50 protein-coding genes (2 of these 50 only partly in view) are annotated in these 57,671 nt (G+C 70.9%); 34 read left to right on the forward strand and 16 right to left on the reverse strand.

Features of this window, described 5'->3' with window-relative positions:
* The 9 genes from argS to ACRVYW_RS05510 all read left to right on the forward strand — a co-directional run.
* A protein-coding gene (gene argS, locus ACRVYW_RS05470) for an arginine--tRNA ligase (RefSeq protein ID WP_431802462.1) crosses the window boundary here: on the forward strand, window positions 1–697 show its 3' end. Its footprint begins 971 nt before the window's first position; the window shows 697 of its 1,668 coding nt (coding positions 972–1,668); its start codon lies off the left edge, out of view; the stop codon is at window positions 695–697.
* A 27-nt stretch (window positions 698–724) separates the two neighbouring features.
* A complete protein-coding gene (locus ACRVYW_RS05475; RefSeq protein WP_431802464.1) occupies window positions 725–1,579 on the forward strand; it encodes an LmeA family phospholipid-binding protein in 855 nt (284 codons plus the stop codon).
* 267 nt (window positions 1,580–1,846) lie between these two features.
* On the forward strand, window positions 1,847–3,280 hold the full coding sequence (gene lysA, locus ACRVYW_RS05480) for a diaminopimelate decarboxylase (protein ID WP_431802466.1): 1,434 nt from the start codon (window positions 1,847–1,849) through the stop codon (window positions 3,278–3,280).
* A complete protein-coding gene (locus tag ACRVYW_RS05485; RefSeq protein WP_431802468.1) occupies window positions 3,277–4,617 on the forward strand; it encodes a homoserine dehydrogenase in 1,341 nt (446 codons plus the stop codon). The genes lysA and ACRVYW_RS05485 overlap by 4 nt, the downstream gene beginning before the upstream one ends.
* A gap of 1 nt (window position 4,618) precedes the next feature.
* Window positions 4,619–5,689, forward strand: coding sequence for a threonine synthase (gene thrC, locus ACRVYW_RS05490; protein WP_431802470.1), 1,071 nt, complete (start codon window positions 4,619–4,621; stop codon window positions 5,687–5,689).
* A gap of 2 nt (window positions 5,690–5,691) precedes the next feature.
* Window positions 5,692–6,660, forward strand: coding sequence for a homoserine kinase (gene thrB / locus ACRVYW_RS05495; protein ID WP_431802616.1), 969 nt, complete (start codon window positions 5,692–5,694; stop codon window positions 6,658–6,660).
* 154 nt (window positions 6,661–6,814) lie between these two features.
* Entirely contained in the window at window positions 6,815–8,878 is a 2,064-nt protein-coding gene (gene rho, locus ACRVYW_RS05500) for a transcription termination factor Rho (RefSeq protein WP_431802472.1), read from the forward strand.
* A gap of 26 nt (window positions 8,879–8,904) precedes the next feature.
* Window positions 8,905–9,981, forward strand: a complete 1,077-nt coding sequence (gene prfA / locus ACRVYW_RS05505; protein ID WP_431802474.1) for a peptide chain release factor 1 — start codon at window positions 8,905–8,907, stop codon at window positions 9,979–9,981.
* 28 nt (window positions 9,982–10,009) lie between these two features.
* Window positions 10,010–10,414, forward strand: a complete 405-nt coding sequence (locus ACRVYW_RS05510; protein WP_431802476.1) for a hypothetical protein — start codon at window positions 10,010–10,012, stop codon at window positions 10,412–10,414.
* Between the two features lie 17 nt (window positions 10,415–10,431).
* Here the strand turns inward: ACRVYW_RS05510 and epsC are convergent, their stop codons facing one another.
* The 3 genes from epsC to cysK (ACRVYW_RS05525) are packed head-to-tail and all read right to left on the reverse strand — an operon-like array spanning window position 10,432 to window position 12,957.
* The gene (epsC, locus tag ACRVYW_RS05515) at window positions 10,432–11,037 is read right to left on the reverse strand and encodes a serine O-acetyltransferase EpsC (protein ID WP_431802478.1); all 606 of its coding nucleotides are present in this window, start codon (window positions 11,035–11,037) and stop codon (window positions 10,432–10,434) included.
* A complete protein-coding gene (cysK, locus tag ACRVYW_RS05520) occupies window positions 11,034–12,005 on the reverse strand; it encodes a cysteine synthase A (RefSeq protein ID WP_431802480.1) in 972 nt (323 codons plus the stop codon). The genes epsC and cysK (ACRVYW_RS05520) overlap by 4 nt, the downstream gene beginning before the upstream one ends.
* A gap of 4 nt (window positions 12,006–12,009) precedes the next feature.
* Window positions 12,010–12,957 carry a cysteine synthase A gene (cysK, locus tag ACRVYW_RS05525; RefSeq protein WP_431802482.1) on the reverse strand — a complete coding sequence of 316 codons (948 nt, stop codon included), beginning with the start codon at window positions 12,955–12,957 and terminating at the stop codon, window positions 12,010–12,012.
* A gap of 206 nt (window positions 12,958–13,163) precedes the next feature.
* Here cysK (ACRVYW_RS05525) and prmC point away from each other — a divergent pair, with 206 nt between their 5' ends.
* The 13 genes from prmC to ACRVYW_RS05590 all read left to right on the forward strand — a co-directional run bounded on the left by prmC (window position 13,164) and on the right by ACRVYW_RS05590 (window position 24,540).
* Window positions 13,164–14,045, forward strand: a complete 882-nt coding sequence (prmC, locus tag ACRVYW_RS05530) for a peptide chain release factor N(5)-glutamine methyltransferase (RefSeq protein WP_431802484.1) — start codon at window positions 13,164–13,166, stop codon at window positions 14,043–14,045.
* Between the two features lie 27 nt (window positions 14,046–14,072).
* A complete protein-coding gene (locus ACRVYW_RS05535; protein ID WP_431802486.1) occupies window positions 14,073–14,792 on the forward strand; it encodes an L-threonylcarbamoyladenylate synthase in 720 nt (239 codons plus the stop codon).
* A gap of 44 nt (window positions 14,793–14,836) precedes the next feature.
* Window positions 14,837–16,081: an MraY family glycosyltransferase gene (locus ACRVYW_RS05540; protein ID WP_431802488.1), complete on the forward strand. Its 1,245-nt coding sequence runs from the start codon at window positions 14,837–14,839 to the stop codon at window positions 16,079–16,081.
* A complete protein-coding gene (locus ACRVYW_RS05545; RefSeq protein ID WP_431802490.1) occupies window positions 16,078–16,650 on the forward strand; it encodes a hypothetical protein in 573 nt (190 codons plus the stop codon). The genes ACRVYW_RS05540 and ACRVYW_RS05545 overlap by 4 nt, the downstream gene beginning before the upstream one ends.
* Window positions 16,651–16,789: 139 nt before the next feature.
* Window positions 16,790–17,596, forward strand: a complete 807-nt coding sequence (atpB, locus tag ACRVYW_RS05550) for a F0F1 ATP synthase subunit A (RefSeq protein ID WP_431802492.1) — start codon at window positions 16,790–16,792, stop codon at window positions 17,594–17,596.
* Window positions 17,597–17,645: 49 nt separating this feature from the next.
* On the forward strand, window positions 17,646–17,879 hold the full coding sequence (gene atpE / locus ACRVYW_RS05555; RefSeq protein ID WP_067163287.1) for an ATP synthase F0 subunit C: 234 nt from the start codon (window positions 17,646–17,648) through the stop codon (window positions 17,877–17,879).
* Window positions 17,880–17,905: 26 nt separating this feature from the next.
* A complete protein-coding gene (locus tag ACRVYW_RS05560; RefSeq protein ID WP_431802494.1) occupies window positions 17,906–18,478 on the forward strand; it encodes a F0F1 ATP synthase subunit B in 573 nt (190 codons plus the stop codon).
* A complete protein-coding gene (locus tag ACRVYW_RS05565) occupies window positions 18,478–19,266 on the forward strand; it encodes a F0F1 ATP synthase subunit delta (RefSeq protein WP_431802496.1) in 789 nt (262 codons plus the stop codon). Before ACRVYW_RS05560 ends, ACRVYW_RS05565 begins: the two co-directional genes overlap by 1 nt.
* Window positions 19,267–19,281: 15 nt before the next feature.
* Window positions 19,282–20,922, forward strand: coding sequence for a F0F1 ATP synthase subunit alpha (gene atpA, locus ACRVYW_RS05570; protein ID WP_431802498.1), 1,641 nt, complete (start codon window positions 19,282–19,284; stop codon window positions 20,920–20,922).
* A 31-nt stretch (window positions 20,923–20,953) separates the two neighbouring features.
* Window positions 20,954–21,868 (forward strand): F0F1 ATP synthase subunit gamma, encoded by a 915-nt coding sequence (locus ACRVYW_RS05575; RefSeq protein WP_431802500.1) that lies wholly within the window; start codon window positions 20,954–20,956, stop codon window positions 21,866–21,868.
* Window positions 21,869–21,901: 33 nt separating this feature from the next.
* Window positions 21,902–23,356 carry a F0F1 ATP synthase subunit beta gene (gene atpD, locus ACRVYW_RS05580; protein ID WP_431802502.1) on the forward strand — a complete coding sequence of 485 codons (1,455 nt, stop codon included), beginning with the start codon at window positions 21,902–21,904 and terminating at the stop codon, window positions 23,354–23,356.
* A 1-nt stretch (window position 23,357) separates the two neighbouring features.
* A complete protein-coding gene (locus ACRVYW_RS05585) occupies window positions 23,358–23,618 on the forward strand; it encodes a F0F1 ATP synthase subunit epsilon (protein WP_431802504.1) in 261 nt (86 codons plus the stop codon).
* A 142-nt stretch (window positions 23,619–23,760) separates the two neighbouring features.
* Window positions 23,761–24,540, forward strand: coding sequence for a YaaA family protein (locus ACRVYW_RS05590; protein ID WP_431802506.1), 780 nt, complete (start codon window positions 23,761–23,763; stop codon window positions 24,538–24,540).
* Here ACRVYW_RS05590 and ACRVYW_RS05595 read toward each other — a convergent pair whose 3' ends face one another.
* A complete protein-coding gene (locus ACRVYW_RS05595; RefSeq protein ID WP_431802508.1) occupies window positions 24,541–25,044 on the reverse strand; it encodes a DUF4282 domain-containing protein in 504 nt (167 codons plus the stop codon). It abuts the gene before it with no gap.
* A gap of 110 nt (window positions 25,045–25,154) precedes the next feature.
* Here ACRVYW_RS05595 and ACRVYW_RS05600 point away from each other — a divergent pair, with 110 nt between their 5' ends.
* From ACRVYW_RS05600 to ACRVYW_RS05620, 5 genes are all read left to right on the forward strand, one after another.
* Window positions 25,155–26,141 (forward strand): hypothetical protein, encoded by a 987-nt coding sequence (locus ACRVYW_RS05600; RefSeq protein ID WP_431802509.1) that lies wholly within the window; start codon window positions 25,155–25,157, stop codon window positions 26,139–26,141.
* Between the two features lie 20 nt (window positions 26,142–26,161).
* Window positions 26,162–27,895 (forward strand): ABC transporter ATP-binding protein, encoded by a 1,734-nt coding sequence (locus tag ACRVYW_RS05605; RefSeq protein ID WP_431802511.1) that lies wholly within the window; start codon window positions 26,162–26,164, stop codon window positions 27,893–27,895.
* Entirely contained in the window at window positions 27,892–30,030 is a 2,139-nt protein-coding gene (locus ACRVYW_RS05610; RefSeq protein ID WP_431802513.1) for an ABC transporter ATP-binding protein, read from the forward strand. Before ACRVYW_RS05605 ends, ACRVYW_RS05610 begins: the two co-directional genes overlap by 4 nt.
* A gap of 2 nt (window positions 30,031–30,032) precedes the next feature.
* Complete coding sequence (locus ACRVYW_RS05615) at window positions 30,033–30,842, forward strand: PP2C family protein-serine/threonine phosphatase (RefSeq protein WP_431802515.1); 810 nt, start codon at window positions 30,033–30,035, stop codon at window positions 30,840–30,842.
* Window positions 30,843–30,909: 67 nt separating this feature from the next.
* Complete coding sequence (locus ACRVYW_RS05620) at window positions 30,910–33,693, forward strand: FtsK/SpoIIIE domain-containing protein (protein WP_431802517.1); 2,784 nt, start codon at window positions 30,910–30,912, stop codon at window positions 33,691–33,693.
* A 13-nt stretch (window positions 33,694–33,706) separates the two neighbouring features.
* On the opposite strand, the gene ald is transcribed toward ACRVYW_RS05620, so the two are convergent.
* Both ald and ACRVYW_RS05630 read right to left on the reverse strand, forming a co-directional pair.
* Entirely contained in the window at window positions 33,707–34,822 is a 1,116-nt protein-coding gene (gene ald, locus ACRVYW_RS05625) for an alanine dehydrogenase (protein WP_431802519.1), read from the reverse strand.
* Between the two features lie 57 nt (window positions 34,823–34,879).
* Window positions 34,880–35,869, reverse strand: a complete 990-nt coding sequence (locus tag ACRVYW_RS05630) for an asparaginase (RefSeq protein ID WP_431802520.1) — start codon at window positions 35,867–35,869, stop codon at window positions 34,880–34,882.
* 83 nt (window positions 35,870–35,952) lie between these two features.
* Between ACRVYW_RS05630 and ACRVYW_RS05635 the strand changes: the two genes are divergently transcribed.
* On the forward strand, window positions 35,953–36,423 hold the full coding sequence (locus ACRVYW_RS05635; RefSeq protein ID WP_431802522.1) for an OsmC family protein: 471 nt from the start codon (window positions 35,953–35,955) through the stop codon (window positions 36,421–36,423).
* Window positions 36,424–36,595: 172 nt separating this feature from the next.
* On the opposite strand, the gene ACRVYW_RS05640 is transcribed toward ACRVYW_RS05635, so the two are convergent.
* The gene (locus ACRVYW_RS05640) at window positions 36,596–37,435 is read right to left on the reverse strand and encodes an endonuclease domain-containing protein (protein ID WP_431802524.1); all 840 of its coding nucleotides are present in this window, start codon (window positions 37,433–37,435) and stop codon (window positions 36,596–36,598) included.
* A 230-nt stretch (window positions 37,436–37,665) separates the two neighbouring features.
* Window positions 37,666–38,469, reverse strand: a complete 804-nt coding sequence (locus ACRVYW_RS05645; RefSeq protein WP_431802526.1) for a lysophospholipid acyltransferase family protein — start codon at window positions 38,467–38,469, stop codon at window positions 37,666–37,668.
* A 181-nt stretch (window positions 38,470–38,650) separates the two neighbouring features.
* Here ACRVYW_RS05645 and ACRVYW_RS05650 point away from each other — a divergent pair, with 181 nt between their 5' ends.
* Both ACRVYW_RS05650 and dxr read left to right on the forward strand, forming a co-directional pair.
* Window positions 38,651–39,622 (forward strand): FKBP-type peptidyl-prolyl cis-trans isomerase, encoded by a 972-nt coding sequence (locus ACRVYW_RS05650; RefSeq protein WP_431802528.1) that lies wholly within the window; start codon window positions 38,651–38,653, stop codon window positions 39,620–39,622.
* Between the two features lie 42 nt (window positions 39,623–39,664).
* Window positions 39,665–40,753, forward strand: a complete 1,089-nt coding sequence (gene dxr, locus ACRVYW_RS05655) for a 1-deoxy-D-xylulose-5-phosphate reductoisomerase (protein ID WP_431802530.1) — start codon at window positions 39,665–39,667, stop codon at window positions 40,751–40,753.
* A gap of 135 nt (window positions 40,754–40,888) precedes the next feature.
* Here the strand turns inward: dxr and pflA are convergent, their stop codons facing one another.
* The 5 genes from pflA to ACRVYW_RS05680 form a co-directional block, all read right to left on the reverse strand.
* Window positions 40,889–41,737: a pyruvate formate-lyase-activating protein gene (gene pflA, locus ACRVYW_RS05660; RefSeq protein ID WP_431802532.1), complete on the reverse strand. Its 849-nt coding sequence runs from the start codon at window positions 41,735–41,737 to the stop codon at window positions 40,889–40,891.
* A 34-nt stretch (window positions 41,738–41,771) separates the two neighbouring features.
* Window positions 41,772–44,045: a formate C-acetyltransferase gene (gene pflB, locus ACRVYW_RS05665; RefSeq protein WP_431802534.1), complete on the reverse strand. Its 2,274-nt coding sequence runs from the start codon at window positions 44,043–44,045 to the stop codon at window positions 41,772–41,774.
* Window positions 44,046–44,255: 210 nt separating this feature from the next.
* A complete protein-coding gene (locus ACRVYW_RS05670; protein WP_431802536.1) occupies window positions 44,256–45,836 on the reverse strand; it encodes a Mur ligase family protein in 1,581 nt (526 codons plus the stop codon).
* Window positions 45,837–45,946: 110 nt separating this feature from the next.
* Entirely contained in the window at window positions 45,947–46,684 is a 738-nt protein-coding gene (locus tag ACRVYW_RS05675; protein ID WP_431802538.1) for a DUF1775 domain-containing protein, read from the reverse strand.
* A gap of 96 nt (window positions 46,685–46,780) precedes the next feature.
* Window positions 46,781–47,392, reverse strand: coding sequence for a hypothetical protein (locus tag ACRVYW_RS05680; protein ID WP_431802540.1), 612 nt, complete (start codon window positions 47,390–47,392; stop codon window positions 46,781–46,783).
* 133 nt (window positions 47,393–47,525) lie between these two features.
* Between ACRVYW_RS05680 and ACRVYW_RS05685 the strand changes: the two genes are divergently transcribed.
* Window positions 47,526–48,842, forward strand: a complete 1,317-nt coding sequence (locus tag ACRVYW_RS05685) for a M50 family metallopeptidase (protein WP_431802542.1) — start codon at window positions 47,526–47,528, stop codon at window positions 48,840–48,842.
* 32 nt (window positions 48,843–48,874) lie between these two features.
* On the opposite strand, the gene ACRVYW_RS05690 is transcribed toward ACRVYW_RS05685, so the two are convergent.
* The gene (locus ACRVYW_RS05690) at window positions 48,875–50,881 is read right to left on the reverse strand and encodes an anthranilate synthase family protein (RefSeq protein WP_431802544.1); all 2,007 of its coding nucleotides are present in this window, start codon (window positions 50,879–50,881) and stop codon (window positions 48,875–48,877) included.
* Window positions 50,882–51,113: 232 nt separating this feature from the next.
* On the opposite strand from ACRVYW_RS05690, the gene ispG reads away from it, so the two are divergent.
* On the forward strand, window positions 51,114–52,265 hold the full coding sequence (gene ispG / locus ACRVYW_RS05695) for a flavodoxin-dependent (E)-4-hydroxy-3-methylbut-2-enyl-diphosphate synthase (protein ID WP_431802546.1): 1,152 nt from the start codon (window positions 51,114–51,116) through the stop codon (window positions 52,263–52,265).
* Window positions 52,266–52,298: 33 nt separating this feature from the next.
* On the opposite strand, the gene ACRVYW_RS05700 is transcribed toward ispG, so the two are convergent.
* Window positions 52,299–52,727, reverse strand: a complete 429-nt coding sequence (locus ACRVYW_RS05700; protein WP_431802548.1) for a VOC family protein — start codon at window positions 52,725–52,727, stop codon at window positions 52,299–52,301.
* A 321-nt stretch (window positions 52,728–53,048) separates the two neighbouring features.
* Here ACRVYW_RS05700 and ACRVYW_RS05705 point away from each other — a divergent pair, with 321 nt between their 5' ends.
* Window positions 53,049–54,254, forward strand: a complete 1,206-nt coding sequence (locus ACRVYW_RS05705; protein ID WP_431802550.1) for a benzoate/H(+) symporter BenE family transporter — start codon at window positions 53,049–53,051, stop codon at window positions 54,252–54,254.
* Between the two features lie 173 nt (window positions 54,255–54,427).
* On the opposite strand, the gene ACRVYW_RS05710 is transcribed toward ACRVYW_RS05705, so the two are convergent.
* On the reverse strand, window positions 54,428–55,864 hold the full coding sequence (locus tag ACRVYW_RS05710; protein ID WP_431802552.1) for an RNB domain-containing ribonuclease: 1,437 nt from the start codon (window positions 55,862–55,864) through the stop codon (window positions 54,428–54,430).
* 311 nt (window positions 55,865–56,175) lie between these two features.
* On the opposite strand from ACRVYW_RS05710, the gene ACRVYW_RS05715 reads away from it, so the two are divergent.
* Window positions 56,176–57,671, forward strand: partial view of a proline--tRNA ligase gene (locus ACRVYW_RS05715; protein WP_431802554.1) — the 5' portion only. 277 nt of this gene lie beyond the right edge of the window; the window shows 1,496 of its 1,773 coding nt (coding positions 1–1,496); the start codon lies at window positions 56,176–56,178; the stop codon falls past the right edge of the window.

A 57,671-nucleotide genomic window follows, 5' to 3' on the forward strand; every position in this document is an offset into this window, starting at 1 on the left:
CCTGAACAAGGGCGACCGCGGCTTCCGGCACAAGATCTATCTGCTGGGCGCCGACCACCACGGTTACGTGCACCGGCTGAAGGCGCTCGCCGGCGCCGCGGGCGACGACCCCGATAAGGACATCGAGGTGCTGATCGGGCAACTCGTGTCGGTCAACGGCGCGCGTCTGTCCAAGCGTGCCGGCAACATCATCGAGCTCGACGACCTGCGCGACTGGCTCGGCACCGACGCGCTGCGGTACTCGCTCGCGCGGTACCCGGCCGATTCGCCGTTGACGCTCGACCCCGAGATCCTCACGAAGCGCACGAACGACAACCCCGTCTTCTACGTGCAGTACGCTCACGCGCGTACGCACAACGTCGCCCGGAACGCCGCGACGGCGGGCGTCGACCGCTCGGCCTTCGCGCCGGAGCTTCTCACCCACGAGACGGAGAGCGCGCTCCTGGGCGCGCTGCAGGAGTTTCCGCGCATCGTCGCGTACGCCGCCGAGGTGCGCGAGCCGCACCGTGTCGCCCGCTACCTCGAAGAGCTCGCGAGCCTCTACCACCGGTGGTACGACACCTGCCGCGTGACGCCGCTCGGCGACGAGGAGGTCACCGACCTTCACCGCACGCGCCTGTGGCTGAACGACGCGACCGGGCAGGTGCTCCGCAACGGCCTCGACCTGCTCGGCGTCAGCGCGCCCGAGCGCATGTGACCGACTGAGCGAGACGCGGGGGAAGCGATGAGCGACGAGAACCCGACGGTGCCGTTACCCGACCCTCGCGCGCAATGGGCCCTGTCGACGGATGCCGCGGCCTCCGGCACGCGCACCGAAAAGCCCCGGAAGCGTCGCTGGCCGTGGCTCGTCGCGGTTCTCGCCGTCGTCCTGCTCGCCGTCGGTGCGTGGTTCGCGGGGGAGTACATCGCCCGCGGCATCGTCGAGCGGACGATCCGCGAGCAGGTCACGACGCAGCTCGCCCTCCCCGCCGACCAGCCGATCGACATCGACCTGCCCGGGCAGGTGCTCCCTCAGCTGATCGCCGGGCGGTTCGACCAGCTGACCCTCTCGAGCCAGAATGTCCCGTTCGGGCAGCTGACCGGCGACGTCGTCGTGCACGCGAGCGACGTCCCGATCCGCGGCGATGACCCGATCGGCTCCGCCTCGGCATCCGTCACACTCGACCAGTCGCAGCTGCAGGCGCTTCTCGCGACCGTCGAGGACTTCCCGGCGGCGACGGTCGCCCTCGCCGAGCCCGACGTCGACATCTCGATGGACCTGAAGCTGTTCGCCCTCACGGTGCCGGTCGGTGTGGGGCTTACGCCGAGCGCGTCGGCGGGGCAGCTCGTCCTCACCCCGCGGACCCTCATGCTCAACGGCGCGGAGATCTCCGCCGAGGCGCTCGTGGACCAGTTCGGCGCGATCGCACGCACCGTCGTCCGCGACTGGGAGGTCTGCATCGCGCAGTACCTGCCCGCCGGGCTCGAGCTCAGCGCCGTGACCGTGTCGGGCGACACGATCGTCGCCGACTTCGCGATCGACGGCGCCATCATCCACGACGAGGCGCTGCAGCAGAACGGCACCTGCCCGGCATCCTGACCCGCCGCACGCCCCCTCGCCGACCGCGCCCGACACCCCCGAGACGCCCGCGAGACCGCGCGAATTTCACGCAAACCGGCTCGAAAGCGGACATATGCGCGGTCTCGCGGGGTCTGTGGCCGCCGAGGCTGCGCGATATGCGCGGAGCGGTATGGGGCGGTGCCCTAGACTTGCACCACCCGCTGCCCGGCAGGCGGCGCCCCCGTTGCGCTCGCCCAGCCCGAGGTGCGGGAATCCCGCATCCCGCACCCGATTGGTACCCAGCTCGTGTCCGCGTCACCCGATCGTCCGCTCGTGCCGGACTGGCTGACCGTCCCTGACGACGCGAACGCCCTCGCGCAGGGGGTGTGGCCGGATGCCGCACACCGCGACGACCGGGGCGAGCTCGTCGTCGGGGGTGTCTCGGCGAGCGACCTGCGCGCTCTGTACGGCACGCCCCTCTACGTCCTCGACGAGGACGAGGTACGCGGCCGCGCCCGCCGCGCCCGCGCCGCGTTCGACGCGGCCGCCGCACGCCACGGCACGACCGCGCACGTGTACTACGCAGGGAAGGCGTTCCTGTCGACCGAGGTCGTCCGGTGGGTCACGTCCGAAGGCCTCGCCGTTGACGTCGCCACCGGGGGAGAGCTCGCGGTCGCGCTCGCCGCCGGCGCCGACCCCGCGCGCCTCGGGTTCCACGGCAACAACAAGTCCGTCGCCGAGATCGCCCGGGCGATCGCGGCCGGGGTCGGATCGATCGTGATCGACAGCGAGATCGAGGTCGAGCGGGTCGCCGCCGAGGCGGAGCGCCGCGGCATCCGCCAGTCGGTGCGCCTGCGCGTCACCAGCGGCGTGCACGCCGAGACGCACGACTTCCTCGCGACGGCCCACGAGGACCAGAAGTTCGGCATCGCCCTCGACCGCGCCGAGGCGGTGGTCGCGCGGATCCGCGCCCTCCCGAGCCTCGACTTCGGCGGGCTGCACTGCCACATCGGCTCGCAGATCTTCGGCGTCGACGGCTTCCGTGAGTCGGCCGCGCGCCTCCTCGACGTGCACGAGCGCCTGCTCGAGGGCGGCCCCGTCCGGGTCCTCAACCTCGGCGGTGGCTTCGGCATCGCCTACACCTCCGTCGACAGGCCGACCCCGATCGAGGAGCTCGCGGGCGCCATCGTCGACGCGGTCGCCGGCGAGTGCGCGCGTCGCGGCATCCCCGTGCCCGTCCTCGCCTTCGAGCCCGGCCGGGCCATCGTCGGGCCTGCGGGCGTGACGCTCTACGAGGTGGGCACCGTCAAGCCCGTGCGCGTCTCCGACGACCTCACCCGCGTCTACGTCAGCGTCGACGGCGGCATGAGCGACAACGCGCGCCCCGCCCTCTACGGTGCCCAGTACTCCGCACGCATCGCCTCGCGCGTCTCCGACGCCGACCCCGCACTCGTCCGCGTCGTCGGCAAGCACTGCGAGTCGGGCGACATCGTGGTGGACGCCGAATACCTCCCCGGCGACGTCGCACCCGGCGACCTGCTGGCCGTCCCCGCGACCGGCGCCTACTGCTTCTCGCTGTCGAGCAACTACAACTACGTGCTGCGCCCGCCCGTGGTCGCCGTACGCGGCGGCGCCTCCCGCGTCATCGTGCGCGGTGAGACGATCGACGACCTGCTGGCGCACGACGTCGGCGTGCACGACGCCGCCCAGGCCCTCCGTTTCGGAAAGGACTCCGAGTGACCGACTACAGACGCCTCCGCGTGGCCCTGCTCGGCGCGGGCGCCGTGGGATCGCAGGTCGCTGCGATCCTCCTGAAGCACGGCGACGAGCTGGCCGACCGCGCGGGTGCCGCGCTCGACCTCGTCGGCATCGCTGTGCGGAACCCCGACGCGCCGCGTGACGTCGAGCTTCCGCGCGAGCTGCTGACCACGGATGCCGAGGAGCTCATCGTCGGCGCCGACATCGTCATCGAGCTGATGGGCGGCATCGAGCCTGCGCGCACCGACATTGTGACGGCCCTCGGGTCGGGCGCCGACGTCGTCACCGCCAACAAGGCGCTGCTCGCAACGCACGGCCCGGAGATCTTCGACGCCGCCGACCAGGTGGGCGCGTCGGTGTACTACGAGGCGGCGGCGGCGGGCGCCATCCCGATCATCCGTCCGCTGCGCGATTCGCTCGCCGGCGACCGCGTGAACCGGATCATGGGCATCGTCAACGGCACGACGAACTACATCCTCGACCGGATGGACCGCGAGGGGTCGGAGTTCGCCGACGTCCTCGCCGACGCCCAGGCGCTCGGCTACGCCGAGGCCGACCCGACCGCCGACGTCGAGGGCTACGACGCGGCGCAGAAGGCCGCGATCCTCGCCTCGCTCGCCTTCCACACCGCGGTCCCCCTCGACGCGGTGCACCGCGAGGGCATCACGAAGGTCGATGCGCAGCTGATGGATGCCGCGCGTCACGCCGGCTACGTCATCAAGCTCCTCGCCGTGTGCGAGCGGCTGACAGGTCAGGGCGAGGTGTCGCCCTCGGGCGAGGCGATCTCGGTGCGCGTGTACCCGACGCTGATCCCGCGCGAGCACCCGCTCGCGAGCGTCCACGGCGCGAACAACGCCGTGTTCGTCCAGGCCGCGGCCGCCGGGGACCTCATGTTCTACGGCGCCGGCGCCGGAGGGGTGCAGACCGCCTCGGCCGTCCTCGGTGACGTCGTCTCGGCCGCGCGCCGCCACATCGCGGGCGGCGTCGGGGTGGGGGAGTCGACCCGGGCGAACCTCCCCGTGCTGCCGATCGGACGGGTCACGACGCGCTACCAGATCACCCTCGAGGTGTCCGACGAGCCCGGCGTCCTCGCGACGGTCGCCGGCATCCTCAGCGAGGGGCGCGTCTCGATCGCGACGGTCGAGCAGAGCGTCCTCGACGTCGCCGGCGACCGCGCGGACGAGGCCCCGGGCACGGCGCGGATCGTCATCGGGACGCACCCGTCCCTGGAACAGGATCTGAGCGACACCGTCGCCCGACTCGCCGAGAGCGGCGTCGTCGGTCGCGTGGTGTCGGTGTTGCGAGTAGAAGGAGACTGAGATGGTGCATGTCTGGCAGGGAGTCCTGCGCGAGTTCGCCGACCGGTTGGGCGTCACCGACGCCTCGACGGTCGTCACCCTCGGCGAGGGCGGCACGCCACTCATTCCGGCCGCGTCGCTGTCGGCGATGACCGGGGCGGACGTCTACGTCAAGTTCGAGGGGATGAACCCGACGGGCTCGTTCAAGGACCGCGGCATGACGGTGGCCCTCTCGCGCGCCGTCGAGCACGGCGCGCAGGCGGTCATCTGCGCCTCGACGGGGAACACCTCGGCATCCGCCGCCGCCTATGCGGCGCACGCGGGCATCACCGCCGCCGTCCTCGTCCCCGAGGGCAAGATCGCGATGGGCAAGCTCAGCCAGGCCGTCATCCACGGCGGGCGCCTCATCCAGGTGCGCGGCAACTTCGACGACTGCCTCGAGATCGCGCGCGAGCTCGCCGAGAACTACCCCGTGCACCTCGTGAACTCCGTCAACCCCGACCGCATCGACGGACAGAAGACGGCGGCCTACGAGGTCGTCTCGCAGCTGGGGGATGCCCCGGACTTCCACTTCATCCCGGTGGGCAACGCCGGCAACTACACCGCCTACACGCGGGGCTACCGCGAAGATGCCGAGCGCGGGGTGTCGACTCGCGTGCCCCGCATGTTCGGTTTCCAGGCCGAGGGCTCCGCGCCGCTCGTGCGCGGCGAGGTCGTCAAGAACCCCGAGACGATCGCCTCGGCGATCCGTATCGGAAACCCCGCCTCGTGGGAGCTCGCCCTCGAGGCGCGCGACGCCACCGACGGCTGGTTCGGCGCGATCTCGGACGAGAAGATCCTCGTCGCGCAGAAGCTCCTCGCCGACACGGTGGGCGTCTTCGTCGAGCCGGCATCGGCGATCAGCGTCGCGGGCCTCCTCGACCGCGCCGAGGCGGGCATCGTCCCGGCGGGAGCGAAGGTCGTGCTGACGGTCACGGGCCACGGCCTGAAGGACCCGCAGTGGGCACTCCGCAATGCCGACGGCTCCGAGGTGACTCCCACGGTCGTCGACGCGTCGACGAGCGAGGTCGCCGCCGTCCTCGATCTGGCGTGACCGTGACCGGCGCCCGCACCCCCGAGGCCGCGCACGACGGCCTCCGCACCGTCGCGGTCCGTGTGCCCGCGACGAGCGCGAACCTCGGTCCGGGCTTCGACACGCTGGGCCTCGCGCTGAGCGTGTACGACGACCTCGTCGTGACGGCGCTCCCCGAGCCGGGGCTCGAGATCATCGTGTCGGGGGAGGGCGCCGCAGACGTCCCCACCGACGCCTCGCACCTCGTCGTCCGCTCGATGGCGTACGCCTACGAGGCGGTCGGTCGCACGCTTCCCGGCATCCGTCTCGTGGCGCACAACACCATCCCGCACGGGCGCGGCATGGGGTCCTCCGGCGCCGCCGTCGTCGCGGGCCTCCTGGCCGCGAAGGGGCTTCTGGCCGGCGAGGTCGAATTCAGCGACGACACGTTGCTGCGCCTCGCGACGGAGCTTGAAGGCCACCCCGACAACGTCGCACCGGCGCTGTTCGGCGGACTCACGATCGCGTGGATGGGACAGGACGGCCCGCAGCACAAGAAGCTGCTCGTTCACCGCGGCGTCTCGCCCCTCGTGTTCGTGCCGGAGTTCACGATGTCGACGTCCGTCGCCCGCGGCCTCGCCCCGCTGCAGGTGACGCGCGAGGATGCCGTGTTCAACGTGTCGCGCTCCGCCCTGCTGATCGCGGCTCTCATGCAGAGCCCGGAGCTGCTCATGGCGGCCACCGAGGACAAGCTCCACCAGTCGTACCGCGCCCAGGCGATGCCCGAGACCGACGCACTCGTTCAGGCGCTGCGCGCCGCGGGGTTCGCGGCGGTCGTATCGGGGGCGGGACCGAGCGTGCTCGTGCTCGCCGACGGTCCGGGCCGCCGGCTCGAGGCCGCGCGGCTCGCGGCATCCGCCACCGACACACCGTGGGAGCCCCTCATGCTCGCCGTCGATGTGAAGGGTGGTACAGTGAGGGACCATACGGAGGGTTCCACGGTCAGTCCGTGAATCTGGCCTCCGTCGCAATTCTGCGAACCCCCGCATAGTCACCCTTTGCCTCATCGACGTCCACGTCGGACGCGCGATGTCATCGGGTCAGCGCCTCTCGTGGACGGCGTCTGTGCGGATCTGTCCTGTCCACTTTCCCCATGAAGGAGAACTCGTGGAGTCCCTCTCCGAGATCGAAACCCCCCAGAACGACGCTGCGCGCGAGGATGCCGCTCACGTCGTGACCCCCGACACCGACGCGCCCGCCGCGGACGAGACCGTGGAGACCGCGGACGTCGCCGCGGAGGCTCCTGCCGAGGAGGCCCCGGTCGCTGCCGAGGAGTCCGCTGCCGCGAAGCCGGCTGCCGCCGAGGCGCCCGCTGCCGCCGAGGCTCCGGCCGACGCCCCCGCCGCGGAGGAGGCCCTCGCCGCGGAGGAGACCCCCGCCGAGGCGCCGGTCGCCGAGGAGAAGCCGGCCAAGGCGCCGCGCAAGCGTGCCCCTCGCCGCGCCAAGAGCACCGACGTTCCCGCTGAGCCGGCCGCCGAGGCCCCCGCCGCCGAGGCCGCCGAGGCCCCCGCCGACGCCGCCGAGGCGCCGGCCCCCGAGGCATCCACCTCCGATGACGTGGCCGCGCCGGCCGAGGCACCCGCCGCGGAGGCGCCTGCTATCGAGTCGTCGGAGACGCCCGTCGCCGAGGCATCCGAGACCCCCGCGCCCGCCGACGGCGACACCGCAGCCGAGGGTGAGGCAACCGCCGAGGGCGAGGCCCCCGCCGAGGGCGAGACGCCGAGCCGCTCGCGCAGCCGTTCGCGCTCGCGCAGCCGCAGCCGCGGGCAGAAGTCCGAGCAGCAGAACGGCGGCCAGCAGAACGGCGGCGGCCAGAACAACCAGAACCAGAACGCCCAGAACCAGAACGGCTCCGCCGAGGCATCCTCGAGCGACGCCGACAGCGACGAGCAGGGGTCGGGTCGCGGCCGCCAGCCGCGCAAGCGCCGCGGGCAGAACCAGACGGGTGACGAGTTCGAGACCGAGATCGGCGAGGACGACGTCCTCATTCCGGTCGCCGGCATCCTCGATGTGCTCGACAACTACGCGTTCGTCCGCACGACCGGCTACCTCCCCGGCACGAGCGACGTCTACGTCTCGCTCGGGCAGGTCAAGAAGTACAACCTGCGCAAGGGCGACGCCGTGGTCGGCGCCATCAAGCAGCCGCGCGAGGGCGAGCAGTCGAGCCGCCAGAAGTACAACGCGCTCGTCAAGGTCGACGCGATCAACGGCCTGTCGGTCGACGACGCCGCGAACCGCGTCGAGTTCGGCAAGCTGACTCCCCTCTACCCGCAGGAGCGCCTGCGCATGGAGACCGCGCCCGAGAAGCTGACGCAGCGTCTCATCGACCTGGTCGCCCCGATCGGCAAGGGTCAGCGCGGCCTGATCGTCGCACCGCCCAAGGCAGGCAAGACGATCGTGCTGCAGCAGATCGCCGACGCCATCGCGAAGAACAACCCCGAGGTCCACCTCATGGTCGTGCTCGTCGACGAGCGTCCCGAAGAGGTCACCGACATGCAGCGCACGGTCAAGGGCGAGGTCATCGCCTCGACCTTCGACCGCCCCGCCGAAGACCACACGACGGTCGCCGAGCTCGCCATCGAGCGCGCGAAGCGCCTCGTCGAGCTCGGTCGCGACGTGGTCGTGCTGCTCGATTCGATCACTCGTCTCGGCCGCGCGTACAACGTGTCGGCCCCGACGTCGGGCCGCGTCCTCTCCGGCGGTGTCGACGCGTCGGCGCTCTACCCGCCCAAGCGCTTCTTCGGCGCCGCGCGCAACATCGAGAACGGCGGATCGCTCACGATCCTCGCGACCGCGCTCGTCGAGACCGGCTCCAAGATGGACGAGGTCATCTTCGAGGAGTTCAAGGGAACCGGCAACAGCGAGCTGCGCCTGTCGCGCCAGCTCGCCGACAAGCGGATCTTCCCGGCCGTCGACGTCAACGCGTCGTCCACGCGCCGCGAGGAGATGCTCCTCAGCCCGGACGAGGTGAAGATCACCTGGAAGCTCCGCCGCGCGCTCGCCGGCCTCGACCCGCAGCAGGCCCTGGAGGTCGTGCTCGGCAAGCTCAAGGAGACGAGCTCGAACGTCGAGTTCCTCTACCAGATGCAGAACGTGCAGCTGAAGGCATCCAACGGGTCGAACGGCCACGGCGGCGGTCACAGCCACGGCCACGAGAACAGCATCCGCTGAGTCCCCGCGCGATGGTCGAGGGGGCCGTGTTCGCGTCGGTTCAGACGCTCATCGACGAGCACCGCGCGGTGCAGGAGGAACTCTCCGACCCCGCGGTGCACGCCGACGCGACGCGCGCCAAGCGCGTCAACCGGCGCTACGCCGAGCTCTCGAAGATCGTCGCCGCGCACGACGCCTGGGTCGCCGCGAGCGACGACCTGGATGCCGCGCGTGAGCTGGCCGGGGAGGATCCGGCGTTCGCCGACGAGATCCCCGCGCTCGAAGAGCAGGTCGCCGCGGCGCAGGAGAAGCTCCGGCGTCTGCTCATCCCGCGCGACCCCGACGACGCGCGCGATGTGATCATGGAGATCAAGGCGGGGGAGGGCGGCGCGGAGTCGGCCCTCTTCGCCGCCGACCTCCTGCGGATGTACCTGCAGTACGCGGCCTCGCAGGGCTGGAAGACCGAGCTTCTCGAACGGAACGAATCCGACCTCGGCGGCTACAAGGACGTCCAGGTCGCGATCAAGGGGTCCGGGACCGACCCGGCGCAGGGCGTGTGGGCGCACCTCAAGTACGAGGGCGGCGTTCACCGCGTGCAGCGCGTGCCCGCGACCGAGTCGCAGGGCCGCATCCACACCTCGACGACGGGGGTGCTGGTCTTCCCCGAGGTCGACGAGCCTGAAGAGATCCAGATCGACCCGAACGACCTGCGCATCGACGTCTATCGTTCGTCGGGCCCCGGCGGGCAGTCGGTCAACACGACCGACTCGGCGGTCCGCATCACGCACCTTCCGACCGGGATCGTCGTGTCGATGCAGAACGAGAAGAGCCAGCTGCAGAACCGCGAAGCGGGCATGCGGGTGCTCCGCGCGCGGCTGCTTGCCAAGCAGCAGGAGGAGTTGGATGCCGCGGCATCCGATGCCCGCCGCTCGCAGATCAGGGGAATGGACCGCTCCGAGCGCATCCGCACCTACAACTTCCCCGAGAACCGCATCGCCGACCACCGCACGGGGTACAAGGCGTACAACCTCGACCAGGTGATGGACGGCGCGCTCGGCCCGATCATCGACTCGGCGATCACCGCCGACGAAGAGGCGCGGCTCGCGGCCCTCGCCGAGAACTGACGAGCTCGCGGGGCGCTACGCTCAGCGCATGATCACCTTCCTGATCCGCGCGCTGATCTTCGTGCTGTCGGCCGCCGTCGGCCTCATCGTCGCCGACCTCCTCCTCCCCGGCTTCCGGATCGACTGGTCGAACTGGTGGGGCTTCGTCCTCGCCGTCGTCATCTTCGCGGTGCTGCAGTCCGTCCTCACTCCGTGGGCGGCGAAGGTCGCCCGCCGGAACGCGCCGGCCCTCCTCGGCGGGGTGGGGATCGTCTCGACGTTCATCGCCCTGCTCGTCGTCGTGCTGATCCCGGGCGCGGGCATCACGATCGGTTCGCCCTGGTGGACGTGGCTGCTCGCCCCGATGATCGTGTGGCTCATCACGGCGCTGGCGACGATGCTGCTGCCGGCGCTGTTCATCAAGAAGAAGGTCGGCGACAAGCGCGCATCCTGACGGCGCCGCGGGATGCCTCAGATGTAGTACTCGGGGGTCGTGAGGAGCGCCCGCGTGTCCTCGCCGCTCTTGCGCTTGCGGGGCTTCGCCGGAACGCCGACGAGAACCGAGTCCTCCGGGGCGTCGCTCGTGACGACGGCGTTCGCGCCGACGGCGGATCCCGCGCCGATGACGACCGGTCCGAGGATCTTCGCGCCGGCGCCGACCGCCACGCCGTCGCCGAGGGTGGGGTGGCGCTTCCCCGCGTCGCGCGTGCGACCGCCGAGGGTGACGCCGTGATAGAGCATGACGTCGTCGCCGATCTCGGCCGTCTCGCCGATCACGACACCCATGCCGTGGTCGATGAAGAAGCGTCGGCCGATGACGGCGCCCGGGTGGATCTCGACGCCCGTCAGCCAGCGGGTGAGCTGCGACAACGCCCGCGCGGGGAAGCGCAGCCGCCGCGTCCAGAGCCGGTGCGCGACGCGGTACGACCAGATCGCGTGGAGCCCCGAATAGAGCACGGCGATCTCGACGCTGCTGCGCGCAGCCGGGTCGCGGAGCTTCGCGGCCGCGATGTCCTCACGAATGCGCGCGACGGCGCCCCCGATGCCGCGTCCCAGGCGCCCGATCACGCCGCTCATGCGGACACCTTCTCGCTGGACTCTTCGCTGACCTGTTCGCGCAGATCCGCGTACAGCGCCGTGGTGAGGTAGCGCTCTCCGGCATCCGGCACGATCACGACGATGCGCTGCCCCGCCGATTCGGGTCGCTTCGCGATCTCGAGCGCCGCCCACACCGCCGCACCCGCGGACATGCCGGCGAGGATGCCTTCGCGTGCGGCGAGCTCGCGCGCGACGCGCATCGAGTCCTCGAAGGGCGCGTCGATGATCTCGTCCACGACGGAGCGGTCGAGGACGTCGGGCACGAAGTTCGGCCCGATGCCCTGAATGCGGTGTCCCCCCGCGCGGTTTTCGCTGAGGACCGGCGAGTCCGCCGGCTCGACCAGGGCGACCTTCACGCCCGGCACCTCCGCCTTCAGCACCTGGCCGACGCCGGTGACCGTGCCGCCCGTGCCGGAGCCCGCGACGAACCAGTCGATGCGGCCGTCGGTGTCGCGGAGGATCTCCTGCGCCGTCGTCCGGCGGTGGATCGCCGGGTTGGCGGGGCTCTCGAACTGGTGCGCGAGGATCGCGCCCGGCGTCTCCGCGGCGATCCGCTCGGCGGTCTGGACGGCTTCGGTCATCCCCTTGTACGGATCGGTGAGGACGAGCTCCGCCCCGTACGCCTTCAGCAGCGCCCGGCGCTCCTTCGACATCGATGCCGGCATCGTGAGGATCACCCGGTATCCGCGCGCCGCGCCGATGAGCGCGAGCGAGATGCCCGTGTTCCCGCTCGTCGACTCGACGATCGTGCCGCCCGGCTGCAGGGCGCCGGATGCCTCGGCCGCCTCGACGAGGGCGAACCCGAGGCGGTCCTTGACGGACCGCCCGGGGTTGTAGAACTCGAGCTTCGCGAGAACCTCGGCGTGCAGGACCTCGGTGAGCGCGTTCAGCCGGACGAGGGGAGTGTTCCCGAAGACCGTCGTGATGTCGGAGTGGATGCCGGGCACGGGGTCAGACCGCGGCCTCGTCGCGCAGGTTCTCGAACAGCACGGTGGACAGGTATCGCTCGCCGAACGAGGGCACGATGACGACGACGTTCTTGCCGGCGGCTTCGGGGCGCGCGGCGACCTGCAGGGCAGCCCAGATGGCCGCCCCGGAGGAGATGCCGACGAGGATGCCCTCGCGCGTCGCGACCTCGCGGGCCGTCCGCAGCGTGTCGTCGAGCGTGACGTCGAAGACCTCGTCGATGACGCCCTGGTCGAGGATCGGCGGGATGAAGTTCGCGCCGATGCCCTGAATCTTGTGGGGGCCGGCGGTGCCCTTGGTGAGCAGCGGCGAATCGGCGGGCTCGACGGCGATGATCTTCGCGTCGGGCACGCGCTCCTTGAGCACCTGGCCGACGCCGGTGATGGTGCCGCCCGTGCCGATGCCGGCGACGAAGTAGCCGATCTCGCCGTCGGTGTCGCGGATGATCTCCTCGGCGGTGGTCTTGCGGTGGATCTCGACGTTCGCCTGGTTCGCGAACTGCTTCGCGAGGATCGCGCCGGGCGTCTCGGCCGCGATCTCCTCCGCCTTCTCCACGGCTCCCTTCATGCCCAGGGCGGGGTCGGTGAGGACGAGCTCGGCGCCGTAGGCCTTGAGGAGCAGGCGACGCTCGATCGACATCGACGATGGCATCGTGAGGATGACCTTGTACCCGCGGGCGGCGCCGACCATCGCGAGCGCGATGCCGGTGTTGCCGCTCGTGCCCTCGACGATCGTGCCGCCGGGCTGGAGGTCTCCGGAGGCCTCGGCGGCGTCGACGATGGCGATGCCGAGGCGGTCCTTGACCGACGATGCGGGGTTGTAGAACTCGAGCTTCGCGAGCACGGTGCCGGGGAGGCCCTCGCTCACGCGGTTGAGGCGCACGAGCGGGGTGTTGCCGAACGCGCTGGTGATGTCGGTGTGGATGCCGGACATGATCTGCCTTCCTGGCGGGTCGTGGACCGCCCCGCCGCGCCGGTTGCGCCGGGTGAGGCGGACCGCGCGAACCGAGCGGATGGTTCGATGGTGCGAACCAGCCTAAGCGGCGTGTCTATTCCGCGGCCGAATGTGACGCACCGTCACGGGCGGTTCCCGTCGCGCCCGGAGTCGGTCGCGACGCGGCACGTAAACTGGTCCCACCCATGGCCACTTCGCACGATACCGGCGCGCCCGCATCTCTTGCGGTCCTGTTGCGCGACGCCGCGGCGACCCTCGCCCGCGCGGGGGTGCCGACGCCCGATGCGGATGCCGAGCTGCTCGCCGCGCACGTCTTCGGGATCGGTCGCGGCGAGCTGGCCGCCGCCGCGATCCGAGGGGACGCGGCGCCCGCACAGACCGACGACTTCCTCGACCTCGTCGAGCGTCGCGCGGCGCGGGAGCCTCTCCAGCACCTGACGGGTTCCGCTCCGTTCCGCCACCTCGAGCTCCGTGTCGGCCCGGGGGTGTTCGTCCCGCGCCCCGAGACCGAGATGGTCGCGCAGCTCGCGATCGACGCCCTCCGTGCGGTTCCGGATGCCGCACCGATCGGGGTCGATCTCGGCACCGGGTCGGGGGCGATCGCCCTCGCTCTCGCAACCGAGGTGCCGCACGCCGAGATCCACGCCGCCGAGAACGCGGTCGACGCCTTCATCTGGGCGAAGGAGAACGTCGACGCTCTCGCGCCGCACGTCCGCCTGGCGTTCATCGACCTGGCATCCGCCTTCCCCGAACTCGACGGCCGCGTCGCGGTGCTCGTCTCGAATCCGCCGTACGTTCCGGATGCCGCGATCCCGCGCGACCCCGAGGTCCGGTTCTGGGATCCGCCCTCCGCGCTCTACGGGGGAGAGGACGGGCTCGACGTCGTCCGCACGCTCTCCGATGTGGGGCTGCGGCTCCTCCGCCCCGGGGGGACGCTCGTCATCGAGCACGGCGAGTGGCAGGGGCCCGCGATCCGCGAGCTCCTCTCGACGGCCGGGTGGCGTGCGGCGGCGACGCACCCCGACCTCACGATGCGCGATCGGGCCACCACCGCGCTCCGTCCCTGAGAGGGCCGCCGCGTAGACTGGACGGATATGTCTGACCTCTTCGACTGCCGCGACGCCGAGCAGCTGCTCCCCGGCATGCGCAAGGCGCGCCAGGCCATCGGCCGCGGCGAGCTCGTCGTCCTCCCCACCGACACCGTGTACGGCGTCGGCGCCGACGCGTTCAGCGCGGCGGCCGTGCAGCGGCTGCTGGATGCCAAGGGCCGCGGGCGCCAGTCCCCGCCGCCCGTCCTCGTCGCGGGCGTCGCGACGATGCGCGCTCTCGTCGCCGAGGTGCCCCCGCAGGTGGAGCGCCTCGTCGAGGCGTTCTGGCCGGGTGGCCTGACGATCGTCCTCCCCGCCCAGCCGTCGCTGTCGTGGGACCTCGGTGAGACCCACGGCACGGTCGCGGTGCGCATGCCCGCCGAGCGCATCGCCCTCGAACTCCTCGAGGAGTGCGGGCCCCTCGCCGTCTCCAGCGCGAACCTCACCGGTAGGCCCGCCGCGGTCGACGTGGACTCCGCGCGCGCCATGCTCGGCGACAGCGTCTCGGTCTACCTCGACGGGGGCCCCGCGTCGACCGGGGTCGCATCGACGATCATCGATGCGACCGGTCTCGTCGCGGGCGGCACCCGTCCCGTGCGCGTGCTCCGCGAAGGCGCCGTGAGCCGCGCGCAGCTGGGGGAGGTGCTCGGCGATCTGCTGGAGCCCGCCGATCCCGACGCGCCGCTGCTCGGCGACGGAGCGCGAACGGATGCCGGCCCCGCCTAGGGTCGGGCCGCCGCGGAACTCGACCTCATCGTGAAGAACGCATCGTGAAGTACTACCTCTTCATCGCCATCATGACCGCGACCTTCACGCTCGCGTTCACCGCGATCGTGTGGCGTGTGGGGCTGCGGTACCGTCTGTATCCGGCGATCCGCGAGCGGGACGTCCACAAGACCCCGAAGCCCCGCATCGGCGGCGTCGCGATGTACTTCGGTGTCCTCGCGGCGTTCGCCCTGTCGTCGCAGGTCCCGTACTTCTCGATCATCTGGGCGAAGCCGTCGGTGGTGTGGTCCGTGCTCGCCGCCGCGACTCTCATCGTCGTGATCGGCGTCGCCGACGACCTGTGGGACCTCGACTGGACGATCAAGCTGGGAGCGCAGTTCCTCGCCGCGGGGATCGTGGTCGGTTTCGGCGGCTTCCAGATCTTCTATCTGCCCTTCGGCACCCAGCTCGTCGTGTCGAGCTGGGTGAGCTTCGCGCTGTCGGTGCTCGCGATCGTCGTCGTCATGAACGCCGTCAACTTCATCGACGGACTCGACGGGCTCGTCGCCGGCGTCGGGCTGATCGCGAACCTCGTCTTCTTCGTCTACACGTACCTCGTGCTGCGCGACACGGGCGCCTCGACCTACTCGAGCCTCGCGCCGTTCATCGCGGTCGTCCTCATCGGCGTGTGCATCGGGTTCCTGCCTCTCAACTGGGCGCCGTCGAAGCTCTTCATGGGCGACTCGGGCGCGCTGCTGATCGGCCTGCTCATGGCCACGGCGGCGCTCGCGCTGATCGGCAGCCTCGACCCGGCCCTCTTGGGCGACAACAACGCCTTCGGGCGCTCGCAGCTGCTCGGTGCGTTCATCCCCATCGTGCTGCCGGTCGTCGTCGTCCTGCTTCCGCTGCTCGATTTCGGCATGGCGATCATCCGCCGCATGGGCAAGGGACTGTCGCCCTTCTCACCCGACCGCAAGCACCTCCACCACCGCATGCTCGACATGGGGCACAGCGACCGCGACGCCGTCCTCGTCTTCTTCGCGTGGACGGCGGTCATCTCGCTCGGCGTCCTCCTCATGTACATCGGCACGGCGCAGGATTGGGACGCGGGCTACTGGCCGGGCGTCGCGTTCGTGCTCGTGGGCATCGCCGCCTGCATCGCCGTGACGCTCCTCCCGTCGGCATCCCGTGCCGTCCCGCGGGATGCCGCGGATGCCCCGAGCTCTTCCGATGCGTCCGCATCGGTCGATCCTCCGGACTCTCCCACCCATCCCGACGCTCCCGCCCCGAACGAACCGAGGACCGCATGACCGAGGCCCCCGATCCCCGCCGCTCCGCCGCCCCGCCGGCCCCCACCGCGCGGCAGGAGGTGTCGAGCAACCGGCTGTTCCGCGCGACCCTCCTCTGGTCGGCGGGCGCGACCGCCGTGCTCGCGGTCGTCGGCGCCGTCGTCGGCTACGCGGTCGCCGGCACGTCGGGCCTATGGAGCGCGCTGGTGGCGATCCTCCTCGCGGCGGTGTTCCTCGGTCTCACGGCCGGCTCGATCCTCATCGCCAACCGCTGGTACGGCGACCCGCTCTGGGTGCCGATCTTCTTCGGGGCGGTGATGGGCAGCTGGGTCGTGAAGTTCGGGCTGTTCATCGTCGCGCTGCTGGTGCTGCGCGGCCAGGAGTGGCTCAACGGGCCGGTCTTCTTCGTCGCCCTCGTCGTGAGCGTCCTCGCCTCGCTCGTGATCGATGTCGTCGTCATGCTGAAACTGCGCGTGCCGCACGTGGGAGACGTCAGCCTGCCGACGCTCGCGGACGTGGAGGCCGCCGAATCCCGACCGGATGCCGGGGACGGGGAGCCGGGCGCGGACACGGGCGCCCCGCGCGCCTGATAGGCTGTCTCTGCGCCCGTGACCTCAGGTGTGAGAACGCCGAGGACTGTGTGCGCATCGACTTTCACCGACCATCGTCGCCTCGGTTCACGCCGATGCCCCGAAGCTGGAGTCTGCGCTGTTTACCCACGCTGCGACCTTGATCGCCAAGACCGCCGAAGACGGCGGCGAGTTCCACGGACCCTCGATCAACGAGTTCTTCCCTGAGACGCTCTTCAACCTGTTCGGTGTCATCCCGGTCAACCGGATCCACCTGATCCAGTTCCTCGCGACGGCGATCATCGTCCTCCTCTTCTGGCTCGGTACCCGCAACATGCGCGTCGTCCCCGGCACCGACTTCCGAGGCCGCCGCCAGGGCCTGGTCGAGATGGGTCTCGACTTCGTCCGCGTCAACATCGCCGAGGATCTCCTGGGCAAGAAGGACGGGCAGCGCTTCCTCCCGATCCTCACCACGATCTTCTTCATGGTGCTGTTCTTCAACCTGACCGGCATCATCCCGTTCCTGAACATCGCGGGAACCTCGATCGTCGCCGTCCCGTTGCTGCTCGCCGTGGTCAGCTACGCGACCTTCATCTACGCCGGTATCAAGAAGAGCCCGAAGAACTTCTTCAAGAACTCGCTCTTCCCCTCCGGTGTGCCGTGGCCGATCTACATCATCGTGACGCCGATCGAGCTGATCTCGACCTTCGTCATCCGTCCGGTCACGCTGACCCTCCGACTCCTCATGAACATGATGGTCGGCCACCTCCTGCTCGTCCTGTTCTTCGCGGCGACGCAGTTCTTCCTCGTGACCCTGGGCGGATGGTGGTCGGCGCTCGCCGTCGGCTCGCTCGCCTTCGGTTTCGTCTTCACCCTGTTCGAGCTCCTGGTGGCCGTCCTCCAGGCGTACGTCTTCGCCCTCCTCACCGCGGTCTACATCCAGCTCGCGGTGGCCGAGGAGCACTGAGCGGTCGAGGCTCCCGCTTCGCCCATCCCACCCTGAAAGGAAAACCCCCGTGGACGCAACTACGGTTCTCGCCGAGCTTTCCGGCAACGTCGCGACGATGGGCTACGGCCTCGCCGCCATCGGCCCCGCCATCGGCGTCGGCATCGTCGTCGGCAAGACGATCGAGGGCGTCGCCCGCCAGCCCGAGCTGGCCGGCCGCCTGCAGGTCCTGATGTGGATCGGTATCGCCTTCACCGAGGCGCTCGCCTTCATCGGTATCGCGACCTACTTCATCTTCCAGTAATCGCCTCCCGGACTTAAGGAGACAGGATGCTCAAGGCTCTTGTCGCGTACGCGGCGGAGGAGGGGCACAACACCAACCCCCTCATCCCCGCCTGGTACGACATCATCTGGTCGGCGGTCTGCTTCGTCATCATTCTCTTCCTCTTCTGGAAGATCGCGCTGCCGAAGATGCGGGACCTGCTCGACAAGCGTTCGGCTGCCATCGAGGGCAACATCGCGAAGGCGGACGAGGCTCAGCGCAAGGCCGAGGCCGCGCTCGAGGAGTATACGGCGCAGCTCGCCGACGCCCGCAAGGAGGCCGGTGAGATCCGCGATGCCGCCCGCGAGGACGGCAAGAAGATCGTCGCCGAGGCGAAGGACAACGCGACGGTCGAGGCCGCCCGCGTGACCGCCGCCGCCCAGACTCAGATCGAGGCGGAGCGCCAGACGGCGCTCGTGTCGCTGCGCAGCGAAGTGGGCACGCTCGCGCTCGACCTCGCCGGCGGTGTCATCGGTGAGACGCTCTCCGACGACGCCCGAGCCAAGGGCGTGGTGGACCGCTTCCTCGCCGACCTCGAGGCATCCGAGAAGGCCGCCTCGTCGACGGAGGCTGCGAAGTAATGGGAAGCGCGACCACTCAGGCGCTGGCGACCACGGTCGCCGAGCTCACCGCGTCGACCGTCGACGACCTCTCCGTCTCCCGCGAGCTGTTCGCGGCGGCACGGGAGATCTCCGACTCGACGCAGCTGAGCGGCGCGCTCTCGCTGTGGGGCGCGCCGGCCGCGGCGCGCACCCGGGTCGTCGAGACGGTCTTCGCCGGGTTCGGTGAGACGTCGCGGAAGCTCCTGGCATCCGCCGTCTCCGAGCGCTGGTCGTCGACCTCCGACCTGATCTCGGGGATCGAGGAGCTCGCCATCCGTGCGGCCTCCATCGCCTCACCGGGAACGGACGTCGAGGGCGAGCTGTTCCAGGTGGTCCGGATGGTCGCGGCCAACCCGGACCTTGAGCTCGCGCTCGGCAACCGCCTCGCCTCCGCCGAGGCCAAGGGCGCGGTCGTCGAGAAGCTCCTCGGCGGGCGCACCAGCGAAGCGACGACGCTCATCACCTCGCAGCTCGTGCAGCAGCCCCGCGAGCGTCGCGTGCGCTTCCTGCTGACACGGGCGACCGAGCTCGTCGCCGACCAGCGCGGCAGCACCGTCGCCACGGTCCGCGTCGCCGCGCCGCTCGACGAGCAGCAGCGGGGCCGCCTCGCTGAGGCGCTCAGCGAGCGGTACGGCAGCACCGTGACCGTCAACGTCATCGTCGACCCCGCGGTGCTCGGCGGGGTGCGCGTCGAGATCGGTGACCACGTCATCGACGCGACCGTCTCCTCCCGAATCAACGACTTGCGCCAGCGCCTCGCTGGCTGAACCAGAAGGAAAACCATGGCAGATCTCACCATCAGCCCCGACGTCATCCGTGACGCACTGAAGGACTTCGTCGCCGCCTACGAGCCCACGGGCGCGGCGGCGACCGAGGTCGGCACGGTCGTCGACGCGGCCGACGGCATCGCCCACGTCGAGGGCCTCCCCGGCGTCATGGCGAACGAGCTCGTCCGCTTCGCGAACGGTGTCGAGGGCCTCGCGCTGAACCTCGACGAGAACGAGATCGGTGTGGTCGTCCTCGGCGACTTCTCCGGCATCGAGGCCGGCCAGAGCGTCACCCGCACCGGCGAGGTGCTCTCCGTGCCCGTCGGCGACGGCTACCTCGGCCGCGTCGTCGACCCGCTCGGCACCCCGATCGACGGTCTCGGCGACATCGCGACCACCGGCCGCCGCGCCCTCGAGCTGCAGGCGCCCGGCGTCATGCAGCGGAAGTCCGTGCATGAGCCGATGCAGACCGGCATCAAGGCGATCGACGCCATGATCCCCGTCGGCCGCGGTCAGCGTCAGCTGATCATCGGCGACCGCCAGACCGGCAAGACGGCCATCGCGCTCGACACGATCATCAACCAGAAGGACAACTGGGCCTCGGGCGATGTGAACAAGCAGGTCCGCTGCATCTACGTCGCGATTGGTCAGAAGGGCTCGACCATCGCCGCCGTGAAGGGCGCCCTCGAGGACGCCGGCGCGATGGAGTACACGACGATCGTCGCGGCCCCGGCATCCGACCCCGCCGGCTTCAAGTACATCGCCCCCTACACGGGCTCGGCCATCGGCCAGCACTGGATGTACGAGGGCAAGCACGTCCTCATCATCTTCGACGACCTGTCGAAGCAGGCCGAGGCCTACCGTGCCGTCTCGCTCCTCCTCCGCCGCCCGCCGGGCCGCGAGGCGTACCCCGGCGACGTCTTCTACCTGCACTCGCGTCTGCTCGAGCGCTGCGCGAAGCTCTCCGACGAGCTCGGTGCCGGTTCGATGACGGGTCTTCCCATCATCGAGACGAAGGCCAACGACGTCTCGGCGTACATCCCGACCAACGTGATCTCGATCACCGACGGCCAGATCTTCCTGCAGTCCGACCTCTTCAACGCCAACCAGCGCCCTGCGGTCGACGTCGGCATCTCGGTGTCGCGCGTCGGCGGTGACGCGCAGGTGAAGTCGATCAAGAAGGTCTCGGGAACGCTGAAGCTCGAGCTCGCCCAGTACCGGTCGCTCGAGGCGTTCGCGATGTTCGCCTCCGACCTCGACGCGGCCAGCCGCCGTCAGCTCGAGCGCGGCGCACGCCTCACCGAGCTCCTCAAGCAGCCGCAGTACTCGCCGTACCCGGTCGAGGAGCAGGTCGTCTCGATCTGGGCCGGCACCAACGGCAAGCTCGACACGATCGAGGTCGAGGACGTGCTCCGGTTCGAGCGCGAGCTGCTCGACTACCTCAAGCGCAACACGACGATCCTCACGACGCTCCGTGACACGAACGTCCTCGACGACGACGCCGCCGCCGAGCTCGAGAAGGTGACGGATGCCTTCATCCTGGAGTTCCAGGGCGGCAAGGGCCAGTCGATCGACAAGCCGGGCCACGAAGAGGTCGCGGCCGCGCACGAAGAAGACGTGAACCAGGAGAAGATCGTCAAGGGCCGCCGCGGCTGAGGCCGCGGGACCGTTTCCTGAGACAGAGAACATGGGCGCACAACTCCGGGTCTACAAGCAGAAGATCGCTTCTGCTCAGACGACCAAGAAGATCACGAAGGCGATGGAACTCATCGCGGCTTCGCGCATCCAGAAGGCGATGGCGCGCGTCCGCGCGTCGTCGCCCTTCGCGCGGGCCGTGACGCGGGCCGTCGCCGCCGTGGCGACGCACTCCAACGTCCAGCACCCGCTCACCACCGAGCGCGAGGTGATCCGCCGGTCGGCGGTCGTCATCTTCGCCTCCGACCGCGGCCTCGCCGGCGCGTTCAACTCGCAGATCCTCCGGGAGGGTCTCGAGCTCGGAGAGCTGCTGCGGCTGCAGGGCAAGGATGTCGTCTACTACCTCGTCGGTCGCAAGGCCGTCGGCTACTTCCAGTTCCGGCGCATGGCGTCGGCGGGGGAGTGGGTCGGCGACACCGACACTCCGCACTTCAACACCGCCGAGCAGATCGCAGGGGCCCTGCTGGATGCCTACGACCGCGGCGGCGACGAAGAGGGCGGCGTCGACGAGATCCACCTCGTGTACAACCGCTTCATCAGCATGATGACCCAGGAGCCCGAGCGGGTGCGCCTGCTCCCGCTCGAGGTCGTCGAGGCCGACGAGACCGAGGCCGCGAGCAGCGGACCTGCGCAGGTCTACCCGCTCTACGACTTCGAGCCGAGCCCAGAGACGGTGCTCGACGCGCTCCTTCCGGTGTACGTGCAGAGCCGCGTGTTCAACGCGCTCCTGCAGTCGTCGGCCGCGAAGCACGCCGCGACCCAGAAGGCGATGAAGAGCGCCAGCGACAACGCCGACAAGCTCATCACCGATTACACCCGCCTGCGCAACAACGCACGCCAGGCCGAGATCACTCAGCAGATCGCCGAGATCGTCGGCGGCGCCGACGCCCTCTCGTCCGGCTCCTAATCCGGCAACTGACCACACCGAAAGAGACAGACAATGACTGCCACCGCCACTGCCGACAAGGCCGAGACGACGGTCGTCGGGCGCGTCGCACGCGTCACCGGCCCGGTCGTCGACATCGAGTTCCCGCACGATGCGATCCCCGACATCTACAACGCGCTGAAGACGACGATCACGATCGGCGACGACTCCACCGAGATCACGCTGGAGGTCGCGCAGCACCTCGGCGACGACCTCGTGCGCGCCATCTCGCTGAAGCCGACCGACGGCATGGTCCGCGGCCAGGAGGTGCGCGACACCGGCGGCCCGATCTCGGTGCCCGTCGGCGACGTCACCAAGGGCAAGGTCTTCAGTGTCACCGGTGACATCCTGAACCTCGAGCCCGGCGAGCAGGTCGAGATCACGGAGCGCTGGGGCATCCACCGTCAGGCTCCGAACTTCGACCAGCTGGAGTCGAAGACCCAGATGTTCGAGACGGGCATCAAGGTCATCGACCTGCTGACCCCGTACGTCCAGGGTGGGAAGATCGGCCTGTTCGGCGGCGCGGGCGTCGGCAAGACCGTCCTCATCCAGGAGATGATCCAGCGCGTCGCGCAGGACCACGGCGGCGTGTCGGTGTTCGCCGGTGTCGGCGAGCGCACCCGTGAGGGCAACGACCTCATCCACGAGATGGAGGAGGCGGGCGTCTTCGACAAGACCGCACTCGTCTTCGGCCAGATGGACGAGCCGCCGGGGACGCGCCTTCGCGTCGCCCTGTCGGCGCTGACGATGGCGGAGTACTTCCGCGACGTGCAGAAGCAGGACGTGCTGCTGTTCATCGACAACATCTTCCGCTTCACGCAGGCCGGCTCCGAGGTGTCCACCCTCCTCGGTCGCATGCCCTCCGCGGTCGGCTACCAGCCGAACCTCGCCGACGAGATGGGTGTGCTCCAGGAGCGCATCACCTCGACGCGTGGTCACTCGATCACCTCGCTCCAGGCGATCTACGTGCCCGCCGACGACTACACCGACCCGGCCCCGGCGACCACCTTCGCCCACCTCGACGCCACCACCGAGCTCTCGCGTGAGATCGCGTCGAAGGGTCTGTACCCGGCCGTCGACCCGCTGGCCTCGACCAGCCGCATTCTCGACCCGCGTTACATCGGTGCCGACCACTACCGTGTCGCCACCGCCGTGAAGCAGATCCTGCAGAAGAACAAGGAACTGCAGGAGATCATCGCGATCCTCGGTGTCGACGAGCTCTCCGAAGAGGACAAGGTCGTCGTGTCGCGCGCGCGCCGCATCCAGCAGTTCCTCTCGCAGAACACCTACATGGCGAAGAAGTTCACGGGCGTCGAGGGCTCCACGGTCCCGATCAAGGAGACCATCGAGTCGTTCGACGCGATCGTCAAGGGTGACTACGACCACGTCGCCGAGCAGGCGTTCTTCAACGTCGGCGGCATCTCCGACGTCGAGGAGAAGTGGGCGAAGATCCAGAAGGAGAACAGCTGACATGGCGCTGACCGTCACCCTCGTCTCCGCGGAGGAGGAGGTCTGGCACGGCGAGGCGAGCCTCGTCGTCGCCAAGACCGTCGAGGGCGAGATCGGCTTCATGACAGGGCACGAGCCGGTGCTCGCGATCCTCGCCGAGGGCCAGGTGCGCATCACCCAGTCCGACGGCTCGAAGGTCATCGCGACAGCGCACTCGGGCTTCATCTCGATGGAGCGCGACGAGCTCACGATCGTCGCCGGTCACGCCGCCCTGGAGTCCTGACCCCGCCTCATCTCCTGAGCGTTTCGACATCGCCTGAGCGTTTCGACTCGCTGCGCTCGCCCGCTCAACGACCGGCACTTCCGGACGTTGAGCGGGCGGCGTAGCGGCGAGTCGAAACGCTCTCGTCATTGTGAAAGTCCCCATGCTGATCCTGCTGCCCCCGTCGGAGACCAAGCGGCCCGGGGGTCGTGCCCGCCCCCTCGATGTCCCCGCGCTCGCGATGCCGCAGCTCTTTCCGGAGCGCGAGGCGGTCATCGACGCACTGGTGTCGCTGAGTGCCGACGCCGACGCCGACGCCGCTGCGCGCGTTCTGAAGCTCTCCGAGCGTCAGCGCGGCGGGATCGCCGACAATGCGGCGCTCCGCACGGCGCCGACGCTCCCCGCCGTCGACCGCTACACGGGCGTGCTGTACGACGCGCTGGATGCCGCGACGCTCGACGCCGCCGCACGGCGGTGGCTGGGGGCGCACGTCCTCATCCACTCGGCGCCCTTCGGGCCCGTACGCGCCCTGGATGCGATCCCCGCGTACCGACTCGCGGCGGGCGTCCGCCTTCCCGATCTGCCGCCCCTTCGGCGCGTGTGGGCGGATGCCGTGACCCGCGCGCTCGCGGAGGCCGCGCCGCGCTTCGTCCTCGACCTGCGCTCCGAGGCGTACGCCGCGCTCGGGCCGGTACCTTCCGGCATCCCTTCGCTGTACCTCCGCGTCGTGACCGGGGCGGCAACGGGGGATCGCGCCGGGAGCGAGACGGGCGCCGTCCGCGCCCTGAACCATTTCAACAAGCACGCGAAGGGCGCCCTCGTGCGTGCGCTCGCCGAAGGTCGACCCCGCATCACGAGCGGGGATGCCTTCCGCGCGTGGGCCGAGACCGCCGGCCTCACCGTGCGAACGGGTGCGGACGGCGAACTCGACCTCGTCGTCTGATCAGCGCGGCGGCGTGGTGGCGCGCTGCGTGTTCTGCGCGGTGCGCTCGGTGTTCTCCGCGATCGCGACGAGCGCGACGCCCGCTTCGATGACGAAGCGGAGCACCACGATCGCGAGGAAGGCGAGCACGGGGACGACGATCAGCGTCGAGATGATGAGCGCGATGCCGCCGCCGACGTTCCAGCTGAGCGACCCGATGCCGGAGATGATCCCGCTGAAGAAGGTCGCGATGAAACCGATGCCGATCGCCACGAGACCGACGAGGTAGAAGACGCTCGCGAGGCGCCGCGTGATGAACTGCGTGAACGTGATGTCGAACAGCGCCGAGAGGAAGCCCTTGCCGATCTCGTCGAACTCGCCCAGCAGGCGCGGCACGCCCGTGTCGTCGACACCCGCCTGCCCGCCGGTCGGTGTCGTCGCCGGCGCGGCCTGCGCCTGAGCGGCCGCGTCGGCGGCGGGCTGCTCCGGGACGGGCGGGGGAGTGGGGGTCTGCGCGTCGCTCATGGCGATCCTTCCGATGGGTACAGTCGCCAGGCTAGCGAAACCAGCGCTCGGCGCGCGAGAAACTGCGCGCGCCGACTGCCTCTGGTCGCGGGGTGCGCTGTGCCCTTACGATGACTCTGACGGACGCGCTGGCGACCGCTCACGGCCGAAAGGACATCATGGGCGACTCTTACAACGACGGCGCGGTGGTCGCCGCTGCCCTCTTCTTCGGGTTCATCTTCTTCCTGTTCGCGGTGCTGTACTACGTCCTCTCGTCGCTCTTCCTCATGAAGATCTTCGACAAGGCGGGTGTCCAGGGGAAGTGGCGCGCGTGGGTGCCCGTCTACAACTTCATGGTCTTCAGCAAGCTCGGCGATCTGAGCCCCTGGGTCGTCCTGATCGCCGCGGGTGTCGCCATCGTCCTGGCTCCGCTGAACCTCGGCTTCCTCGGTTTGGTCCTGTTCATCGTGGCGACGGCGCTGGCCGCGTGGCGCGTTGGGTTGAAGCTGCAGAAGGAGCCCGTCTGGGTTGTCCTCTACGTGCTCCTCTCGATCGTCTGGCTCGGCATCAACGCGTACGACAAGTCGCGCTGGAACCCGGCCATCGCACCCGCACCGTGGGCCGGCAACGGGTTCTTCGCCGACCGCACGGTGTGGCAGGGGATCCCGGTGCAGCCGAGCGCCGGGTACGTCGCGCCGCCCGCGCCCGGGTACGCGCCGCCTCCGGGCTACCAGCCGCCCGCCGGCTATCAGGCACCCCCGGCCGGCTATCAGGCGCCGCCCGCCGGTTACCAGGCGCCGCCTGCCGGTTACCAGCCGCCGCCCGCGGGTTACCAGCCGCCGCCGGCCGGTTACCAGCCGCCGCCGGCGTACGGACCGCCCTCGACCGAGCCGCCCGCCTACGGACCGCCGTCGACCGAGCCTCCCGTCGCCGCACCGGCCCCCGAGCCGCCGGTGGTGCCGTCGCCCGCCGCTGAAGCTCCCCTCGCGCCGCCGGCGACCGAGCCGCCCACGACCGAGCCGCCGACGACCGCAGCGCCGACGACCGATCCGTCGGCATCCGGCGACACGACGACCGACCCGACCGCGGGCGGCGCCGGCGAGACGCCCAAAGCCTGACCGCGCGGCGCAGGCCCCCGATGCTCGGGAAGATCCTCGTCGGTTTCCTCCGGCCCGCGTGGCCGTTGCTGGTACTCGTCGTGCTGTTCCAGCTGGGGCAGTCGATCGCCTCCCTCGCCCTGCCGACGCTCAACGCCGACATCATCGACAAGGGCGTCGTCACCGGTGACATCGACTACATCTGGCGTACCGGCGGGGTGATGTTGCTCGTCAGCTTCTTCCAGGTCGTCTGCTCTCTCATCGCGGTGTACTTCGGGTCGCGCCTCGCGATGGGCATGGGCCGGTCGCTCCGTGCCGCCGTGTTCCACCGTGTCGTCGCGTTCTCGCAGCGCGAGGTCGGACAGTTCGGCGCTCCTTCGCTGATCACGCGCAACACGAACGACGTGCAGCAGGTGCAGATGCTGGTGCAGATGTCGGCGACGGTGATGGTCTCCGCGCCGATGCTCGCCATCGGCGGCATCATCATGGCGGTGCGACAGGATGCCGGTCTGTCGTGGCTCATGGCGGTGTCGATCCCGGTCCTTCTCCTCGTGGTCTCGCTCATCGTCGTGCGCATGGTCCCCGCCTTCACCGCGATGCAGGCGCGCATCGACCGCGTGAACCAGATCCTCCGGGAGCAGCTCACCGGCATCCGGGTCGTCCGGGCGTTCGTGCGAGAGGACCGGGAGCGCGCCCGGTTCGGCAAGGCCAGCGAAGACGTCATGGAGACCGCGCTGCGGGCCGGGTACCTCATGGCGTTGATGTTCCCCGCTGTGATGCTCGTGATGAACCTCTCGTCGGTCGCCGTCATCTGGTACGGCGCCGACCAGGTGCAGAACCACGGGGTGCAGATCGGCACGCTGTTCGCGTTCCTCAACTACCTCATGCAGATCCTCATGGGGGTGATGATGGCGACGTTCATGTTCGTCATGATCCCCCGCGCCGCGGTGTGCGCCGACCGGATCGGCGCCGTGCTCGAGACCGAGCCTTCCGTGCACGCGCCGGAGCACCCGGTGGAGGTCCGGCCCGCCGGGGGCCTCATCGAGTTCGACGACGTCGACTTCACCTACCCCGGCGCCGACGAGGCCGTGCTCCGCGACCTCACCTTCACCGTCGCGCCGGGCACGACGACCGCGATCATCGGATCGACCGGTTCGGGCAAGACCACGCTCGTCGGCCTCATCGCGCGCCTGTTCGACGTCACGGGCGGTGCGGTGCGCGTCGACGGCACGGACGTTCGCGAGATGGACCCCGATGACCTGTGGGCGCGCATCGGTCTCGTGCCCCAGCGCGCGTTCCTCTTCTCCGGGACGGTGGCCTCGAACCTCCGCTACGGCGACCGCGACGCCACCGACGAGGAGCTCTGGAAGGCGCTCGATCTGGCCCAGGCATCCTCCTTCGTGTCGGGTTTCGACGGCGGGCTCGAGGCGCCCATCGCGCAGGGCGGCACGAACGTCTCGGGCGGCCAGCGGCAGCGTCTCGCGATCGCACGCGCGCTCGTGAAGCGCCCCGAGATCTACATCTTCGACGACTCTTTCTCCGCTCTCGACCTCAAGACGGACGCGGCGCTGCGGCACGCCCTCGACACAGAACTCCCCGACGCGACCCGCGTCATCGTCGCGCAGCGCGTGACGACGATCCGGTACGCCGACCAGATCGTCGTGCTCGATCACGGACGCATGGTCGGCCTCGGCACGCACGACGAGCTGCTCGATACGTGCGAGACATACCGTGAGATCGTCGAGTCGCAGCTCTCCGCGCAGGAGGCGGTATGAGCGGCGGAAGCACGACGTCATCCCGCCCGGCGGCACCCCAGGGCGGGCAAGGACCCCAGGGCGGGCACGGACCCATGGGCGGACGGGGGCCCATGGGCGGAGGGCGCGGCATGGCGCCGGGCGGAAAGGCGCAGAACTTCGGGCCGAGCGCGAAACGACTGCTCGGGACCCTCAAGGTCGATACGCCGAAGCTCGTCTTGGTGCTGATCCTCGGGGTGCTCTCGGTCGCGCTCAGCGTCGCGGGCCCGAAGATCCTCGGCGAGGGCACCAACATCATCTTCGCGGGGTTCATCTCCCTCCAGGTGCCGGCCGGTGCGACCAAGCAGCAGATCATCGACCAGCTCATCGCGTCGGGCAACGAACAGCAGGCGGACATGATCCGCTCGATGGACTTCACGCCCGGCGCGGGCATCGACTTCGACCGCCTCGCGGTCGTCATGATCGCCGTCCTCGCCGTCTACATCCTCGCCGCGGTGTTCGGCTGGCTGCAGGCGCGGTTGCTCACCGGCATCGTGCAGCGGGCCATGAACCGCCTCCGCGTCCAGGTCGAGGACAAGATTCACCGGCTGCCGCTGGCGTACTTCGACCGCGTCCAGCGCGGCGAGCTGCTGAGCCGGGTCACGAACGACGTCGACAACATCGGTCAGACGATGCAGCAGACGCTCTCCCAGGTGGTGACGAGCCTGCTCACCGTCGTCGGCGTCCTGGTGATGATGTTCGTCATCTCGCCGCTGCTCGCCGTCATCGCGCTCGTGACGATCCCCCTGACCATCCTCATCACGACGCTCGTAGCGCGTCGATCGCAGAAGCTCTTCGTCGCGCAGTGGGCCGCGACGGGCGTTCTCAATGCCCGCGTCGAGGAGACGTTCTCCGGCCATCAGATCGTCAAGGTGTTCGGTCACCAGACCGACGTCGAGGCCGACTTCGCCCGCGAGAACGATGCGGTGTACCGGGCGAGCTTCGGGGCGCAGTTCCTCTCCGGGATCATCATGCCCGCGATGATGTTCATCGGGAACCTCGTCTACGTCGCCATCGCGGTCGTCGGCGGCCTGCAGGTCGCGAACGGTCTCATGTCGATCGGCGACGTGCAGGCGTTCATCCAGTACTCGCGGCAGTTCACGCAGCCGCTGAGCCAGCTCGGGTCGATGGCGAACCTGCTCCAGTCGGGCGTCGCGAGCGCCGAGCGCGTCTTCGAACTCCTCGACGAGGAGGAGGAGAGCCCCGATGCCGAGCCCGCCGAGACCGTCCCCGAAGAGACCGCGGACCTCGCGTTCGACGACGTCTCGTTCCGGTACGTCCCCGACATCCCGCTGATCGCGGACCTGTCGCTGCGAGCCGATCCCGGCAGCACCGTCGCGATCGTCGGCCCGACGGGGGCAGGGAAGACGACGCTCGTGAACCTCATCATGCGCTTCTACGAAGTGGATGCCGGCGTCATCTCCCTCGGCACTCTCGACACCCGCCTCATGACCCGCGCCGATCTGCGCTCGCGCACCGGGATGGTGCTGCAGGACACGTGGCTGTTCTCGGGCACGATCCGCGAGAACATCGCCTACGGCAAGGACGACGCGAGCGAGGAGGAGATCCTCGCGGCGGCGAAGGCGGCGTACGTCGATCGGTTCGTGCACGCCCTTCCCGACGGCTACGACACCGTGCTCGACGACGAGGCGACGAATCTGTCCGTCGGTGAGCGCCAACTGGTCACGATCGCGCGGGCCTTCATCTCCGACCCGCGCATTCTGATCCTCGACGAGGCGACCAGCTCGGTGGACACCCGTACCGAGCTCCTCATCCAGCGGGCGATGTCGCGTCTGCGCCGCGACCGGACGTCGTTCGTCATCGCCCATCGCCTCTCCACCATCCGTGACGCGGACCTCATCCTGGTCATGGAGGCCGGGGCGATCGTCGAGCAGGGCACGCACGAGGAGCTCCTCGCGGCGAACGGCGCATATCGGCGCCTCTACGACGCGCAGTTCGACGCCCCCGCCGTCGACGACGAGACGGATCCGGTCGATGTCGAGCCGGAGGCGGTCCTCACCGGACCGGTCCCCGTGGTCTCGCCCGGAGCGGTACCGCCGCTGCCGCCCATCCCGCCCGTCGCCGATGAGCCGGGCGAGGCGTCCACTAGAGTGTGAGCGTGTCAGAAGCCGCGACCCGTTCGCGCACCGTTCCCCTCGACGACGGTGCGCTCGAGCTCCAGTGGTCCGAGGTGACCCATCGTGGACGTCGCCGTGACACGAACCAGGATGCCGTGCTGGCCGAGTACCCGCTCTTCGTCGTAGCCGACGGGATGGGCGGCCACATCGGGGGAGAGATCGCCAGCGCGAGCACCGTCGACCGGCTGCGCGCCGTCGCGACGAAAGGCGACGTGGGCCCGAAGGCGATCGAGAAGGCGCTCGCCCGCGCCGTGAGCGATATCGCGTCGCATCCCGAGACCACCGACGAGGGCACAGGGACGACCGTCACCGGCGTCTACCTCGACCTCTCCGGCCCCGAACCCACGTGGGTGACGCTCAACGTCGGCGACTCGCGCGTGTACCTCTTCCGCGACGGAACGCTCGCGCAGGTGACGACCGACCACTCTGTCGTGCAGGAGCTCATCGCCGCAGGAAGGCTCAGCCCCGAAGAAGCCGAGAACCACCCGTACGGCAACGTCATCACGCGCGCCATCGGTCCCTCCGACGGCGTCTCGCCCGACTACGTGCGCCTCGAGGTGCTCGACGGCGACCGGTTCGTGATCTGCAGTGACGGGCTCACGAAGGAGCTCACCGACTACGGCATCCTGCACTTCCTGCTGCAGCACGACGACCCGACCGAGGCCGTTGACGACATGCTCGAGGCCGCGCTCGAGAACGGTGGTCGCGACAACGTGACGATCATCGTGCTGAACGCGCGCCGCACGCACGCGGGTGACGCGCCCATCGACTCCTCCACAGACGACGCCTGAGCGGATTCATCCACCGATCCGCCTGATCGGTCCCCACGCGCACGGTCGCCCCGCTTGACTGTCGCGCATGCATGACGCACACGACGACCCGCTCCGCCTCCCCGCTCCGCCTCCGTCGCCGCCGCGACCGGCGCTGCCCATCGCCGCAGCGATCGTTCCGGTGATCGGCGCCGTCGTCCTGTGGAAGGTCACCGGGTCGCCGTTCGCGCTCTGGTTCGCCGCCCTCGGGCCGCTCATGGCGGGGGCGTCGTTCCTCGACGGGCTGCGCACCGCGCGACGCACGAAGCGGCGCGCCGCCAAAGACGGGGCGCGCGAACTGGGTGTGCTCGAGGGCGAACTCGACCGGCGCCACGACGTCGAACGCGAGCGCGCCTGGCGACGGACTCCCGATGTCGCGGGCTACGCGGCCGCCCCCGAAGAGATCTGGCGTGTGGTGCCGGGGCGCGAGGACGTCCTTGTCGTGGGCGCGGGGCGCGCCGCGAGCGGGGTGCGCCTCGACGGCGAAGCGCACGACGACCGATCCCGCGCGCTCCGCCGCCGCTCCCGCATGCTCGATGACGTACCCATCACGGTCCCGCTCGCGGGCGGTGTCGCCGTTGCCGGCCCCGCGATCCCGGCCGCGGCCGTCGTCCGTGCGCTCGCGCTGCAGGTGTGCCTCGCGCACGCCCCGGGGAGCGTGCGGTTGGGGGATGCCGGGGCTGCGGCGGCGGGTGATGCGACGCTGCGCGTGCCGCATGCCGAAGCGACCCGCGGTGCGCTCCTCGTCGTTGCGAACGGCGGCCGGCCCGTGTCCGACGGCATCGACATCCCGATCGTGCAGGTGCGCGAGGGGGATCCGCCGCCGCCGCGCTGCGCCGCGGTGCTCACACTCACGGGTGCCGACAGGGCGCGCCTCGATCACGACGGCCTCTCGCAGGAGGTTCGCGTCGAGGCGATCTCCTCTGCCCAGGCGGAAGCCCTCGCGGCCGCGCTCGCCGCGCGCGCCGATTCGCTCGGGCAGCGGGTGGACGGTGCCGTGTCGCTCGAGGACCTCCCGGTGCTCGGGGGTGGGCGCGGCAGTCTCGCGGCCGCCGTCGGCAGGAGCGGCGGCGCGCCGGTCGTCCTCGACCTCGTCGGTGACGGCCCCCACGCCGTCGTCATCGGGGTGACGGGGTCGGGCAAGAGCGAGCTGCTCACGACGTGGATCGCGGCGATGTGCCGCACGCGCTCGCCGCAGGAGCTGTCCCTGCTCCTCGTCGACTTCAAGGGCGGGCGCACCTTCGATGCGCTCGCCGCGCTCCCGCACGTGACGGGGGTCCTCACCGATCTCGACGAGGCACGCGCGCTTCGCGCGGTGGAGAGTCTCACCGCCGAGATCCGCTACCGAGAGCGCGTGTTGGCGGACGCAGACGCCCGCGACATCGACGACGCGGGCGACGCGCTGTCGCGCCTCGTCATCGTCGTCGACGAGTACGCGGCCCTCGTCGCCGCGCGCCCCGAGCTGCACGACCTGTTCGCCGACATCGCCGCGCGCGGCCGCGCGCTCGGCATGCACCTGATCCTCGCGTCGCAGCGCGCCGCGGGCGCGTTCCGCGACGGAGTGCTGGCCAACGCCCCGTTGCGCATCGCCTTCCGTGTGACAGATGGCGCCGACTCCCGCACCGTGATCGGCCAGGATGACGCGGTGCGCCTCCCCGGGAGCGAAGCCGCACGGGGGACGGCGCTCATCCGCTGCGCCGCCGACGCCACGGCGCGCACGGTGCGGGTCGCGCGGACCGGCGCAGACGCGCTCGCCGAGCTTCGGGCACAGGCCTCGGGGCACGCCCCCGCCCGGCGTCCGTGGCTTCCGCCGCTTCCCGACCGGCTCGAGCTTCATGACGTGCGCCGAAGCGGCGAGATCGTCCTCGGGCTGAGCGACGAGCCGGAGCACCAGCGGCAGAGCGTCGTGACGCTGCCCCGAGCCGCCGGGGGCCTCGCTATCGTCGGCGGGCCCGGCAGCGGGCGCTCGACGCTTCTTGCCACGATCGCCGCCCAGGCGGAGCGCGTGCTGCGCGTGCCCGCCGATGCCGAGGGCGCGTGGGACGCGCTCGACGGCATCGCCGCGGCGCCCGCAGGCACGGTCGTCCTCGTCGACGACGCCGACGCACTCGTGGGGCGACTGCCCGGTGAGTACGCGGCGACGTGGGTCGCTGGGCTCGAACGGGCGGCGCGCGAGGCACGCGGTCGCGGGATCGTGCTGGTCGTCGCGGTCGCGCGCCTCGCCGGCGGACTCGGGCGGGTGCTCGAACTGCTGCCGCACCGGCTGCTCCTGCCACTTCCGACCCGGACCGATCACGTGGCCGCGGGGGGCGAATCGTCCGACTTCGCGGCCGGCACGGCACCCGGGCGCGGTCGCTGGGGGCGGCGTCCGATCCAGGTCGCGGTCGCCGACGGGCCCGGCGGGACCGGCGGAGTGGGCGCGGGCGGTGGGGCCGGCGGGCTGCCCGGGTCGCTCCCGGCATCGATGGCGACGCTCGAGCCGACCACGCCGCTCGCGATCGTCACACCTCCCGGGGCGCGGGTCGAGCGCCTGCGCGCCGCGTGCGCGGAGGCGGGCCTTCACGCGATGACGGTCGAGGAGGCGGCGGCATCCACCACTCCGCCCTCTCGCGGCGACGCGGTGATCGGCACGCCGGACGCCTGGCTCGCGCAGTGGCGCGTGCTCGCGGCGGCACGCGAGCACAGCCGATTCGTCGTCGACGTCGCCTGCGCGTCCGAGTACCGCGCCGTCACCGGGCGGCGCGAGTCTCCGCCGTACACGGAGGCTGTGCCCGGGCGGGCGTGGGCGCTCGCTCCCGGCGAGGCTCCTGCGCGCGTGTGGTTGCCGGACTGAGGGCGCGGATGCCTCAGGCGAGGGCGTCGGCGAGCGTCACCGCCGCGAGGCCGTGGGCTTCCGCGACGCCGGCGTTGGCGAGAAGGCCGGCCGTCACGTTGAGTCCGTCGGCGAGGGCGGCGTCCGCGCGCAGCGCGTCGCGCCATCCGAGCCCCGCGATCCTCCGGACGTAGGGAAGGGTGGCGTTGGTGAGCGCCGAGGTGGAGGTGTTCGGGACGGCGCCGGGCATGTTCGCGACGCAGTAGAAGACGCTCCCGTGAACGGGGAAAGTGGGGTCGGCGTGCGTCGTCGGTCGGGTGTCCTCGAAGCAGCCGCCCTGGTCGACGGCGATGTCGACGAGCACCGATCCCGGTCGCATGCGCGCGACCATCTCGTTCGTCACGAGCTTCGGCGCCTTCGCGCCGGGGATGAGTACCGAGCCGATGACGAGGTCGGACGCGACGACCGCGCGGTCGAGGTCGAGCGGGTTCGACGCCGCCGTCTTCACGCGACCCTGGAAGTGATCGTCGAGAAAGCGCAGACGTGCGATGTTCGTGTCGAAGATCGTGACGTCGGCACCGAGGCCCGCCGCGATGTAGGCGGAGTTCGCCCCCGCGACGCCGCCGCCGATGATCGCGACCGTCGCGGGACGCGTGCCCGGCACACCCGACATGAGAAGGCCGAGGCCCCCGGCGGAGCGCATCAGCGTCGCAGCGCCCACCGTGGGGGCGAGGCGACCGGCCACCTCGCTCATCGGGGCGAGGAGCGGCAGCCCACCTCCCGGGAGCTGCACCGTCTCGTACGCGATCGCGGTGACGCCGCTCGCCACGAGGGCGTCGGTGAGCGGGCGGTCCGCGGCGAGGTGCAGGTAGGTGAAGATCACGAGGTCGTCGCGGAAGTACCCGTGCTCCGCGGCGATCGGCTCCTTCACCTTCAGGAGCAGTTCGGCCCGCGCCCAGACCTCCGCCGCGTCGTCGAGAAGCGTGGCGCCGGCGTCGGCGTACTCGGCATCCGACATCGACGAGCCGATCCCGGCACCGCGCTGGACGAAGACCTCATGGCCGGATCGCACGAGGTCGTAGACACCCGCGGGGGTCAGCGCGACCCGGAACTCGTTGTTCTTGATCTCGGTCGGAACACTGATGCGCATGTCGCTCCCTTGTCGGTGCCCCGCCCCGCCGCGCCTTGTGGCCGCGCCGTGCGAAGGCTAAACGGTCGGCCGGATCAGGCCGACATCCTGCCCGCCGCCGGTCACGGCGAGCGGAAGCTGAGCCAACGTCGCGGCGACGTCGGCGGGGGAGAGGGCGCCGACGCGCTCGAGCAGGGCGAGCGCGATCGCGGTCGTCGCGCGACCCGACCCGTCGAGCACCTTCAGCGCGACCGTCGTGCCGTTCGGGGCGACCATGATCATGACGCCCTCCGCGCCCCCCTTCGCGAAGACGCCGAGCCGCTCGATCGCGATCGTGTCCGGACGACCCGGCCCGTCGATCGTCCACGGGCTCTCGCGAACGGCGCGGACGAGGGCGCCGGCGCTGCGGTGCAGGGCGAACGGGGAGCGCTCCGACGACGTGCCGATGCGATGCGCCGCACGGCCGAGAGCCGACAGGCTCATCCCGTACACGGGCGCGCCGCAGCCGTCGACGGCGGCGGAGGTGACCTTCGTGCCGATGAGACGCTCGATGACCTCGCGGATGTGGACCTGCAGCGGGTGGGCGGGGTCGAGGTAGCCCGTGGTGTCCCAGCCGTTCACGGTGCACGTGAGAAGCATCGCCGCGTGCTTGCCGGAGCAGTTCATACGGATGCGCTGGGGCTGTCCGAGCTCGCGCATGAGCTCGTCGCGCGTTGCGGGGTCGCCCGGCCACGCCGCGGGGCACCCGAGATCCGACTCGCCGAGACCCGCCGCATCGAGGATGTCGCGGACGACGGCGACGTGCCGGTTGGTGCCCGAGTGGCTCGCCGTCGCGAGCGCCAGGCGCTCGCCGGTGAGGTCGGCGCCGGCCGTCAGGCATCCGAGCGCCTGTAGCGGCTTCATGCTCGAGCGGGGCAGGATCGGGGTCTCGACGTCGCCGAGCGTGAGCTGCACGACGCCCTCGGCGTCGAGGACGATCGCCGCTCCCGCGTGGCGCGACTCCACGAACCCGGAACGTTCGACGACGGCGAGTTCGACGGAGGAGGGCACGGTCAACGTCTCGGGCACCGGCCCAGCCTACCGCCGGCACCGGCCGGGCCGAGGACGGTTTCGGTCAGGTCGCCCGACCGGCGCGGTGCGAGACTGGGAGCATGATCGGAGAGCATCGATACGAGGTCCGCAGCACGTGGACGGGCAACCGCGGCACCGGAACGAGCGGGTACCGCGATTACGACCGCGCCGTGACGGTGTCGATCTCCGGCAAGCCCGACCTCGCGGCATCCGCCGACCGGCCCTTCCGGGGCGACCCCGCGAAGTGGAACCCCGAAGACCTGCTGCTCGCGGCGCTCTCGGAGTGCCACCTGCTGTCCTACCTGCACGCATGCGTCGAGGCGGGCGTCGTGGTCGTGTCTTACGACGATCACGCGACCGGCACGATGACCCTCGACGGGCGCGGAGGCGGCGCATTCACCGAGGTGACGCTCCACCCGCGCGTCGTCGTCGCCGAGGAAGGGATGATCGCGGCGGCGGAGGCCGCGCACGCGCAGGCGCACGACTGGTGCTTCATCGCGAACTCGGTGAACTTCCCGGTCCGTCACGAGGCGACGGTTACCGCCGTCTGAGCCGCGCGTATCGACGCCGGCCGACCCCGCGAAAAGCAGGGGCGACTGCGTCTATCCGGTCTGTGGCCCGCCTTTCCTGCCACCTGCCCCTGCTCTTGCCTGCGTTCGCGCCGGGGACGCGCGGCGCCGCCTCGGCCGCCGCGTCGCCCCTGCGCGGCCGCCGGCTGCTTCGTCACCGGGGGCGGGCGGCGAGCAGCCCCGCGACCGCCGCCCGCACCACGTCCGCACGCTCCATGATGTCTTCGGCGATCGGGCGGTACGTCGTGAGCCCGCGCATCGCAGCCTCCTGATCACGTCGCCGGTCGCGCTTCTGCTGCTCCCATGACGAGTGGAATGCGCGGCTGTCGCATTCGATGATGAGCCAGCCGTCGACGAGGAAGTCGACGCGTCCGACCCCCGCGATCTCCACCTGCACGTCGAATCGGCACCCGAGGGTGCGCAGGATGAGCCGCATCAGCGACTCGGGCCCCGACTCGGCGCGGGAGTCGAGCAGTCGACGCAGCCGCCGGTGGCGACGGGGGAGCGACGCGAACAGCTCGTCCAGGTCGTCGTGGGCGAGAACCCCGAGATGGAGCGCGGAATCGGTCGTCGCGATCGCGGCCCGGGGGCTTTGGCACAGCACCGATTGGCGCACCGCGTCGAAGACTTCCACGCTGAGCGACCGGGGATGAGGGGCACGCAGGAGCCGGTCGCGGTGCAGCCGATTCGTCCCGGGCGGTCCGAGCCGCGCCGCTTCGGGCACGACGTGGATGTGCCGTGTGGCGTGGTCCATGACGAACACCCCACGACGACGCAGCTCGGAGACGCACGCGAGACGTCCCCGGTTGCGCCCCGCGGCGACACAGTCGGGCGGGGTGAGCGGCGAACAGAAGGCGCCCTGACGCACCCGCACGAGACCTCCGCTCTCCACCGCGGCCCGCACCTCGCTCGCCCGCCATCCCGCCGCCCGCAGGTCGCGGGTTCGCGCGATGCGCGGGGCCGGTCCGGCGTCGGCCTGCGTCATGTGCTCCATGCCGCCAGACTGTCGGCCCGCGCAGTGGCGAGGGCGCGCCCGCGTCTGATCTGTGGACGGATCGGCGATTCGACCGGTTGGGGAGGAGGCGATGCGCGACCGTCTGGAGAGCGAGCCGCCGCAAAAGCAGGGCGAACCGCAGCTGCGGTGGCGTCACACCGCCGTCGGCGCCGATCGGCCCTGCTTTTCGCCCGCGCTCTCGCCGAGATCCCGCGTCCGGCGCCCGTGCGCTACCGCCGCTCGTGCGGGAGCACCTGCTTGAGACGTTCGACGGGGTTCGCGGCGGGCGCCTCGTTGTAGGTTCCGGCCAGCTCCTGCCCCGAGAGGGCGTGGATCGCGGACATGACCTCGTCGGTCGCGAGCCGGCGTGCTCTGCCGCTGGATGCCGGTCCGTAGTGCGACAGGTCGAGAGGCTCCCCGTAGCGCACCGTCACGCGGGGATGCCGCTTGGGCATACGTGCGCCGACGGGCATGGCCTCGTTCGTGCCGATGAGCCCGACGGGGACGACCTGGGCGCCCTCTTCGAGCGCGAGGAATGCGACGCCCGTCCGTCCCTTGTAGAGCTTGCCGTCCAGCGAGCGCGTCCCCTCGGGATAGAGCGCGATCGCCCGACCCGAGGCGAGGATGCGCCGCTGCTGGTCGAGCGCGTCGAGCGCCGCCTGCCCGGCGCCGCGCTCGACGGGGGTCGCACCGATGGCACGGAAGAAGTGCCGGCTCACCCACCCGCGGAACCCGGTGCCCTCGAAGTAGGCCGACTTCGCGAGGAAGTAGACGGGGCGCGGCGCGAACATCGGGATGATCAGCGAGTCGATGAACGACAGGTGGTTGCTCGCGAAGACCACCTTGCCCGTACGCGGGATGTTCGCGCGCCCTTCGATGCGCGGGCGGTAGATGAGCCGGGTGAGCGGCACGAGCACGGCGCGACCGAAGTAGTAGGTGAAACCGACGGGTGCGACGCCCGATTCGTCCGGCTCGGCATCCGTCGTCGCGGCGCGTTCGGGCGCCTCGGACGCGCCCCCATGCTCTTCTGCCACCCGTCGAGGGTACTCCCGATCTCATTCCTCCCCGCGCATGGCCCCCATCGGCCGCGCGGCCGGCCTCCCGACGGGACGCCTCTCAGCGGGGACAGAAGAAGATGCGCGAAGATGTGTGAGTCTCTCGTCTGCCCGGGTGCCGTGTCACGGCATCCGTGACCACCACCCCTGTGAGGTCCCCGTGCGCCTGCGCCCGATCGCCGCCCTGTCCGCCGCCGCCGTGTCGGTGCTCCTGCTCGCCGGGTGCGCCGGGTCGGGCGACGCGGAATCCTCGCCGTCGCCGTCCGGCTCCAGCGGTGCGGCGGACGCCTGCCTCATCGCGGCGTCGCCGGGATCGGACTCGGACGCCGTCACCGTCGACGAGGCGGGTGACACGCTGTCTGCCACCGTTCCCTCCGACCTGGCGTTCGAACAGGTCGAGCGCACCGTCGTCACGCCCGGCGACGGGGCGGACCTCGGCGTGGGCGACCTGGTCTCGGCGCAGTACCAGGTGTACGACGGCGCCTCCGGTGAGCTGATCAACGACTCGACGACGACCTCCGCCTCCGAGGACGGACGCGTGCCGGTACTCATCGACCAGACCCAGCTGACGATGTGGGTCGGAGCGATCGAGTGCAACCCGCTCGGGTCGACTGTCGTGATGACCGTGCCCGGCTCGGCGCTCGGCACCGAGGGCAGCAACTACGTCGTCGTCGCGCGCACGTTCGAGGAGCTGCCGACGACAGCGACCGGTCAGAGCGTTGCGCCGGTGGAGGGGATGCCGGAGGTCGCTCTCGCGGACGACGGCGAGCCGACGATCACCGTGCCCGACACCGCTGCGCCCGCCGACCTGCAGATCGAGGTGCTCAAGAAGGGCGACGGGCCGACCGTCGCCGAAGGCGACCAGGTGACGGTTCAGTACAAGGGCGTCGCGTGGGACACCAAGGAGGAGTTCGACTCCAGCTGGAAGCGCGGGGCGCCGGCGGCGTTCACCACGACGGGGGTGTACGAGGGGTTCGGCAAGGCGATGGTCGGTCAGACCGTCGGCAGCCAGGTGCTCGTGGTCATGCCGCCGTCGATGGGTGACCTGAACGGCGCGCTGAAGGGGAAGACGCTGGTGTTCGTCATCGACATCCTCGGCACCCAGCACGCGCCGACCGCCGCCACCCAGTGACGCCGAGGCGCCCCAGCGACGGCGCGCGGCTAGGCTGACGGGATGCGTCGCGTCCTGATCCTCGGCTCCACCGGTTCGATCGGGACGCAGGCGCTCGATGTCATCCGAGACCGCCGCGACAGGTTCGAGGTCGTGGGGCTCGCCGCCGGGCGTGACGCCGACGGCATGGCCGCGCAGGCGGCCGAGTTCGGCGTCGCCGAGCGCGCGACGGCGCTCGGCGCAGACGCGGCGGAGCGGCTCGTCCGCGAGGTGGATGCCGAAGTGGTGCTCAACGGGATCACCGGATCGGTCGGCCTCGGCCCGACCCTCGCAGCCCTCGAAGAGGGGCGCACGCTCGCGCTCGCGAACAAGGAGTCGCTCATCGTCGGCGGCGACCTCGTGACGGCGCTCGCCGCGCCCGGGCAGATCGTCCCGGTCGATTCGGAGCATTCCGCGATCGCGCAGGCGCTGCGCGCGGGGGAGGCGCACGAGGTGCGACGGCTCGTGCTCACGGCATCCGGGGGTCCGTTCCGCGGGCGGACGCGCGCCGAGCTCGTGAACGTGACGCCCGCCGAGGCGCTCGCGCACCCCACCTGGGACATGGGCCGGGTCGTGACGACGAACTCCGCGACCCTCGTCAACAAGGGGCTCGAGGTCATCGAGGCGCATCTGCTGTTCGGCGTCGACTACGACGCCATCGACGTCACCGTGCACCCGCAGTCGATCGTGCACTCGATGGTCGAGTTCACCGACGGGTCGACGATCGCCCAGGCATCCCCGCCCGACATGCGCCTGCCGATCTCGCTCGGGCTCGACTGGCCGCACCGCGTCGCGGGCGTCGGTGCGCCGCTCGACTGGACGACGGCGCAGACCTGGACGTTCGAGCCGCTCGACGACGAGGCGTTCCCCGCCGTCGCGCTCGCGAAGCAGGTCGGCCGCGCCGGCGGCACCTACCCGGCTGTCTTCAACGCCGCCAACGAGCAGGCCGTGGATGCCTTCCACGAGGGCGCTCTGAGCTATCTCGGCATCCTCGACACCGTTCGGCGCGTCGTTGACGCGCACGCGGCCCCCGGCGAGCTCACGCGTGAATCGCTCGCCGAGGCGGAGAGCTGGGCGCGCGCGGAGGCGGATCGCGCGATCGCCGGTGCCTGAGAGCTCCGGCGCGTGAGGAAGGGGATCAGCCCGCGCCCGGGGATGGGAAGGGGCGCAGGCTGATCCGGGAGCCGACCACCGCGGTGTGGGGCTCGAGCCGACCATCGGGTGCGGATCGGCGCGTCGGGGGAGCGGTCAGTAGGTCGTCAGACCGTGCGCGCGGAACTTCTCGCGCACCCGCTCGGTGAGTTCGGGAGTGGGCGGCTCGGTGTCCTCGAGCAGGTAGTCGCGGCCGAGGGCGGCCCACTTGTCGCGGCCCATCTGATGGAAGGGGAGGACCTCGACGCGGGTTACGGTGCCCGGCATGATCTCGTTGAGGGATGCCGCGTACTCCGCCACCTTCTCGACGTTCTCGACGTCGTCGGTGAGACCCGGGACCAGCACGAAGCGGATCCAGACCTCGGGACCGTGCGGCATCTCGGCGAGGCGCCGCCCGAAGGCGAGCGTCGGCTCGAGCTCGCGCCCCGTGACCGTCTTGTACGTGTCGGGATCCCCGCTCTTGACGTCGAGGAGCACGAGGTCGACGTCGTCGAGCATCGCGTCGGTGGCCGCCGCGCCGAGGTAGCCGGAGGTGTCGATCGCCGTGTGGATGCCGAGCTCCTTCGCCCCGCGGAGGATCCGCGCCGCGAAAGCGGGCTGCATGAGCACCTCGCCCCCGGAGAGCGTGATGCCGCCTCCGGTGGCGCGGAAGACGCCCTGATACCGCGCGATGCGGGCGAGGAGCTCGTCGCTCGAGACGGGCTTGCCGTCGCGCATCTGCAGCGTGTCGGGGTTATGGCAGTACTGGCACTGCAGCGGGCAGCCCGCCAGGAAGGTCGTCAGCCGCGTTCCCGGGCCGTCGACCGCCGTCACGAGCTCCCACGAGTGCACCGATCCCAGCCGGCCCTCGCGCATCGCGACGAGGCGCTCGTGCCGCGAGGCGTCGGCGACCTCCAGGCCCGCGAGAGGAGCAGACAGGTTCGACGCGATCAGCGTGGCGGACATGGTCTGCTCCTCTCGGGGTCTTCTGGGGTGGGGGTTACATCGAGCCGTGGAACGTGCGCGACAGGACGTCGAGCTGCTGCTCGCGGGTCAGTCGCACGAAGTTCACGGCGTAGCCGGAGACGCGGATCGTCAGCTGCGGGTAGTTCTCCGGGTGCTCCATGGCATCCTCGAGCGTCTCGCGGTTCAGCACGTTGACGTTCATGTGATACCCGTGCGACCCGACGTACGCGTCGAGGAGGCCGGCGAGGTTGTGCACCTGCTCGTCCTTCGTGCGTCCGAGGCCGGCGGGGACCACCGTGTTCGTCAGCGAGATGCCGTCCTGCGACTCGGAGTACGGCAGCTTCGCGACCGACAGGGCGGAGGCGAGCATGCCGTGCGTGTCGCGACCGTTCATCGGGTTCGCACCCGGGGCGAACGGTTCGCCGGCGCGGCGGCCGTCGGGGGTGTTCCCCGTCGCCTTGCCGTACACGACGTTCGACGTGATGGTCAGCACCGACTGGGTCGGCAGCGCGTTCCGGTACATGGGGTGGCTGCGGATCTTCGCCATGAAGCGCTCGACGAGGTCGACGGCGATGTCGTCGGCCCGGTCGTCGTCGTTGCCGTACGTCGGGAACTCGCCCTCCGTGACGTAGTCGACGACGATGCCGCGGTCATCGCGCACCGGGGTGACGGTCGCGTACTTGATCGCCGACAGCGAGTCGGTCGCGACCGAGAGGCCGGCGATGCCGCAGGCCATCGTGCGCAGCACGTCCTTGTCGTGCAGGGCCATCTCGAGCCGCTCGTACGCGTACTTGTCGTGCGACCAGTGGATGCAGTTGAGCGCCTCGACGTACGTCTCGGCGAGCCAGTCCATCGTCTTGTCGAACCGGGCCATGACGTCGTCGAACTCGAGCGGTCCGTCGCCCACGGGGGCGGCGACCGGCGAGACCTGCTTGCCGGAGACCTCGTCGCGCCCGCCGTTGATCGCGTAGAGCAGCGTCTTAGCGAGGTTGACGCGGGCGCCGAAGAACTGCATCTGCTTTCCGACGCGCATGGGGCTCACGCAGCACGCGATGGCCGCGTCGTCGCCCCACGCCGGACGGATGATCTCGTCCGACTCGTACTGCACGGCCGACGTGTCGATCGACACCTGCGCGCAGAAGTCCTTGAACCCCTGCGGGAGGTCCGGGCTCCAGAACACGGTCATGTTCGGCTCGGGCGCAGGTCCCAGGTTGTAGAGCGTCTGCAGGTAGCGGAAGGAGTTCTTCGTGACGAGCGGACGCCCGTCCTCGCCCATGCCGCCGATCGTCTCGGTGACCCAGGTCGGGTCGCCGGAGAAGAGCGCGTCGTACTCGGGAGTGCGGAGGAACCGGACGATGCGGAGCTTGATCACGAAGTCGTCGATGATCTCCTGCGCCTCGGTCTCGGTGAGCAGGCCCTGCTCGAGGTCGCGCTGGATGAAGACATCCAGGAACGTCGAGGTTCGGCCGAGCGACATCGCGGCGCCGTTTTGCTCCTTGACCGCGCCGAGGTAGGCGAAGTAGAGCCACTGCACGGCTTCACGAGCGGTGGTCGCGGGGCCGGAGATGTCGAATCCGTAGGATGCCGCCATCTGCTTGAGCTCCTGCAGCGCGCGGATCTGCTCCGCGTGCTCCTCGCGCTCGCGGGCGATCTGCTCCGTGAAGGGCGTGGTGTCGAGGCCGAGCTTGTCGACCTTCTTCGCGGCGATCAGCTGGTCGACGCCGTAAAGCGCGACGCGGCGGTAGTCGCCGATGATGCGGCCGCGGCCATAGGCATCCGGCAGACCCGTGATGATGTGCGACGAGCGTGCGGCGCGGACGTTCGGCGGGTACACGTCGAAGACGCCCTGGTTGTGCGTCTTGCGATACTCGCTGAAGACCGTCTTCAGGGTCTGGTCGACCTCGTAGCCGTAGGTGTCCAGAGCGCCCTCGACCATGCGCCAGCCGCCGTTGGGCATGATGGCGCGCTTGAGGGGAGCGTCGGTCTGGAGGCCGACGATGACCTCGTCGTCCTTCGCGATGTAGCCGGGCGCGTGGGCGGTGATGCCGGCCGGCGTGTGCGGGTCGACGTCGTAGATGCCCTTCTCGCGCTCCTCGGGGAACATCTCCGAAAGGGTGTTCCAGATGCGGGTCGTGCGGGCGGTGGCGCCGGTCAGGAACGAAGCGTCGCCGGTGTAGGGCGTGTAGTTGCGCTGGATGAAGTCGCGCACATCGATCTCGTCCTGCCAGGGGCCGGCGGTGAAGCCGTTCCAGGCGGCGGGCTGAGCGTCGTGCTCGGTCTCGTGTGCGGCGGGAGTGACGGTGGTCATGATTGTTCCTCGAGTCCTCGTGGGATGAGCCCAATGGATCGATCGGCTTCGCCGATCCGCCCGAGCACCCATCCGTGTCCGGGTCGTGATTCCAGTGTAGGACTTGTGGTCAGACCACAAAGAAGATGTGTGCGCAACCCACAAGGCGGGGCGCGTTCGCGGCATCCCCTTTGTGGTCAGGCCACACGTGCCTTCCCGCGCGGCGGCGCGTCACCACCCCGCGTCGCGCAGGGCGCGCAGCGCCATCTCCCGCGGGTTGTAGGGATGCCGGACGCCCTGGATCTCGCGGTGGTCCTGATGCCCCGGTCCGAACCAGAGGATCGCGTCTCCCTCGCCCACGAGCGAGACGGCCTTCGTGATCGCGTCTTCGGGCGGGGTGATGTTGTAAAGGCCCCCCGCGGGCGGCTCCTCGACGGCGCCGGAGTACAGCGCGTCGCGGATCACCTGGGGGTCTTCGTAGCGCGGGTGGTGGTCGGTGACGATCGCGATGTCGCTGTTGCGCGCCGCCGCCCGACCCATCGCCGGGCGCTTGGTCGTGTCGCGCGAACCGTCGGCGCCGAACATGATGAGGAGCTTCCCCGGCGTCTGACGACGGACCGCCTGGGCCGTCATCTCGAACCCGTCGGGGGTGTGCGCGAAATCGAGGTACACCGTCGGCCCGCGGCCCGTCGTGACCGTCTCGGTGCGCCCCGGAAGCGTGCCACGGATGCCGCCGTCGCGATCGAGCGTCGCGACGATCTCGTCCCACGTGGCGAGGCCGGACTCGAGGATCATGACGATCGCAAGACCCGCGTTGGCGGCCATGTGCGGCCCCGTGACGGGCGCGGTCGTCTCGAGGCGCTCGCCATTCGGACCGGTGAGGACGAAGCGGGTCTCGTTGATGCGCTCGTCGACCATCTCGACCGACCACTGCGCCGTCGCGGCGAGCGCGGCGTCGGTCGCGATCTCGGGCGTTGCGATCGTGGTCACCGGGATGTCGGCGTGCTCCACGACGCGCTGCCCGGCCGGGGTGTCGAGGGACACCACGGCGCGGCGGGCGCGGTCGGCGCGGAACATGCGGAGCTTCCCCTCGAGGTACTCCTCCATGTCGGCGAAATCGTCCATGTGGTCGTACTGCAGGTTCGTGAAGCCGGCGACGTCGTAGACGATGCCGTCGACGCGGTGACGGACGATCGCCTGGACGCTCACCTCGAGTGCGAGCGCGCGCACGCCCTGCTCCCGCATGTGTGCGATGAGCGCGTGCAGCTCGGTCGACTCGGGGGTCGTCAGGCGCGCCATGATCGACTCGCCGTTGATGTGGCGGCGCGCGGACGAGGACATCCCCGACGGGATGCCGAGCTGCTGCAACAGCTCATCCTGCAGATGCACGGTCGAGGTCTTGCCGTTCGTCCCGGTGACACCGAGGATCACCGGGAGGTTGCCGTCGGTGCCGTAGACGAAGGAGGAGACGTCTGCGAGGGCGCCGCGCGGGTCGTCGGTGACGAGGATCGGCACGCCGGCGTCCGCGGCGATCTCGGCGCCCGCCTCGTCGGTGAGGATCGCGACGGCGCCGCCCCGCACCGCGTCGGCGGCGAACTCGGCACCGTGCCGGCGCACGCCGTGGATGCCGACGAACAGGTCGCCCGGGTGCAGGTCGGTCGTCGCCAGGGTGACGCCGGTCACCTCGACACCGTCCAGGTCGCCGATCGTGCGATGCGCCGCGCGCTCCGCGACCTCGGTGAGGGCGCGGACGGGCGGGTGTGCCGGGCGCAGCGCGGGGGGGATGTTCGAGGGCGGAGTGGGCATGTTCATGTCCCGTCCATCATCTCATCGACACCTCGTGCGGGTGTCGCACCGCGCTGCGCCCGGAGGCGCGTCAGCTCATGCGGCGGACCGCGGCGGCTTGTGCGCCGGACTCCGCGTCAGCTCTTGCGGCGAAGCCCCGCGACGCCGACGCCGAGGGCTGCGAGCGCGGCGACGAGCGCCCCGCCGGCGAGCCAGCGCGCGACGGGATCGGCCGCGGCGCCCACGTCGTCGGTGTCGGCGTGCTCGGTGTGGTCGCCCCCGTCGGCGGGGTCGGCCGACGCGTCGTCGGCCGCGCCGTCGCCGTGACCGTGACCGGTGTCCTCCGACACCTCTCCGACGGTCACGACGGGAGCGGGAGACTCGAGGTCGTCTTCGCTCTGGCCTTCGCCGGCGACCTCGGCCCAGTCGGTCTGGCCGACCTCGCAGGTCTGCAGCACCGGGAAGGCGACCTGCGTTCCCGACGCCGACGATGCGAAGATCACGTCGAGCGCGACGCTCGCGGCGACACCGGATTCGACGGGCGTCACCGCCGTGTAGGTGACCTTCGTGGGGATGCCGTCGGTGCCGACCTCGCGGTCGATCGTCCACGCGCCGTCGAGGACGGGCGTGACGCCGTCGACGCCGTCGGGGATGCTGATCGCGACGGAGGTGGTGGGCGAGTCCTCGCAGCCGTGGCTGAACGAGAAGTCGAGACGCGTCGTCGTGCCGGCGGCGGATTCGTCGGGCGTGACGTGGACGTGCGCCGACGCGGCGAGCGGCGCGGCGAGGATGAGTGCGCCGCCGGCGACGAGGCCGGCGAAGAGCGGTGCGCGGCGGCGACGGGGCGTGGTGGAGTGCGGGCGTGCGGATGCCATCGGGTTCTCTCTGTCTGTGTGGTGCCGTCGGTGCGCGGTGCGCGGTGCGCGGCGGGACGGCCGGTGTGAAGGGACGCCTGCGCTCGGACGAACGGATCAGGCGGTGAGGGCGGACGCGGGGCGCGTCGGCGGACCCCTTCGGCTCAGACAGTCGAGGAAGACGGCGGCCGCGTGCGGAGCGGTGGCCGGGGCAGACGGCAGCGGCGCATGCGGGGACGGCAGCATGGGCGCGACCGGCAGGCGCAGCAGGCGGCGGATGCCGCGGGCGATGGCGACCATCAGGTGCTCACCCCACGCGAGCACGACGAGGGTCGCGAGCGCGGCGATCGCGTGGCCCACGGTCATGGTCGCGGCGGCGGGATCGGCGAACGTCGAGGCATCCAGAGCGAGCGGGGTGTGGTGGTGCGCGGCGTGGCCGAGGCCGCCGGCCGGGGCGGCATCGCCGATCACGGCGAAGGCGCCGTGCAGGGCGAGCTGGGCGGCGCCGATCGTGGCGGCGAGCCGCGGCAGGGTGCGGCGCCGACCGATGAGGCCGACGCACAGCGGGGCCGCGAGGACGACGATCGCCACGACGAGCCAGGCCGGCGGTGCGTGCCCGCCGGAGAGCGTGTGCGCAGTCGAGGCGAACAGCACGGCGACGGCGGCCGCGACGGTGCCGCGCAGCGCGCGCAGGCGCCGCAGCGTCGGGCGTTCGCTCACGTCGGGCACAGACAGGAGCCTAACCGGCCTTCAGGTGGAGTGATGCACGGGCCGACCACCGCGCTCACGACGGGGCCCACGCGGCGTCGGGTCGGGTGGCGGCTCGGCAAACTCAAAGCGGGTCGCGCTAGCCTCTTCGGTCGTGACCGTCATCGCCTTCATCATCGGGGTCGCGCTGCTCGTCGTCGGGCTCGCGGTGTCGATCGCGCTGCACGAGATCGGTCACCTCGTGCCGGCGAAGAAGTTCGGCGTCCGCGTCGGCCAGTACATGATCGGGTTCGGTCCGACGCTGTGGTCGCGGCGCATCGGCGAGACGGAGTACGGCGTCAAGGCGCTGCCGCTCGGCGGCTACATCTCGATGGCGGGGATGTATCCGCCCTCAGACGCGACCGCGTCGGGAGCCGCGGGCAAGGCCGGAGGCGGGTTCTTCGCCACGATGGTGCAGGATGCCCGCACCGCGAACGACGAGACCCTCGCCGCCGGCAGCGGCTCGCGCGGGCTCTACTTCTACGAGCTGCCGGTCTGGAAGCGCATCATCATCATGCTGGGCGGGCCGGTGATGAACTTCCTCCTGGCCGTCGTGCTCTTCACGATCGTCGTGAGCGGCATCGGCGCGCAGACCGCGACGACGACGATCGCTGCCGTGAGCGAGTGCGTCCTTCCCGCCGGCACCAGCCAGACCACCTGCACATCGAGCGACCCGGCGTCGCCTGCGGCGGCCGCCGGCATCCTCCCCGGAGACGTCATCGTCTCGGTCGACGGCACCGACGTCGACACGTTCGCCGAGGCATCCGCCATCATCCAGGACAAGCCGGAGACGACGATCCCGATCGTCGTCGAGCGCGACGGGCAGCGTCAGAGCCTGCAGGTCACGCCGATGCTCGCGACCCGGCAGGTGGCGGGCGAGGACGGGACCGCGACGACGGCCGAGGTCGGCTTCGTGGGGATGACCGCGACCGTCGAGTACGAGCGCCAGCCGATCTGGGAGGGCCCGAAGGCGGCGGTCACCCAGACCCAGCAGGTCGCCGGGATCATCTGGCAGCTGCCGGTGCGCGTCTACGACACCGCCGTCGATCTCGTCACGGGGCAGGAACGCGACCCGAACAGCCCGCTCTCGGTCGTCGGCGCGGGGCGCCTGGCCGGCGACGTCGCGGCGACCGACACGCCGATCCTCAACCGGGTGTCGGGCCTGCTCACGATCCTCGGCGCGCTCAACATCGCGCTGTTCGTGTTCAACCTGATCCCGCTGCTGCCCCTCGACGGCGGGCACATCCTGATCGCGCTGTGGGACGGCATCCGCCGCTTCTGGGCGAAGCTGTGGCACCGCCCGCCCCCGAAGCCGGTGGACGCGACGCGGCTCGTGCCGGTGACGTTCGTCGTCGTGATCGCGCTCGCCGTCATGACGGTCGTGTTGGTCGCGGCCGACCTCTTCAACCCCGTGCAGCTCCTCGGCGGCTGACCCGTCTCGGGAGCCGGCGCGTCGGGGCCCGCTCAGGTCAGGGCGGGAGCCAGCGCGTGGGTCAGGAGGCGGTCGAGGGTCTCGAGGCCGTCGCGCGACAGGATCGACTCGAGGTGGCCCTGCACGGACGCGTAGCCGGGGCCCCGAAGCGCGTAGACGTCCCCGGATGCCGGGTCGGCCGCGATCTCGGTCTCACCGAGGGCCGCGGTCCCGGGTGCGACGCGCGCCGTGAAGGTGTTGTAGAACCCGATGGATGCCGTCTGCCCGAACACCTCGACGTTCTTCTGCAGTCCCTGGTGCGGGCTCGCGAGCGGCACGAGGTCGAGGCCGAGCGTGTCGGCGAGCACCTGATGGCTGAGGCACACGGCAAGGAGCGGGCGGCCGGACGAGAGCCGAGCGGCCACCACCTCGCGCATGCGCGCGATGCGCGGGCTCCGATCGTCGCGGGGGTCGCCCGGTCCGGGGCCCGCGACCACGACGTCGGCGACATCGAGCGCCGACGGTGAGGCCTCGGACCACGGCACGATGGTGGTGGCGAACCCGAGGTGGCGCAGCTGGTGGGCGAGCATCGTCGTGAAGCGGTCTTCGGCATCCACCACGATGGCCGTGCGTCCGGCACCGGGGCCTGCGGGGGCGGCGGGCGCGGTGGCCGTGGGCACCGCCGGGGCCTGCGGGTTCATCCAGAACGGGGCGAGGCGCTCGTTCCGCGCCTCCAGCAGCGCCGCGATCTCGGGGTCGTCGGCGAGCGCGGTGCGCGGCGCGGCGGCGGGGGCGTCCTCGTCGAGCGCGGCACGCTCGGCCGCCTCATCGCGCGGGATCGCGCCGATCGCGCCCAGCACACCGGCGGCCTTGCCGTGGGTCTCACCGACCTCGCCGTCGGGGTCGGAGTGGCGCACGAGCGTCGCCCCGACCGGAACGCGCAAGGTCCCGTCCACGAGGTAGGCGGTGCGGATGAGGATCGGCGCGTCGAGATCGTGGCCCGCGGCATCCGGCACCCCGCCCGCATCGGCGGGCGCCGGGGTGAACAGCGCCGCGACGCCCGAGTAGTACCCGCGGGGAGCCTTCTCGTGGCGCTTGATCACGGTGCACGCGTTCTGCATGGGCGAGCCGGTCACCGTCGGCGCGAACATCGTCTCGCGAAGGATGTCGCGCGGGTCCATCGTGCTCTGCCCGCGGAGCATGTACTCCGTGTGGGTGAGGCGCGACATCTCCTTGAGGTGCGGACCCGTGATGCGGCCTCCGTCGGAGCACACCGCCGACATCATCTTCAGCTCCTCGTCGACGACCATGAAGAGCTCCTCGGTCTCCTTCGTCGACGCGAGGAACTCCGTCAGCGCCTCGGCGGTCGCGCCGCCCGCGGGATGACGGAACGTCCCCGAGATCGGGTTCATCGTGACGACACCGTCACGTGCGGACACGTGCGCCTCCGGGCTCGCGCCGACGGCGAGGTGGCCCGGGGTCGAGACGAGGAACGTCCAGTACGCCCCGCGCTCGTGCTCGAGCAGCGCCCGGAACCACGTGAGGCCCGCCGTCAGCGGGTCGGTGTTGACGGATGCCGTGAAGTCGCGCCGGATCACGAAGTTCGCGCCCTCGCCCCGGCCGATCTCCTCGGCGATGACGGTGCGCACGATGTCGGCATACTCCTCGTCGCTGAGGTCGAAGCCCGCATCCGCGAGCGGCACCGTCGCGTTCGGCAGCGCGGCGATCGCGTCGGCGAGGGGCACCGCGTGGTGCGCGTCGACGACGAGGCAGCGCAGCGGCGCCGCATCGTCGTGGCACGCGAAGCCGCGCTCGACGACCTGGCGATAGGGGACGAGGGCGAGCACCTCGCGGGGGGCGCCGTCGGCATCCGTCAGTGGGATATCCGCGAGGAGCTCGACGTCGACGACGTCGCCGGTCAGCACCTCGACGGTCGCACCGTCGCGCGCCAGGAGGGCGAAGGGGCGGCCGGACGCGATCGCCTCGGTGAGAGGAAGGAGAGGGGCGGACTGTGCTGGCTGGGCGGACTGTGCTGGGTGGGCGGACTGGGCGTCGGTCATGCCGGGCCTTTCTGTGGAACGGGGCCGCCTTGTCGTGAGTACGCAAAGACCGCCCGTCGGGTGGGAGGGGCGGTCTCGTCAGTCGCTCGCGCAGCACACCGCCTCAGCGGGTGTGCCACCAGGAGTCGCGCGCGAACATGCGGTCACGATAGCAGAAGGCGGGGGAGGTCGGACGCCTGCGTTCAGACGGCCGTTTCAGCCCGGCCCCAGCCGCGCGGCGTAGGCTGAAGCCGTGCCAGCAGTGAATCTCGGGATGCCCCGCGTGCCGGAAGTCCTCGCCCCCCGTCGCAAGACCCGCCAGATCAAGGTCGGGAAGGTGCTCGTCGGCGGCGACGCCCCGGTCAGCGTCCAGTCGATGACCACGACGCCGACGCACAACATCAACGCGACCCTGCAGCAGATCGCCGAGCTCACGGCATCCGGCTGTGAGATCGTCCGCGTGGCGGTGCCGCGGCCCGAAGACGCCGACGTCCTGCACATCATCGCGAAGAAGAGCCAGATCCCGGTCATCGCCGACATCCACTTCCAGCCGAAGTACATCTACCAGGCGATCGACGCCGGGTGCGGCGCCGTCCGCGTGAACCCGGGCAACATCCGCGAGTTCGACGGCAACGTCGGGGCGATCGCGAAGGCCGCGAAGGATGCCGGGGTGTCGCTGCGCATCGGCGTGAACGCCGGGTCGCTCGACAAGCGCCTGCTCCAGAAGTACGGCAAGGCGACGCCGGAGGCCCTCGTCGAGAGCGCCGTGTGGGAGGCATCCCTCTTCGAAGAGCACGACTTCCACGACTTCAAGATCTCCGTCAAGCACAACGACCCGATCGTCATGGTCAAGGCGTATCGCATGCTCGCCGAGCGCGGCGACTGGCCGCTCCACCTCGGGGTCACCGAGGCCGGGCCCGCATTCCAGGGCACGATCAAGAGCGCGACCGCCTTCGGCATCCTCCTCGCTGAGGGCATCGGCGACACGATCCGCGTCTCGCTGTCGGCTCCTCCCGCCGAGGAGGTCAAGGTCGGCCACCAGATCCTGCAGTCGCTGAACCTGCGCGAGCGCAAGCTCGAGATCGTCTCGTGCCCCTCGTGCGGGCGCGCGCAGGTCGACGTCTACACTCTCGCCGAGGACGTGACCGAGGGCCTCAAGGATGTGACGGTTCCCCTCCGCGTCGCCGTCATGGGCTGCGTCGTCAACGGCCCCGGTGAGGCGCGCGAGGCCGACCTCGGCGTGGCCTCGGGCAACGGCAAGGGCCAGATCTTCGTGAAGGGCGAGGTCATCAAGACCGTCCCCGAGTCGGAGATCGTCGCGACCCTCATCGAGGAGGCGCGCCGCATCGCCGACGAGATGGGCCCCGACGCCCAGGTGGGCACGGCGCAGGTCGTGACCGCCTGACGGTTCCTCCGGCGCGGTCTGCGCCGCTGCCGCTCACTGGAGGCAGAACTCGTTGCCCTCGGGATCCTGCATCTGGAAGTAGTACTCCGGCCACGGCCCCCAGGACTGGTCGATCAGCCGGACGACGCTCGCCCCGAGCGCGACGAGGCGATCCTTCTCGGCGTCGACGGCGGCGCGCGGGTCCTGCCCCTCGACGCGCGGTGTCGTGACGTCGAGGTGCAGGCGGTTGCGACCGGTCTTCGCGCCGTCGGCGTGCAGGAAGAGCAGCCGCGGGCCCTGTCCGTTCGGGTCCTCGGCGAGACCGCGGTGGGCGAGATCGTCGGCGGTGAGTCCCGCGTCGAGCAGCTCGCCGCGCAACGGCTCCTCCCAATCGAGCGCGGGGTACCCGAACACCCCGCTCCAGAAGTGCGAGAGCGCGCGCGGGTCGTCGGCGTAGAACGTGATGTTTCCGAGAGTTGCCATGGCTTCCGCCTTCCGATCGCTGTGGATGATGCCGACGCTACGACGCCCCTCGGACATGCGCCAGAAGGTGCCCGTCGGCGGATCACGGACGACGGAGATGTCGCCGAGGCAGGATGCGGAAGGCGGAGTCGGTCCTGTCGGCCCGAGATCTCCTGCGTCGGTGAGGTGCACCGCACCGAGACATTCCACGCGAGCGGGGGCACTCCACGCGAACGGCGGCACTCCACGCGAACGGCGGCACCCCACCCTAACGCCGGCACCCCACGCGAACGGGATCGGAGTGGTCGAGTGACGCGCTCGATCCGCTAGCGTCGGCATCCTATGACCGCGTCCTCGCCCACCCCCGCCGCGCCCACGGAATCGGTGCCCCTGTCGCGCCCGATCGTCGCCGGTGTCATCACGGCCCTCGTCGGCGTGACGTCGTCGTTCGCCGTCGTCCTCACCGGACTGGATGCCGTCGGCGCGAGCGCCGCGCAGGCCGCGAGCGGGCTCCTGGTCCTCTGCCTCACGATGGGCCTCGCCTCGATCGTGCTGTCGGTGCGCTACCGCATGCCGATCTCGAGTGCCTGGTCGACGCCCGGCGCCGCCGTGCTCGCCGCGACCGCCACGGTCGAGGGCGGATGGCCCGCGGCGGTCGGCGCCTTCCTCCTCACCGGTGGGCTGATCGTGCTGACGGGGCTGTGGCCGCACCTCGGTCGCCTCATCGCACGCATCCCGCCGTCGATCGCGCAGGCGATGCTCGCCGGCGTCCTGCTGCCGCTGTGCCTCGCCCCGGTCACCGGTCTCGTCGCGAACCCGTGGGGCGTCGTTCCGGTCGTCCTCGTGTGGCTCGTGTTCCTTCGCCTCGCGCCCCGGTGGGCGGTGCCGCTCGCGTTCGTCGCGGCGGCGATCGTCGTCGGCATCCATGTCGGCGTGACCGCAGCGGCGATCGACCCCGCCCTCCTCGTTCCGCGCCTGGAGTTCACGGCGCCGACGTTCACTCCGGGCGCTGCGGTCGGGGTCGCGCTGCCCCTGTTCATCGTCACGATGGCCTCGCAGAACGTCCCCGGCGTCGCGGTGATGCGCAGCTTCGGCTACGAGGTGCCCTGGCGCCCCGCGATGCTCGTGACGGGCATCGGCACCGCGCTCGGCGCGCCGGCGGGTGGCCATGCGATCAACCTCGCCGCCATCAGCGCCGCGCTCGCCGCCGGCCCCGATGCTGACCCCGATCCGCGCCGCCGGTGGGTCGCGGGCGTGTCGACGGGAGTCTCGGCGATCGTGCTGGGCGCGTTCTCGGCGGCGCTCGTCGCGCTCGTCGTCGTCGCCCCGACCGCCGTGATCCCCGCGGTCGCAGGGCTCGCGCTGCTCGCGACGCTCGCCGCGGCGATCCAGCAGGCGATCGACGACCCGGGGGAGCGGCTTCCCGCCGTCGTCACGTTCGTCGTCGCGGCATCCGGTGTCTCCGTCCTGGGCATCGGCGCGGCGTTCTGGGCGCTCCTCGCGGGGCTGCTCGTCCGCGGCGTGCTGCACGTCGGGCGGCGGCGCTGAGGCAGGGGCGGGCCGTCACGCCGTCACGCCGTCACGGAGACAGGAGATGTCACGGACACAGGCTGAATGCCGTTGATTCCGTCCTGCCTCGGTGAGATCTCCTGCCTTCGCGATCTCCTTCCCCCGTGAGATCGCCTGTCTCCGTGACCTGACGTGACCTGTGCACGCGCCGGTCACGCCCGCGCGAACACCAGGGTGCCGTCCGCGATGGATGCCGAGACCAGGCGCAGCCGCACCGTTGTGCCGGGTTCGACGTCGAGGCCCGCGACCTTCGCCTCGACGGGCGGATCGGTCACCTGCACGCGCGCGCCGTCGCCCTTGACGCTCAGGACGACGCCGTCGAACACCTCGCCCTCGCGCCCGTGGAGGACGGCGGCCTCGACGCGATCGAGCGATGCGGCATCCAGCTGCGAGGCCTTCTGCGTGCTCCGCGCCATGAGCGTCGGAAGCTCTCCGAGGGAGCTGCGAGCCCAGTCGGGAACCTCCCGTCCGTTTGCGAGGGCGTCGCAGACGACGAGCGCCCACCGGTCGACGAGGCGACGCAGCGGCGCCGTCGTGTGCGCGTACGCGGCGCCGATGGCGGAGTGCAGGGTGTCGGCGGGCACGGTGCCGTCGAAGGCGACATAGCCCGCGCCGCGGAACAGCCCCGCGGCGTACTCGCGCACGGCGAGGGCCGCGGGGGAGCGGTCGAGGCCGCGCAGGTAGTCGCCGTACGCGACGTCGGGACTCCACGGCATCCCCAGGGCGATGGTCTGCGCGCGGAACTCTTCGATGTCCTCCGGCGCGGCGGGCGGCATCGTGCGAAGGATGCCGACGCGCCCGCGCACCATGATCTCGGCCGCCGCCATTCCGGTCAGGAGCGAGACCTGCGCGTTCCAGTCCTCGAGCGGCACGCCGTAGCTGCGCTCGAGCCGGTAGCCGTCGCCGTCCGGCTCGATGCGCACCTCGGGGACGTTGAGGCTCGCTCCACCGCGTTCTCGTTCGCGCTCGCCACGGGCGGCCCCGAACCACGGCAGTGCGGCGAGCGTGGGCGGCGCGTAACCGGCGTCGATCGCCCGCTGTGCGTCGTCGTAGGACCACTGCCGGCGAGAGCGCACGACGCCGCGCGTGAGGGTCGTCTCGGTCGGGTTCGCGCCCTCGTCGAGCACGAAACGCCAGACGTACGCGCGCCGGTCCCGGCAGGGCAGGAGGGAGGCGGCATCCTCGCTCAGCACGGGCGGGTGCAGGGGGATGCGTCCGTCCGGCGCGTAGAGCGTCTGGCCACGGCGGCGTGTTTCGGCATCCAGCGGGCCCTCCGGCGCGACGTATGCCGGGACGTCCGCGATCGCGTAGTGCAGGATCGCGCCGTCGGGGGTCCGCTCGAGGTGCAGCGCCTGATCGAGGTCGGTAGACCCCGCCGGATCGATCGTGAGGAACGGGATGCCGCGGAGGTCGGGCACTCCCGCGGCATCCGGATCGACGGGGACGTCGCGGGCTGCGCGATCGGCCTCCGCCTGCGCGTCGGCGGGATACGAGTCCGGCACGTCGAGGTCGCGGCGGAGCTGCGCGAGGGAGCCGGCGAGCGCGCCGCGGGCCTCTGTCGGAACGATGCGGGAGCGGCGATGCGTCACGCACGTCAGCCTATGCGTGTGGCCACGTTCGGTGCCGAGCCGTCACGCAGCCTCATCCGTAAACCTTCGAAGAAGATCCCCCCGAAACCGATGGGGTCGACGCGGTCCCGTCTGGCGCGGGTTCCGCCGGAAATCGGAACGGGCGGCGCTGCGAAAGCAGGCTCGATCGCGGCCTGCGGCCCCCGTGAGAGCGGGGCGTGCACAATCGGCCCTGCTTTTGCGGCGGGGACGACGGTGATCTCGCGGATCCCACGACCGAACTCCCGATCGCGCGGAATGACGCAGGAACCACGCGGCTAAGCTTGACGCTCGTGGTCACCCGTCTTTCCAACTACTTCGTCCGCACGCTCCGCGAGGACCCCTCGGATGCCGAGGTCACGAGCCACAAGCTGCTCGTGCGCGCCGGCTACATCCGACGCGCCGCCCCGGGCGTGTTCACGTGGCTGCCGTTGGGCTTGAAGGTCAAGGCGAAGATCGAGGGCATCATCCGCGAGGAGATGGCGGCGGCGGGCGCCTTCGAGGTGCACTTCCCGGCGCTCCTGCCCCGCGACCCGTACGAGCAGTCGGGCCGGTGGACCTCCTACGGCGACGGCATCTTCCGCCTGCAGGACCGGAAGGGCGCCGACTACCTCCTCGCTCCGACCCACGAGGAGATGTTCACGCTCCTCGTGAAGGACCTGTACTCGTCGTACAAGGACCTGCCGCTGACGATCTACCAGATCCAGGACAAGTACCGGGACGAGGCGCGTCCCCGCGCCGGACTCCTGCGTGGCCGCGAGTTCACGATGAAGGACGCCTACTCGTTCGACTACACGGATGAGGGGCAGGATGCCTCGTACATGAGCCAGCGCGACGCGTACGAGCGGATCTTCCAGCGCCTGGGTCTCGAGTACGTCATCGTCGCCGCCGACAACGGCCTCATGGGGGGCGCGCGGTCGGAGGAGTTCCTGCACCCCACCGCCGTCGGCGAGGACACCTTCGTCCGCTCGGCGGGCGGCTACGCGGCGAACGTCGAGGCGTTCACGACGGCCGTGCCCGATCCGGTGCCCTTCGACGAGGGCGAGGCGCCCGTCGTCTTCGACTCGCCGAACACGCCCACGATCGAGACGCTCGTCGCGCACGCCAACGCCGTACTCGAGCCGCGCGCCGACGGGCGGCCCTACACCGCCTCCGACACCCTCAAGAACGTCGTGCTCGCCCTGACGCACCTCGACGGTGAGCGTGAGCTCGTCGTCGTGGGACTTCCCGGCGACCGCGAGGTCGACGACAAGCGCGCCGAGGTCGCTTTCGCGCCCGCCGCCGTCGAGGCCGCGACGGCGGAGGACTTCGAGCGGAACCCCCTGCTGGTCAAGGGCTACATCGGCCCGTGGTCGCCGGCGGGCGCCGTGCTCGGCGAGGAGTCGGCGACCGGCATCCGCTACCTCGTGGACCCCCGCGTCGGAGAGGGCTCTGCGTGGATCACCGGCGCGAACCTCGACCAGAAGCACGCGCACTCGGTCGTCGCCGGGCGCGACTTCTTCGCCGACGGCGTGGTCGAGGTCGCGAACGTCGTCGCGGGCGACCCTGCCCCCGACGGCTCGGGACCGGTGGAGCTCGCCCGCGGCATGGAGATCGGCCACGTCTTCCAGCTGGGCCGCTTCTTCGCCGAGACCCTCGGTCTCAAGGTTCTCGACGAGAACGGCAAGCTCGTCACCGTCACGATGGGCTCGTACGGCATCGGCGTGACGCGCATCCTCGCGATCCTCGCGGAGCTCAACAACGACGAGAAGGGCCTCGTGTGGCCGGCATCCGTCGCGCCGTTCGACGT

Source organism: Microbacterium sp. bgisy203 (assembly GCF_965345155.1).
Taxonomy (GTDB): domain Bacteria; phylum Actinomycetota; class Actinomycetes; order Actinomycetales; family Microbacteriaceae; genus Microbacterium.

What these genes read in the sequence shown, in the direction of transcription:
- ACRVYW_RS05475 (WP_431802464.1), top strand. Translation starts at nt 725, where the DNA reads ATGAGCGACGAGAACCCGACGGTGCCGTTACCCGACCCTCGCGCGCAA.
- thrC (WP_431802470.1), top strand. Translation starts at nt 4,619, where the DNA reads ATGGTGCATGTCTGGCAGGGAGTCCTGCGCGAGTTCGCCGACCGGTTG.
- ACRVYW_RS05510 (WP_431802476.1), top strand. Translation starts at nt 10,010, where the DNA reads ATGATCACCTTCCTGATCCGCGCGCTGATCTTCGTGCTGTCGGCCGCC.
- epsC (WP_431802478.1), bottom strand. Translation starts at nt 11,037, where the DNA reads ATGAGCGGCGTGATCGGGCGCCTGGGACGCGGCATCGGGGGCGCCGTC.
- cysK (WP_431802482.1), bottom strand. Translation starts at nt 12,957, where the DNA reads ATGTCCGGCATCCACACCGACATCACCAGCGCGTTCGGCAACACCCCG.
- prmC (WP_431802484.1), top strand. Translation starts at nt 13,164, where the DNA reads ATGGCCACTTCGCACGATACCGGCGCGCCCGCATCTCTTGCGGTCCTG.
- ACRVYW_RS05535 (WP_431802486.1), top strand. Translation starts at nt 14,073, where the DNA reads ATGTCTGACCTCTTCGACTGCCGCGACGCCGAGCAGCTGCTCCCCGGC.
- ACRVYW_RS05545 (WP_431802490.1), top strand. Translation starts at nt 16,078, where the DNA reads ATGACCGAGGCCCCCGATCCCCGCCGCTCCGCCGCCCCGCCGGCCCCC.
- ACRVYW_RS05560 (WP_431802494.1), top strand. Translation starts at nt 17,906, where the DNA reads ATGCTCAAGGCTCTTGTCGCGTACGCGGCGGAGGAGGGGCACAACACC.
- ACRVYW_RS05565 (WP_431802496.1), top strand. Translation starts at nt 18,478, where the DNA reads ATGGGAAGCGCGACCACTCAGGCGCTGGCGACCACGGTCGCCGAGCTC.
- atpA (WP_431802498.1), top strand. Translation starts at nt 19,282, where the DNA reads ATGGCAGATCTCACCATCAGCCCCGACGTCATCCGTGACGCACTGAAG.
- ACRVYW_RS05575 (WP_431802500.1), top strand. Translation starts at nt 20,954, where the DNA reads ATGGGCGCACAACTCCGGGTCTACAAGCAGAAGATCGCTTCTGCTCAG.
- atpD (WP_431802502.1), top strand. Translation starts at nt 21,902, where the DNA reads ATGACTGCCACCGCCACTGCCGACAAGGCCGAGACGACGGTCGTCGGG.
- ACRVYW_RS05585 (WP_431802504.1), top strand. Translation starts at nt 23,358, where the DNA reads ATGGCGCTGACCGTCACCCTCGTCTCCGCGGAGGAGGAGGTCTGGCAC.
- ACRVYW_RS05590 (WP_431802506.1), top strand. Translation starts at nt 23,761, where the DNA reads ATGCTGATCCTGCTGCCCCCGTCGGAGACCAAGCGGCCCGGGGGTCGT.
- ACRVYW_RS05595 (WP_431802508.1), bottom strand. Translation starts at nt 25,044, where the DNA reads ATGAGCGACGCGCAGACCCCCACTCCCCCGCCCGTCCCGGAGCAGCCC.
- ACRVYW_RS05600 (WP_431802509.1), top strand. Translation starts at nt 25,155, where the DNA reads ATGACTCTGACGGACGCGCTGGCGACCGCTCACGGCCGAAAGGACATC.
- ACRVYW_RS05605 (WP_431802511.1), top strand. Translation starts at nt 26,162, where the DNA reads ATGCTCGGGAAGATCCTCGTCGGTTTCCTCCGGCCCGCGTGGCCGTTG.
- ACRVYW_RS05610 (WP_431802513.1), top strand. Translation starts at nt 27,892, where the DNA reads ATGAGCGGCGGAAGCACGACGTCATCCCGCCCGGCGGCACCCCAGGGC.
- ACRVYW_RS05620 (WP_431802517.1), top strand. Translation starts at nt 30,910, where the DNA reads ATGCATGACGCACACGACGACCCGCTCCGCCTCCCCGCTCCGCCTCCG.
- ald (WP_431802519.1), bottom strand. Translation starts at nt 34,822, where the DNA reads ATGCGCATCAGTGTTCCGACCGAGATCAAGAACAACGAGTTCCGGGTC.
- ACRVYW_RS05635 (WP_431802522.1), top strand. Translation starts at nt 35,953, where the DNA reads ATGATCGGAGAGCATCGATACGAGGTCCGCAGCACGTGGACGGGCAAC.
- ACRVYW_RS05640 (WP_431802524.1), bottom strand. Translation starts at nt 37,435, where the DNA reads ATGGAGCACATGACGCAGGCCGACGCCGGACCGGCCCCGCGCATCGCG.
- dxr (WP_431802530.1), top strand. Translation starts at nt 39,665, where the DNA reads ATGCGTCGCGTCCTGATCCTCGGCTCCACCGGTTCGATCGGGACGCAG.
- pflA (WP_431802532.1), bottom strand. Translation starts at nt 41,737, where the DNA reads ATGTCCGCCACGCTGATCGCGTCGAACCTGTCTGCTCCTCTCGCGGGC.
- pflB (WP_431802534.1), bottom strand. Translation starts at nt 44,045, where the DNA reads ATGACCACCGTCACTCCCGCCGCACACGAGACCGAGCACGACGCTCAG.
- ACRVYW_RS05670 (WP_431802536.1), bottom strand. Translation starts at nt 45,836, where the DNA reads ATGAACATGCCCACTCCGCCCTCGAACATCCCCCCCGCGCTGCGCCCG.
- ACRVYW_RS05675 (WP_431802538.1), bottom strand. Translation starts at nt 46,684, where the DNA reads ATGGCATCCGCACGCCCGCACTCCACCACGCCCCGTCGCCGCCGCGCA.
- ACRVYW_RS05690 (WP_431802544.1), bottom strand. Translation starts at nt 50,881, where the DNA reads ATGACCGACGCCCAGTCCGCCCACCCAGCACAGTCCGCCCAGCCAGCA.
- ACRVYW_RS05700 (WP_431802548.1), bottom strand. Translation starts at nt 52,727, where the DNA reads ATGGCAACTCTCGGAAACATCACGTTCTACGCCGACGACCCGCGCGCG.
- ACRVYW_RS05705 (WP_431802550.1), top strand. Translation starts at nt 53,049, where the DNA reads ATGACCGCGTCCTCGCCCACCCCCGCCGCGCCCACGGAATCGGTGCCC.